Here is a 57671-nt window from a genome sequence, read left to right on the forward strand (position 1 = left end):
CAGCGCGAGTAGTGCTCGACCACCAGCTGCTCGTCGCAGATGACCGGGATCTCGCGGCGCTCGGGCAGCCGGACCAGGCGGGCGGCCAGCGCGTCGTGCCGCACCTCCAGGTAGGGAGGTATCGGTTGATGGGGGTGGTGGGCCGGGTTTGAAGAGAATTGCAGCTTCTCGGGGGCGTGGGCGCCGGCCGCCGCCACCAGGAACGGCTCCATCGCGCGGCTGCGCTCGGCGATGGTGATCACGTCGCCGGGCCGGAGCCGGTACGACGGGCGGTCCACCCGGCGCCCGTTCACCAGCACGTGCCGGTGCACCACGAACTGGCGGGCCTGGTAGATCGTGCGGGCCAGGCCGGAGCGCAGGACGAGGGCGTCCAGCCGGCGCTCCAGGTCGATCAGCAGCACCTCGCCGGTCTTGCCCTCGACCTTGCTGGCCTTGTCGAAGGCGTTGCGCAGCTGGGCCTCGCGGATGTTGTACTGCGCGCGCAGCCGCTGCTTCTCGCGCAGCCGGATCTTGTAGTCGGACTCGTTCTTGCGGCCGCGGCCGTGCATTCCCGGCGGGTAGGGCCGCGCCTCGAAGTACTTGACGCTCTTGGGGGTCAGCGGGATTCCGAGGGCCCGGGAGAGACGGACCTTCGGACGGGGGTTGTTCATCGTCCTCCTTAGTGATTAGGTAACCCTTACTTAGGTAAGCCTAACCTACCTCGTCAAGGAGGTCCGATCATGAGCGAGGCGAGCGAGGCCGGACAGGACACGGAGCAACGCCCGGACGGGCGGCAGGTGGTCCGGCCGACGGCGGGCGAGCGGGCGCGGACCCTGGCCTACGGGGTGGCGGACGGCGTGCTGGCCGTCCCGGGCGTCCCGTACGCGCCCGTCCCGGCCCACGCCACCGACGAGCAGGGGCGGCCCCTGCTCCTGCTGCCGGCGCGGTCGGCCGCCGTCGCGGCGCTGCGCGGCGAGCCCGACCTGCCCGCGACCCTGCGGATCTCCGATGTCGCGCCGGTCCCGCTGGCCGACCGGGTGCGCGGCCGGGCCTGGCTGCACGGCTGGGTCACCGAGCCGGCCGGGGACGAGCGCCGCGCCGCCGCGCTGCGGCTGTCCCGCCTGCATCCGCGTCCCGAGCTCCTGGACATCGGGCCCGAACCGGCGCCGGGGCAGTCCTGGACGGTGCTGGCCCTGGAGATCGCCGAGGTGGAGATCCGGGACGCCTGGGGCGAGGCCACGCTCGACCCGGAGGAGTACGAGGCGGGCGTGCCCGACCCACTGGTGGCGATCGAGGCCGGTATCCTCTCCCACCTCGACGAGTGCCATCGGGCCGAGCTGGTCGTGATGCTGCGCCGGCTGAACGACCTGGCCGCCCGGGTCTCCGGCGGCGGCGTGCCGGGGGTGCCCGCGGCGCGGGAGCCCGTCGAGTCTGTGTGGGGGGACGACCCCCCACGCCCCCCGGCGAGAACGCACGACCGCCCTCCGGGCGCTCGGCCGGTCGAGTCTGTGTGGGGGGACGACCCCCCACGCCCCCCGGCAAGAACGCACGACCGCCCTCCGGGCGCTCGGCCGGTCGTGCGGCCGCTCGGGCTCGACCGGTACGGCATGTGGCTGCGCTGCTTCACCGCGCCGCCCGAGGACGTCCAGGAGCGGCCGGACGGCGCCGAGTCCGTCGACCTTCGCGTGGTGTTCGGCGAGCCGGTCAGTGATATCCACGGCCTGCGCCGGGTGTACCGGCGGCTGTTCGCGGGCGTGCACTCGTAGGCGCCGCCCGGGGCGCCCCCGGGGAAACACGGGTAAATGCCCGTAATCTCCCGGATGTCCGGATGGGTGGGGCCGGGGGATAGTCGGGCTCGGCCGGGAGCGCTCGCACCGGGACCGCACCGAACCGCCCGGATCCCCCGCGGGGTGGGGACTCCGGGCGGTTGCTCACCGGCGCGGTCCGCGAGTGCGGGACGACCGGACGGGCCAGTGGCCCGGCGCCGCGAACGCGACAGGGGGGGCGCGGCCCGGGCCACTGGTTGGAATTGGACCTATTCCCCCGCGCGTCCGCGCCGCAGGCTGAAGCCATGACCCATGACGGCATCGACCACCACCGCGGGCACGGCGACCGGGCCGGCGCGCGCCCGCACCCCGAGACCCGGGCCGTGCACCCGAGCCTGACCCACCCCACCGGGAGCAGGCCGCTGGGCATGCCCATCTACCAGGCCCACACCTTCGCCTTCGACGGCGCCGAGGAGATGGCCGCCGCGTTCGAGGGGCCCCATTCGGCGTTCCTGTACGGGCGGTGGAGCAACCCCACCGTCCGCGCGCTCGAGGACGCCGTGAACGACCTGGAGGGCGGCGCCGGAGCGCTCGCCTCCGCCTCCGGCATGGGCACCATCAACGCGGTGCTCATGGCCCTGCTGCGCTCCGGCGACCACGTCATCGCCCAGTCCTGCCTGTACGGCGGGACGTACGCGGTGCTCAACGACCTGGCCGGGCGATGGGGCGTCGAGGTGACCCACGTCTCCGGCGACGACCCCGCCGAGGTGCGCGCCGCGCTGCGCCCGCGCACCCGCCTGCTGATCCTGGAGACCATCGCCAACCCGACCACCCAGGTCGCCGACCTGCCGGCGCTCGCCGCCGCGGCCCGGGAGGCCGGGGTGACGACGATGGTCGACAACACCTTCGCGCCGGTGCTGTGCCGCCCCCTGGACCACGGCGCCGACATCGTCGTGCACTCGGCCACCAAGTACATCGGCGGGCACGCCGACATCGTCGGGGGCGTCGCGGTGTTCGCCGACGAGGTGCTGCACCACCGGGTGTGGAAGCAGGCCACCGAGCTCGGCGCCACCCCGGACCCGTTCGCCGCCTGGCTCACCCTGCGCGGGTTCGCCACGCTGCCGCTGCGCATCGCCCGCGCCAGCGAGACCGCCCTCGACCTCGCCCGGCGGCTGGCCGCGCACCCGGCCGTCACGCACGTCGCCCACCCGGGACTGCCCGGCCACCCGCAGCACGAGCTCGCCCGGCGGCTCATGCCCGGCGGCGGTGGCGGGGTGCTGTCGTTCGAGCTCCAGGGCGGGCGCGAGGCGGGCCGCACGTTCACCGACGCGGTACAGGTGGCCAGGCTCGCCGCCTCCCTCGGGGACGTGTCCACGCTCGTCATGCACCCGGCCAGCACCTCGCACCGGCAGCTCGACGCCGCCGCCCTCACCGCCGCGGGCATCGGCGAGGGCACGGTACGGGTCGCCGTCGGCCTGGAGCACCCCGACGACCTCTGGGCCGACTTCGAGCAGGCCCTCGCCAAGGCGTCCTGAGCGCCGCCAGGGCCCCGGTACCGGCGCGGGCCTCTACAGGTAGAAGCCCGTGCCGGTGGAGGGCGCGCTCTCGGCCTCCGGGGCCTTCTCGCCCTTGCGCAGGGCCACCAGCTCCGCCAGCGTCGCGCCGTCCGCCCCGATCTCGCCCTCGACGCTCGTGTCGTCCAGCCAGGCCAGCGACTCGCTCCGGGTGAGCCGCCCCACCTCGATCTGCGCCAGGCAGCGGCCCGGCCGCACCACGGCGGGGTGCAGGCGGGCCAGGTCCTCGTTCGTGGTGATGGCCACCAGCACGTCGCGGCCCTGGCCCAGCATCCCGTCGGTGAGGTTGAGCAGCCGGGACAGGCCCTGCCCGGCCGACTGCTTGGCCTCGCCCCCGATCAGCTCGTCGCAGTCCTCCAGGATGAGCAGCCGCCAGCGGCGCTTGTCCGCGTCGTCGTCGTCCTCGTCGCCGACCGCCACCTCCATCAGGTAGCTGGGCGTGCCGAACAGCGCCTCCGGGTCGAGCACGCAGTCGGACTGGCACCACGGGTCCCAGGCGCGGGCCAGCGCCCGCAGCGCCGTGGTCTTGCCGGTGCCGGGCGGGCCGTGCAGCAGCAGGAGCCGCCCGGTCACCTCCTCGCGCGTGAGACTCATCACCCGGTCGAGCGCCTCGGCCACCGGCGCGGTGTAGTTGCGGCGGATGTCCTGCCAGGCGTCGGCGGAGATGGCCCGCCCCGTACGGACCGGGCCGCGCGAGCCCATGTGCCAGAAGCCCATCTCGACGTTGGCGTCGTCGGTCTTGGGCGGGTCGGTGGCGTCGCGCACGCACTCGTCCATGACGGACTGCGCCAGGTCCTCGGTCACGGCCGACACCGACACGTAGGCGATGCCGCTCTTCCACCGGCTGGTGAGCAGCGTCCAGCCCTCGCCCTCGGCCAGCACCGACTCCTTGCCGCGCTCGTTGGCGGCACGCACCGTCCGGGCCGCCGGCGGGCGCAGCGGCGCCTCCGGCTTCACGTGCTCCAGCCGGACGGACCGCGACCACGGCTGCTCGCCGGTCGCGAACGGCCGCAGCGACAGCACGTCCATCACCTCGGACGGCGAACTGGTCTCGTCGAGGTTGAGCACCACCGGCGGCGGCGCGTCGAGGGGAGCCTCCGGCGGCTCGACCAGATGCAGGATCTCCGGAACCCCCTGCGGCGTCTCCCGCGACATGGTCATGTCCTCGATGATCTGGGGCGGCGCGGGAGGCCGTCCACCGAATTAAGCGTCACGGTCGGACTTGCGCCGCTCCAGCTCCTTGAGGTCCAGCGCCTCGGCCTCCTCCGGGGTCGGCGCCGAGCCGCCGAGATAGGCGGGCTGCCACCACTCCTGCCCGGTCTTGGGCAGCTCGGGGTACTCGCGCTGCGCCTTCTCCAGCAGCTCCGACAGCTGCCCGCGCAGGTCGCGGGTGGCCTTGTCGTAGTCGTCGCCCCGCTTGGGGTACATCGGCTCGCCGACCAGGATGGTGACCGGGACGCCGCGCTGCAGCAGCTTGCGCGGGCGGCCCTTGGTCCACAGCCGCTGCGGCCCCCACAGCGTGAGGGGGATGAGCGGCACGTCGCCGGCCACCGCCATCCGCACGGCGCCGTTCTTGATGTCCTTGACCGTGAACGACCGGCTGATGGTGGCCTCGGCGAACACCCCGACGACCTCGCCGCCCTTCAGCGCGGTCAGCGCCGCCTTGAACGAGGCCGCCCCGGCCTGCCGGTCGACGGGGATGTGATGCATCCCGCGCATCAGCGGCCCGCCGATCCGGTGGTCGAAGATCTCCTTCTTGGCCATGAACCGCACCAGCCGGCCGGACGGGTGCGCCGCCAGCCCCGCGAAGATGAAGTCGAGGTAGCTGATGTGGTTGCTGACCAGCACCGCGCCACCGGTGCGCGGGATCCGCTCGGTCCCCTCGAGGCGGAACTTGATGTCGAGGGCCTTGAACACGCCCTGGGCCGCCTTGATCACCGGTGGATACACGATTTCGGACATGGGTGCACGCTACTTGAGCGCGGGGTGAAGGGCGACCCCGCGAACGATCGCGCGGCGGGCCGTAACTCTGAGATGGTGGAGCCGGGCGCCCGGTCTTCCGGGAGCCCGGCCCGGCGACGCGCGAAGATGCTATGAAGTGATCTTGAGTGTTACCGAGTGGATCCGGTGAAGGGGGATGAGCATGGAACCGCTGGACGCGGCCGCTGACGTGCACGAGCTCATCCGGGACCTGCTGCCGGTGGTGGCGCCGAGCGCCTGGTTCGACTCCGGCACCTCCGAGGTCGTGCTCCCGGTCGGCCGTTCGGAGGCGCGCGCCTCCACCTGGACGGTGCTGGAGCGCTGCGCCCGCGAACCGCGGGCGACCTGGTCCCGGGTGGTCGACGAGTGGCTCCGCGAGGTCGGCCACCGCGCCTTCCTCGCGGTGGGCGAGATGGAGCTGTTCGGCGACGTCCGCAAGCTGCTGCGGCTGCGCATCGTGCCCAAGCTGGCGCCGCGCGACCGCGAGGGCCTGGTGGTGGTCCCGGCGGGCGACCACTTCGACGCGATGGTGATGATCGAGCATCCGCGGTACGGCGGCCCGCTGACGAAGGCGCGGGCGGGCCTGCTCGGCCTGCGCAAGCTCGGTTATGTCATGACCAATACCCATGACCGTGAGCTCGCGGACGTGTCGGTGCGTGATCAGCCGCTGCTGCCCGGCCGCGATGTGCGGGTGGTGACCAAGCCCGGGAGCCGGTACGTGTCCGCGCTGCTCAGCGAGGTCGAGCAGTTCCTGCCGAGCCCCAACGAGCACGGCGCGCTGGTCGGCGTCCCGTGCCACAGCACGCTGCTGCTCTACCCGATCACCTCGACCGCGGTGCTGGAAGTGCTGCCGGTCTTCGCCGACGTCGTCGCGGAGATGCACGCCGACGCCGACGACCCGTGCGCGCCCGGCGTCTACTGGAGCCACGGGGAGCGCCGGCTGACGCCGCTGCCCGGCGCCGCTCCGGGGCCGTCCACGCCGGACGAGTTCGCCTCCCTGCTGCGCCGCCTCCCCGACATCCCCTGAGCGCCCTCTGAACGCTCCCTGAGCGGCCCCTGAGCGGGCCGCAGCCGCGGTCGGTCAGAGGACGTCCCGGCGGGCCAGGGCTAGGGGAGCCGCCAGTCGACGGGCGCGGCGCCCTGCTGCTGGAGGAGCTGGTTGGCGCGGCTGAACGGGCGCGAGCCGAAGAACCCCCGGTCGGCCGACATGGGGCTGGGGTGCGCCGACTCGATGCAGGGGACGCCGGGCATCATCGGCTTGAGGTCGCGGGCGTTGCGCCCCCACAGGATCGCCACCATCGGGCGGCCGCGCGCCGCCAGCGCCTGGATGGCCTGCGCGGTGACCTCCTCCCAGCCCTTGCCGCGGTGCGAGTTGGGCGCGCCGGGCGTCACCGTGAGCGCCCTGTTGAGCAGCAGCACGCCCTGCCGGGTCCAGGGCGACAGGTCGCCGTTGGACGGCTGGGGGTGGCCGAGGTCCTCGCAGTACTCGCGGTAGATGTTGACGAGGCTGCCGGGCAGCGGCCGCACGTCCGGCGCGACCGAGAAGCTGAGCCCGACCGGGTGGCCCGGTCTCGGGTACGGGTCCTGTCCGACGATCAGCACCCGCACGTCGTCGAAGGGCTGGGTGAAGGCGCGCAGGATGCGGTCGCCGGCGGGCAGGTAGCGGCGGCCGGCGGCGACCTCGGCGCGCAGGAAGTCGCCCATGGCCGCGATCCGTCCCGCCACCGGGTCGAGGGCCTTGGCCCAGCCGGCCTCGACGCTTTCCGCGAGTGGTCGTCCCGTCATGACCGGAAAGCCTAACGTCGTGATCATCACACCGGTTGCGGAACGAAGCTTGATCATACCTGTGAAGTTCTCTGACCAGTCGGGGTCGGATCGGCGGGAAAGTTCCCCGAGTCGCTGGATCGTGCCTGGTGAACGGGGCGAAACGTCCTGTTAAGTCGGCGTTACTTTATGTCTGACCGCATTGACCTACGAGCCGGTATCCCCGACTCCTAGAGATGTAGGGCAGCGCACCAGACCAGCAGGCGGCACTCCGCACATGACGTAGACGGGACGAGCATGAGCCAGCTGAACACCGTTGACGCGACCTTCCTCAACGCCGAGACGACCACCACGCACGCCCACATCGCCGGCCTCGCCGTCGTCGACGCCGCCACCCGCCCCGGCGGGCGGCTCACCGTCGCCGACGTCTGCGACCTCATACGGGAACGCGCCCACCTGGCCGCCCTGCCGCTGCGGCGGCGGCTCGTCCAGGTCCCGCTCGGGCTCGACCACCCCTACTGGGAGGACGATCCCGACTTCGCTCCCGAACGGCACATCTTCGAGATCGGGCTGCCGTCCCCCGGCACCCCCGACCAGCTCGCCGACGCCGTGGGGAGGCTGCACGAGCGCCCGCTCGACCGCGACCGGCCCCTGTGGGAGCTGGTCCTCATCCACGGCCTCCAGGACGGCCTCACCGGCGTGTACGTCAAGGCGCACCACGCCGCCATCGACGGCGTCATGGCCGCCGAGACCCTGGCCGCGCTGCTCGACCTGTCGCCCGAGCCGCGCGAGCTGCCCGCCGACGACGCCGAGCCGGCCCGCGCGCCCGGCACGTTCGGCATGCTCGGCACGGGCCTGCTCAAGGCCGCGCTGCACCCCGTGCGCAGCGCGATGTCGGTGGCCCGCACCGCGCCGTACCTCGACGAGATCCCCGTGCTGGCGCAGATCCCCGGGGTCGGCCGGATGGCGCGGATGGTGCAGGGCGCGCTCGGCCGCGACGGCGCGCCGCGCCCGCCCCGCCTCAGCGTCCCGCCGACCCCGTTCAACGCGTCCATCGGACGGCACCGCACGGTCGCCTACGGCGAGCTGGAGCTGGCCGAGATCAAGGAGATCCGCCGCGCCCTCGGCGGCAGCGTGAACGACGTGGTGATGGCGCTGTGCGCGACCGCGCTGCGGCAGTGGCTGGACAAGCGAGGCGGCCTGCCCGACCGGCCGCTGGTGGTGGGCGTTCCCGTGTCGCTGCGCAGGGGCGCGGGCCGGGGGACCGGGAACGGCCGGGAGGGCGATCCCGGCAACCAGGTCACGATCATGACCACGCCGCTGGCCACCCACCTCGCCGACCCGGCCGAGCGCTACGAGGCCGTACGGCGCGACATGGACATGGGCAAGCGGCGGTTCGTGGCGTCCACGGGCACCTGGGTGCAGGAGGTGAGCGGGCTCCTGCCGGCGCCGTTCGCCCTCCCCCTCACCCGGCTGGCGATGCAGGCGCTGCCGGCCGTCCGCCCGCTGAACCTGATCATCTCCAACGTGCCGGGCCCGCAGTTCCCGCTGTACCTGTGCGGGTCGCGGGTGCTGGGCTACTACCCGCTGTCGGTGGTCACCGATCTCAGCGGCGGCGTCAACATCACCGTGTTCTCCTACGACGGGAAGCTGGACATCGGGGTGGTCGCGTGCCGCGACCTGATCCCCGACCCGTCGGAGTTCATCGACCACCTCACCGACGCCCTGGACGAGCTCAAGGCCCTCGCCCGCGCGTGAGCCGGTCAGGGGCGGAGCGCCGGTCAGGGCAGGAGGCCCGGTCAGCGCCAGAGGGCCGGGCGGTGCCGCCACGCCAGCCTCAGCGCGGCGGCGCCGGCCGGCTGCATCGGGGCGGGGACCGTCCCGTCGAACCGGGCGCGTGCGACGCGGCCCTCGGCGTTGACCGCGACGAGCCCTTCGAAGAGGTCGTCGAACGTCGCGTCGTCGAAGACCGCGACCGTGAGGACGTCCAGGGCGAGCGTCAGGGGGTCCACGCCCAGCCCAAGGCAGTGGACTGCGATCCGGCCCTCCGCGCGGGCCGTGCTGAGGGCCCGGTGGAACGGCCACGACTCCTGGTCGAAGCCGGGGCCGTAGTCCTCGCCGGTGCCGAGCAGCTCCTCGCTGAACTCCCGGACCATGCAGCGCCATAGGTCGAGGTCCGCGCGCTCGTCCGCCAAGGGCTGGAACACGCCGACGGGCATCACCTGGTAGAGGCCGCCCGCGTGCACGACCTTCGCCGGGTCGCGCCAGTGCAGCACGTACGAGCCGGACTCGGTGACGGTGACCGTGGTGATGGCCGGCAGCGCGGTGCGGCGGGAGAGGTCGCAGGGGTCGCCCACACGCCTCCGCAGGGGGAGCGTCTTCGCGCGGGCCGCGTCGGCCGCGTCGACCGCGCTCGCGTCGGAGGCGGCGGCGAGTTCGTGCGCGACGGCCTCGCCCACGTTCAGCCCGGCGAAGTAGTGGGACGGGCCAAGGGTGAGCGTGGGCGTCCCCCCGGTGAGGGCCGCGTCGAGCAGCCGGTAGCTGGGACGGTCCTCGAACACCCTGGGCGGTGCCAGGGCCCGCATCGCCTCGGCGTACGTCCGGTAACCGGCGGGCAGCCCTTCGCCGGGGTCAGCCACGGCGGGCGGCTCCGGGGCCGGCTCCCAGTGGAGCCGGACGGACTCCAGGGGGAGCGGCGTGGCGGGGAGCCACTCGGGCCGGGACAACAGCGGCGTCCCTTCCACGCGGAGCGCGTCCGGGTACAGCGCGCCCGCCACCTCGCCGAGCGCGTGCCGGTTCCCGTTGAGGAACGCGCGGATCTCGCCCCAGTCCATGCCACGACCGTACCGGGGGCCGCCGCGGGGGCGGGGGAACGGTCCAAAGAGCACCTCGCATATCGTCAATACACGTGCATGACGATCCGCCGCCCTCGGACCCCTCCCCCAGAACACCCCCGGAACCGCCACCAACGCCCGCCACGACCCCGCGGCTCGCCTGGATCCTGTGGGGCGTCGGGGTCCTGGCCTACGTCGTCGCCATCCTGCACCGCACATCCTTCGGCGTCGCCGGGCTGGACGCCTCCGACCGCTTCGGCGCCTCCGGCGGCATGCTCGCCTCCTTCACCGTGCTCCAGCTCCTGGTGTACGCCGGCCTCCAGATCCCGGTCGGGCTGCTCCTGGACCGGGTCGGACCGCGCTGGATGATCGCGGGCGGCGCGCTGCTCATGGCCGCGGGCCAGGGCCTGCTCGCCCTCTCCTCCGGCCTCGGCACCGCCGTCGCCGCCCGCGTCCTGGTCGGCGCGGGCGACGCGATGACGTTCATCAGCGTGCTCGGCGTGGTGACACGCTGGTTCCCGGCCCGCCGCGTCCCCCTGGTCACCCAGCTCACCGGGCTGCTCGGCCAGCTCGGCCAGGTGCTCAGCGCGGTGCCGCTGGTCGTCCTGCTCCACGGCCCCGGCTGGACGGCCGCGTTCGGCTCCGCCGCCTCGCTCGGCGTGCTGGTCGGCGTGCTCGCGCTGGCCGTGCTCCGGAACGGTCCACCCGGCGGCGGCAAGGACGGCAAGGCCGGCGGCGGCAAGGGCGGCAAGGCCGGCGCGGGCGACCGCGCCGCCGCCCCGACCCTGGCCGAGGTGGGCCGCAACCTCGCCGACTCCTGGCGGCACCCCGGCACCCGGCTCGGCCTGTGGTCGCACTTCACCACGCAGTTCTCGGCCAACACCTTCACGCTGATGTGGGGTTTCCCGTACCTGGTGTCCGGGCACGGCCTGGACCCGGCCGCCGCCAGCGCGCTGCTCACCGTGCTCGTGCTCGCCACCATGGTCTCCGGGCCGCTGATCGGCGCGCTGGTCGCCCGCTACCCGCTGCGCCGCTCCCTGCTGGTGCTCGGCATCGTCGGCCTCATGGTCACCGCCTGGACGGTCACCCTGGCGGTGCCGCCGCCCGCCCCCACCTGGCTGCTGGTCGTGCTGGTGCTGTGCGTCGCGCTGGGCGGCCCCGGCTCGATGATCGGCTTCGACTTCGCCCGCACCTTCAACCCGCCCGGCCGGCAGGGCACCGCGACCGGGATCGTGAATGCCGGCGGCTTCGTCGCCGCCCTCGTCGCGATCCTGCTCATCGGCGTGGTGCTGGACGTGATGTCGCCGGGCCGCGAGTTCACCCCCGAGGCGTTCCGCGCGGCCTGGACCGTCCAGGTGCTGTTCTGGGGCGCCGGGCTCGTCGGCGTGCTGCGCACCCGGGCCCTGGCCCGCCGCCGCATGGCCGAGGAGGGCGTCCGGGTGCCGCCGCTACGAGAGTCCCTGCGCCGCCGCGCCGAGGCCCGTGCTGAGGCCCGTGCCGAGGCCCGCGGCAAGGTCGGGTGCCGCTGAGGCGCGCAGTTCGAGGGTGCAGCACTTGGGGCCGCCGCCCGCCTTGCGCAGCTCGGACAGGTCCACGGGGACCGGCTCATAGCCGCGCCGCCGCAGCGTGCCGATGAGGCCGGCGGCCTCGGCGTTGATGACGACGTTGCGGCCGTCGCACACCGCGTTCAGGCCGAGCACCTCGGCGTCGCGCGCCCCGGCGAGCACCGCGTCCGGGAACAGCCGCTCCAGCACGGCGCGGCTGCCCGGCGAGAACGCCCCCGGGTAGTACGCCACGTTGCCGCCGCCCAGCGGGAATAGCGCCGTGTCGAGGTGGTAGAAGCGCGGGTCCACCAGCCGCAGCGTCACCACCGGGCGGCCGAGGAACTCCTGCGCCTCCTGGTGCGCGGCCAGGTCGGTGCGGAAGCCCGTCCCGGCCAGGATCACCTCGTCCAGCACCAGGAAGTCGCCCTCGCCCTCGTTGGTGTGCGCCGCCTCCAGGACGTCGGGGAACCCGTTGCGCCGCAGCCAGTCCGCGTACGCCGGGCCCTCGGCGGCGCGCTCGGGATGGGCGAACCGCGCCCCGTACACCCTGCCGCCGACCACCAGCGCGCCGTTGGCCGCGAACACCATGTCGGGCAGCCCCTCGACCGGGTCGATCAGGCTCACCCGGTGCCCCAGCGCCAGGTACGCGGCGCGCAGCGCCTCCCACTGCGCCGCGGCCCGCGCGGCGTCCGCGCCCGCGGCGGGGTCCATCCACGGGTTGATCGCGTACGTGACGGCGAAATGCTCCGGGCGGCACATCAGGTAGTGGCGCCGCAGCGCGACCCGCTCGGCCCGTACCGCCTCGGGGGCCGCCCCGGGCAGGAGCCGCCCGTCCGGAACGGTGCTGCCCGGTTCCATCGCCGACGACACGGTCATGGCGCCTCCTGATCCTTCGGGTCGATGACAGGCCTCTCGACCGAAAGCCTAAGAAGCGCCGAGCCACGATCCAATGCGCCGAGATTGCGCCGACCTGGCGTTTCGTTGCTTATCAAGGGACGCGGACGGCGATTCGTTGTGCCCCGCGCCCGTATCCCCGGAACGCGCACGGCGGCCTGGACCACCGGGGTCCGGGCCGCCGTGGACGGTCGGTCGTGCGCGCGAGGGGAGCCGCGCGCCGCGCGCCGCGTCAGAAGTTGATCATGTGGCCGGCCAGGCCGTGCACGGCCTCCTTCATGGCCTCGCCCAGCGTCGGGTGGGCGTGCACGTTGCGGGCCACCTCGTGCACGGTCAGGTCCCACTGCTGGGCCAGGGTCAGTTGCGGCAGCAGCTCGGTCACCTCGGGGCCGATCATGTGCGCGCCGAGGATCTCCCCGTACTTCGCGTCGCTGATCACCTTGACGAAGCCGTCGCCCTCGCCCATGCCCAGCGCCTTGCCGTTGGCGCTGTAGGGGAACTTGGCGGTCTTCACGTCGAAGCCCCGCTCCTTCGCCTGCGCCTCGGTCCAGCCGAAGCTGGCGACCTGCGGCTGGCAGTACGTGGCGCGCGGGATCATCACGTAGTCGAGCTCCATCGTCTCGGCGTCGGCGATGGTCTCGGCCGCCACGATGCCCATCGCCTCGGCCGCGTGCGCCAGCATCAGCTTGGCCGTCACGTCGCCGATCGCGAAGATGTGCGGCACGGAGGTGCGGCAGCGGCCGTCGACGTCGATCGCGCCCCGGTCGGTCAGCCGGACCCCGGTCTTCTCCAGCCCGTACCCCTCGACGTTGGGCTGGAAGCCGATCGCCTGCAGGACCTTGTCGGCCTCCAGGACCTTCTGCGCCCCGTCCTTGCCGGTGACGGTGACCTTGACCTTCTCGCCCGAGTCGTCGATCGCGTCCACCCGGGTGGAGGTCAGCACGTCCACGCCCAGCTTGCGGTACCGCTTGGCCAGCTCCTTGGAGACGTCGGCGTCCTCGTTGGGGACCATGCGGTCGAGGAACTCCACGATCGTCACCTTGACGCCGTAGTTGTGCAGCACGTACGCGAACTCGACGCCGATCGCGCCCGCGCCCGCGATCACGATGCTCTCCGGCAGCTCGGAGCTGAGGATCTGCTCCTCGTAGGTCACCACCCGCTCCGACAGGGAGGTGCCCGGCAGCAGCTTGGTGTGCGCCCCGGCGGCGATGATGCAGTGGTCGAAGGTGACGGTGTCGGTGCCGCCCTCGGCCGTCGCCACCTGCAGCGTGTTGGGGTCGGTGAAGGTGCCCCGCCCGTTGAAGGAGGTGATCTTGTTCTTCTTCATGAGGAACTGGACGCCCTTGACGAGCTTCTCCGAGACCTCACGACTGCGCTGGAACGCCGTGCCGTAGTCGAACGTGACCGGCCCGTCGGCCTTGATCCCGTACTTCTCCGCCTCCTGGGTGAAGATGTGGGCCAGCTCGGCGTTGCGCAGCAGCGCCTTGGACGGGATGCAGCCCACGTTCAGGCAGACCCCGCCCCAGTACCGCTCCTCGATGATCGCCGTCTTCAACCCGAGCTGTGCCGACCGGATCGCGGCGACATATCCACCCGGGCCCGAGCCCAGGACCACGACGTCGAAATGATTGCTCATTCTTGTGACGATATTCGGCTCCGGCAGGTGCTCGCATCCCGACGCGGCGACGTCACAGCCGCTCAGCGACCTCGGGCGCGATCGGGGCCGCGCCGGACACGGGCCGTGATCGGATGGGCTCCGTTCGAAGTCCTTCGTCACGTGCTGTTAGTGTTTTCCGCGTCCTCACGATGCGGTGTGTGGCGCGGAACTCAGCCGATCGTGGAACACCCGCGCCCTGCCGTGTCGTTCATGCGAAGTCGGGCGGTGGACCCGGCTCCGGCCCGGGTCAGGCCGCGAGCGGGAGCGGGCCGCGCCGGCGCCGGACGCGGATCCGGCCGGGTTCCCGCGGGCCGGATCCAACCACGTCCGGGCGGCCGCCGAGCGCACGTGCCGGGCCCCACCCCGTCGGCCCAGACGAAACGGAGGAGAGCCGAGTGAGGATCCCCAAGCCCGTCAACACCGTCCTGGACTGGGCGGAGGGACACGCCGGCGCGCTCGGCACGGTGATCGCCCTGGGGGGCGCCGCCCTGGCCGCGATGTGGGTGCCCGTGCTGGCCGGATTCATCCTCGGGCTCGCCGTCGGCGGCTTCGTCGTCCACCTGCGCATGAGCAAGCGGATCGCCCGCGCCCGCCGGGAGGTCGACGACCTGCTGCGGGAGAACGGCGCGCTGCGCCACCGCAACACCGTCCTGGCCAGCGGCGTCATCACCCGCGAGGCGCAGATGACCCAGGCCCTGGTGGCCATCCCGGAGGACGAGCCCCTGGAGGACCCGCAGCGCACGCGCCAGCTGCCCACGCTCGACGACGAGCTGCTGGGCGTGGTGGCGTCCGCCGCCGCCCCGGCGGACGACCTCAAGGACGATGACGGTCCTGAGGAGGAGGCGCCCGAGCCGGAGGAGAAGGACGCGAAGGCCCGGAAGAGCCACCGCCCGGTGCAGGACGCGAGGGCGGGGAACACCGGCGGCGACCCGGCCGGGGAGATCACCGACCTCACCGACTTCGTGGGCCCCTGGCGCCCCTCCGACTCGCGCCGCTCCTGAACGCACGCCCCGGGCCGCTCACGGCGTGCCGGAAACGGGCCCGTTAACCGTCCTGATCTGGGGGGACAGGTACCGCGGGGGGTGCCATGCCGGTGACGGACGAGCGGACCGGGCCCGCCGGCGAGCCAGGCGAGGAGCCGGAACCGGCGGCGGCCGACCACGTCGCGGTGCGCAAGGCCGTGATCGCCTCGGCGATGGGCAACTGCATCGAGTGGTTCGACTTCGGGGTGTTCAGCGCCGGAGTGATCACCTCGATCATCGGCACCGTCTTCTTCCCGCCGGGCGAGGGCGGCAGCGCCACCCTCCGCTCGTTCGGGCTGATCGCCGCGGCGTTCCTGGCCCGCCCGTTCGGCGGCATGTTCTTCGGCCCGCTCGGCGACCGGCTGGGCCGCAAGAAGGTGCTGGCCACCACGATCATTCTGATGTCGGGGTCCACCTTCGTCATCGGCGTGCTGCCCGGCTACGCCCAGATCGGCGTGGCCGCCCCGCTCCTGCTGCTGGCGGTGCGGCTCGTCCAGGGCTTCTCCACCGGCGGCGAGTACGGCGGCGCCGCCACCATGATCGCCGAGTACGCGCCGACGAGGCGGCGCGGCTTCTACGGCAGCTTCCTGGAACTGGGCACGCTGTCGGGATACGTCCTGGGCGCCGGGCTGGTGCTGGGCATGCACGTGCTGCTCGGGAACGAGCACATGCACGCCTGGGGCTGGCGCGTCCCGTTCCTGGTCGCCCTGCCGCTCGGCCTGGTCGGCCTGTACGTGCGGACCCGGATCGAGGACACGCCCGCGTTCAAACGGATGGAGGCGGCCGGGACGAAGGCCAGGTCGCCGCTGCGGGAGACGATCCTGCACAACTGGCCGATGATCCTGAAGCTGATCTGCATCGTCTTCCTGCTGAACATCGCCGACTACACGCTGCTGACGTTCATGCCGTCCTACCTGACCGACAACCTGCGGATCCCCGCGGTCACCGCGCAGCTCATCACGATCGGGGTGGAACTGGCGATGATCGTGGTGATCGTCCCGCTGGGGGCGCTGTCGGACCGGATCGGGCGGAAACCGCTGCTGCTCACCGCCGCGGCCGGGTACCTGCTGCTGAGCTGGCCCGCGTTCGCCGCGATGCAGACCGAGCGGCCGCTGGGGGTGGCGGCGGGCTACGCCATGATCGGCGGGCTGCTGGTGCTGATGCTGGCGGTGATCGGGGCGACGTTCCCGGCGATGTTCCCGACCAGGGTGCGGTACGGCGCGTTCGCGATCGGCTACAACATCTCCACGTCGCTGTTCGGCGGGACGTGCGCGGTGCTGGTCGGGTCGCTGATCGAGGTCACCGGGAGCAACTTCGTCCCGGCGTACTACCTGATGCTCGCGGCGCTGGTGGCGCTGGGCCCGCTGATCGTGATCCCGGAGACGGCCGGCGTGCCGATCGACCGGGCCGGGGACGAGTACGCCCCGGAACCCGTGGGCTCCGGGGCGCGTGCCTCGTGACGCCGGGAAGAAAACGGGATCCCGCGAAACAGGTCAAGAAACCGCAACACGCAGCGTTGTGTTCCCGTAACGTGCGGTGCGGTGAGTCGCGCTCACCACACCGGCCACAGCCGGAACAGCACAACTGAACGGGTACCGGAGGTCGTCCGGGATCCCGCCCCTGGGGCGAATGCCTGTGGAGGAAACGTAAGACCACTCTGGTTCGTCAGGGAGGCGGTGTCCTGTGAAGCAGGAACCCTTGCCCGTGAGGGCAAGAATCCCCGTGTTTCGGCATGGGGAGAAGTCAATCCGGGTCCTCCCCTCGCGCCCAACATGCGCGATGCCGCCGGGACTTCCCGGGCGAGCGCCCGCAGCGGCCGTGACCTTGGTCACGGCCGCACCGGCGCTCCACCCTCGGTCGGCCGGTCAGTCGGGGTTGCGGTCCAGATGCTCCTCAAGAGAGTCGAGGCGGGCCGACCAGACCCTGCGGTACGGGGCGAGCCAGGCGTCCATCTCGGCCAGCGGCTCCATCCGCAGCTCGTACACGCGGCGCTGCGCGTCCTGCCGGGCCCGGACCAGGCCCGCCTCGCGCAGCACCCGCAGGTGCTTGGACGTCCCCGGCTGGGACATGCCGAGCCGCTCGACCAGTTCGTTCACCGGCCTGGGCCGTTCCAGCAGGAGGTCCAGGATGCGGCGGCGGGCGGGTTCGGCCAGGACCGCGAACGCTGAAGACATGCCCCTAGTATAATCGCTTGTTTATATTCAGTAAGAGGCATGTAGCGACGGCTCAGCGCAGCGCGCGGAAGAACACGCGGATGTCGCCGGTCAGGAGCTCCGGCACCTCCAACGCCGAGAAGTGGCCGCCCTTCTCCAGCCTCGTCCAGTGCACGACGTTGTGGTCGCGCTCGGCGAACGCCCGGATCGACGACTCGGTCGGCGCCACCGCCACGCCCACCGGCACCGGTGACCGCTCGGGCGCCGCGCCCCAGGCGTCACCGCCCTCCTTGTAGATGCGGAACGCCGAACCCGCCGTCCCGGTCAGCCAGTAGATCGACGCGTTGGTGAGGACGTCGTCCCGGTCCAGCGCCCCCACGGCGTCGCCGTGACCGGCGTACCAGTCCCCGTACCAGGCGAGCTGCCCCACCGGCGAGTCCGCCATCGCGTACGCCAGGGTCTGCGGCCGCGTCGACTGGATCACCGCGTACCCCGACACCTCCTCCCACGCCTCCATCCCCGCCAGCCCGGCCTGGTCCTCGGGCGAGAGCCCCTCGAACTCCGCCGGGTCGCCGGACGGGAACGTGACCAGGGAGTTGACGTGCACGCCCACCACGCGCTCCGGGTCGATCCGGCCCAGGTAGGGCGAGAGCAGCGCGCCCGTATCGGCGCCCTGCGCGCCGTACCGGTCGTACCCGAGCCGCCGCATCAGCTCCCGCCACGCCGCCGCGATCCGCCCGATGCTCCAGCCCTTCTCCGCGGTCGGCCCGGAGAACCCGAAGCCCGGGATGGACGGCACCACCACGTGGAACGCGTCCGCCGGGTCGCCGCCGTGCGCGCGCGGGTCGGTCAGCGGCCCCACCATGTGCCGGAAGTCGGCGAACGTGCTGGGCCAGCCGTGCGTGAGGATCAGCGGCAGCGCGTCCGGCTCCGGCGACCGGACATGCCAGAAGTGCACGTTCTGGCCGTCGATCTCCGTGGTGAACTGCGGGTACGCGTTGAGCTCGGCCTCGTGGCGGCGCCAGTCGTATCCGGTGCGCCAGTACTCGGCCAGCCCGCGCACGTAACCGGGCTCGGTGCCGTACGACCAGCCCGCCCCGGGCAGCGCGTCGGGCCAGCGGGTCCGGGCCAGCCGGTCGCGGAGATCGTCCAGGTCGGACCGCGGAACGTCGATACGGAACGGCCTGATGCCGCTTTCTGTGTCGGTCATGACCCGACCGTAGAAACAGTCGAGGTCACCGCCTGACCGCGACTGTCACCTGTACCCAAGGTAATAGAAATCTCTCATTGTTACCAGGTAATCACGTTGGGTAGCGTGGCCGACGGCGCGGGCGGCGATCAGCACCTGGCGGTCGACGACGGCGACCCGCGCGGCAAGCGGCAATGACGACGCGCGACAGACGGATGGGTGGATCGTGACCGAACAGCAGATCGACCAGCAGGCGGCCGACCAGCAGCTCAGCCTCGGCACGGCGGCGGCGCGCAACCTCGCGACGACGACCAAGTCCGTACCCCAGATGCAGGGCATCTCCACCCGGTGGCTGCTGAAGCTGCTGCCCTGGGTGCGGGCCGCCGGCGGCGCCTACCGCGTCAACCGCCGGGTCAGCTACACCGTCGGCGACGGCCGCATCACGTTCATGAACGGCGGCGCCGACCTCCAGGTCGTCCCGCGCGAGCTGGGCGAGCTCGCACCGCTGCGCGGCTTCGACGACGAGCCCGTGCTGGAGGCGCTGTCCGGCCGGTTCGTCCGCGAGGAGTACGCGGCGGGCGACGTCATCGTGGAGGCCGGCGGCCCGGTCGACCGCGTGGTGCTCATCGCGCACGGCAAGGCGGGCAAGATCGGCACCGGCGAGTACGGCGACGAGGCCACCCTGGGCGTGGTCGCCGACGGCGGCTTCTTCGGCGACCGGGCCCTGGTCGGCGACGAGACCACCTGGGAGTTCTCGGTCAAGGCGCTGACCGCCTGCACCGTGCTGATCCTGACCCGCGAGCAGTTCCACCAGGTCCTGGCCCTCTCGGACGACCTGCGCACGCACGTCGAGGACTTCGAGCGCGGCCCGGGACGCTCCCTCAACCCGAGCGGCGAGGCCGCCATCGAGCTCGCCTCCGGGCACACCGGCGAACCCGTGCTGCCCGGCACGTTCGTCGACTACGAGCTCAAGCCGCGCGAATACGAACTGAGCGTCGCGCAGACCGTCCTGCGCGTGCACTCCCGGGTCGCCGACCTCTACAACGAGCCGATGGACCAGGTCGAGCAGCAGCTGCGCCTGACCATCGAGGCGCTGCGCGAGCGCCAGGAGAACGAGCTCGTCAACAACCGCGACTTCGGCCTGCTGCACAACGTCGAGCCCGCCCAGCGCATCCCCACCCGCTCCGGCCCGCCCACCCCCGACGACCTGGACGAACTGATCACCCTGGTCTGGAAGGACCCGGCCTTCTTCCTCGCCAACCCGAAGACGATCGCGGCGTTCGGGCGCGAGTGCAGCAAGCGCGGCATCTACCCCGACAGCGTGGACGTCAACGGCCACCGCGTCCCGGGCTGGCGCGGCATCCCGATCTTCCCGTGCAACAAGATCCCGATCAGCCGGACCAGCACCAGCCCCGTCCTGCTGATGCGCACCGGCGAAGCCGCCCAGGGCGTCATCGGCCTCCACCAGACCGGGCTCCCCGACGAGGTCCAGCCGGGCCTGTCGGTGCGCTTCATGGGCGTCGACGAGAAGGCCATCATCTCCTACCTGGTCAGCGCCTACTACTCGGCGGCCGTCCTGGTCCCCGACGCACTGGCCGTCCTGGAGAACGCCGAGATCGCACACGGTGGTGCCGGTGCCCCCGCGTGACCCACCGGAACCACCCCCAGCCCGACACGCCCAGCCGCACCAACGCCCCCACCCACCAGCAACCCTCCGCCCCCTGGCAACCCCCCGCCCGCCGGCAACCCCCCACCCACTCGCGCCCGTCCGCCCGCCGGCAACCCCCCGCCCGCACGCGCCCGTCCGCCCGCCGGCAACCGTCCGTCCGCTCGCAACCCCCGACCCGCTGGCGACTGTTCGCCCGTTTGCAACGCACCGCCCGCTGGCAACCGTGCGCCCGTTGGCGATCGTCTGCCCGTTCGCAACCTCCCGTCCGCTGGCAACCCCCTGTCCGCAGGCGACTGGCCGCCCGTTCGCGACCTCCCGCCCGCTGGCAACCGTCCGTCGGCTGGCGACCGTCCGCCCGTTGGCAACCGTGCGCCGGTTGGCGACCGTCCGCTCGTTCGCGATCGTGCGCCGGTTGGCGACCGTCGGCCCGTTCGCAACCCCCTACCCGCTGGCAGCCGTCCGCCCGCCGGAAATCCCCCGCCCGCTCGCGACCGTCCGACCGCCCGTGACCCTCCCCGGGCTAGCAGCCGTGCGCCCGCTGGCAGCCCCCGGCCCGCTCGCGACCGTTCGCCCGCCGGCGACCCCCCATCCGCTCGCAACCCCCTCCCCGCTGGTGACCGTTCGCCCGTTCGCAACCCATCGACCGTTCGCAACCGTCCGCCCGCTGCCGTCCTCCCGCCCGCACTCCAGTTCTGGCCCGCACTCCACCTCCCACGCGGTCTCTGACTCCTGCCCGCATGCCACCTTCCGTCCCGAACCCGGCTCCCGCCCTCACCCCACCGGCTCCCACCACGTCAACCTCCGCCATCTCCCTTCCAACCGTCCCCGACACCGACGTGCCCGCCCCGGCGCCCCTGCCCGGCGCCCGCCCATCCGCCCCTTGACCCCAGGAGGGTGTAGCCCATGACCCAAGAGCAGCTGAGCCTGAGCACGGCTGCGGCACGGAACCTGGCGACCACGACCAAGTCCGTTCCGCAGATGCAGGGCATCACCCCCCGATGGCTGCTGCGGCTGCTGCCGTGGGTGGAGGTCACGGCCGGCACGTACCGGGTCAACCGCCGCCTCACCTACCAGCTGGGTGACGGGCTGGTGAGCTTCGTCAACATCGGCAGCGCGATCAGCGTCGTCCCGCCGGAGCTGGCCGAGCTGCCGCCGCTGCGCGGGTTCGACGACACCACCGCGCTGGAGGCGGTCGCGCAGCGCTTCACCCAGCACGAGTACGCCCCGGGCGAGACCATCGTGACCGAGGGCGAGCCGGTCGAGCAGGTCATCCTGATCGCGCACGGCAAGGTCAGCAGGATCGGCTCCGGCGCGTACGGCGCCCGCACCGAGCTGGGCGTGCTGGCCGACGGCCGGTTCCTCGGCGACCGCGCGCTCCTCGGCGAGGCCGGCACCTGGGAGTACTCGGTCCGGGCGGTCACCCCGACGACGGTGCTCATCCTGTCGGCCACCGACATCGCACAGCTCACCGGCCTGTCCGACCCGCTGCGCACCCATCTGGAGGCGTGCGCCGCCGCGCCCGAGCCGCCTCGCAACCGTTCCGGCGAGGCCGCGATCGACCTGGCCGCCGGGCACTTCGGCGAGCCGGTGCTGCCCGGCACGTTCGTCGACTACGAGCTCAAGCCGCGCGAGTACGAGCTGAGCGTCGCGCAGACCAGGCTGCGCGTCCACACCCGGGTCGCCGACCTCTACAGCGAGCCGATGAACCAGATCGAGCAGCAGATCCGGCTGACCGTCGAGGCGCTGCTCGAACGGCAGGAGCACGACCTGCTCAACAACGCCGAGTACGGGCTGCTGCACAACGCCGACCTGCGGCAGCGGATCTCCACCCGATCCGGCCCGCCCACGCCCGACGACATGGACGATCTGGTCGCCCGGCGCCGCAAGTCGCGGTTCTTCCTGGCCCACCCCAAGGCGATCGCCGCGTTCGGCCGCGAATGCACCCGCCGCGGCGTCTACCCGGAGGGAACCGTCCACGACGGGGTCCGGGTGCAGGCCTGGCGCGGTGTGCCGATCTTCCCCTGCGACAAGATCCCGATCAGCTCGTCGGGGACCACCTCGATCCTGTGCATGCGGACCGGCGAGTCCGACGAGGGCGTGGTCGGCCTGCGCCGCACGGGGCTGCCCGACGAGGTCCGGCCGGGCCTGTCGGTGCGGTTCATGGGCGTGGACGACAAGGCGATCGTGTCGTACCTGGCCAGCACCTACCACTCGGCGGCCGTACTCGTCCCGGACGCGCTCGGCGTACTGGAGAACGTCGAGGTCGCCCGGTGACAGGCGAGACCGTCACAGGCGACACCGAGGCGGGTGAGACGGCGGGCCGGACCGCGGGCGAGGTGCTGGAGTGGAGCAGGGGGCTGCTCGACCCGGCGCTGCGCGAGGCCACCGTCCACCTGTCCGACTCGATGCGCAGGGTGGCCGCCTACCACTTCGGCTGGCGGGACGCGCGGGACCGTCCCACCGAAGCCGGCGGGGGCAAGGCGATCCGCCCGGCGCTGGTGCTGCTGACCGCCGTGGCGTCCGGCGGCACCGCCACGGCGGCCCTCCCGGCCGCCGTGGCGGTCGAGCTCGCGCACAACTTCTCGCTGCTGCACGACGACGTGATGGACGGCGACCTCACCCGCCGGCACCGTCCGACGGCCTGGAGCGTGTTCGGCGAGCCCGCCGCGATCCTGGCCGGCGACGCCATGCTGGCCTGCGCGTTCGAGGTGCTCGCCGACGGCCGCCATCCGGCGGCGCTAGAGGCGGGGCGGATGCTGGCGCGGGCGGTGATCGACCTGGTCGAGGGGCAGAGCGCCGACATGGCGTTCGAGCTGCGCGAGGACGTCGACCTGGACGAGAGCCTGGCGATGGCGGCGAACAAGACCGCCGCCCTGCTCGGCGGCGCCTGCGCCATCGGCGCCGCGCACGGCACCGGCCCGCCCGACCTGATCGACCACTACCGGCGGTTCGGCGAGCTGCTCGGCCTGGCCTTCCAGCTCGTGGACGACCTGCTGGGCATCTGGGGCGATCCCGTCGTGACCGGCAAGCCCGTGCACTCCGATCTGCGCAGCCGCAAGAAGTCGCTCCCGGTCGTGGCCGCGCTGTCGTCCGACGGGGCCGCGGGCGAGGAACTGGCCGCCCTCTACCGGACCGACCGCTCCCTCACCGACGCCGAGTCCGTCCACGCCGCGGAACTCGTCGAGGCGGCGGGCGGCCGCGCCTGGGCCGAGAGCCGCGCCGCGTACTACCTGGAAGAGTCCCTCGGCCACCTCGACCTGGCCCGACCCCGATCGCCCGCCTCCGACGAACTCCGCTCCCTGGCCCGCCTGGTCATCACCCGCGACCGCTGACGCTCCCCCCGGCGGCCCAACGAACCGCAGGTCGAGTGGGCCGCCGGGCCTGGACGTGGTCGATCATATGTTCGATTAGAGTGGGGGTGTGCAGCAGAGCCCGGAGCATGTGCCGTTCGTGTGCCCGCGAGGGCATCGGCTGGGGCCGGGGCGGGTCATCGTCGGATGGTCGCCCTGCGTCTGCCCGCCCTGCGCCGAACGCGGCCGCGGCCTGCGCGGTCATCGCACCTACCTGTGCCTGACCTGCAAGGACGAGCATGTGACCACGATTGCTACCTCCCGTACCACGTCGCCGGCACGGGCGCAGGCTACCGCTGGCCCTGACCGCCCCACCCCCCACCACCATCAACGCACCAGACACGGGGGCCGCCCCGGCCAGGGCGCAACGGCCCCGGCCAGGACGCGGCGATGACGGGCGCGGCGCGACGGTCACCTAGCGGGCTCGGCGGCCTCGGTCAGGGTGCGGCGGCCCGGGCGAGGACGTGGCGGTCACGCGCTCGGCGTGGCTGGCCCGGCTGGGCACGGTGGTCCCGGTCGGGACGCGGTGGTGCGGGGGTGTTTAGTGGGTGCGGCCTGTGGCTGAGGCCATGCCTAGCCAGGTGTGCGGGTTGCCTGCCCAGCACCAGCCGAGCTTGGGTGCGTTCTGGCTGATCCAGATCGCCGGGACGCGGCGGTCGCCGCAGCGCGATCCGCCCAGTGAGAAGCACTTGTTCTTCGCCAGGACGGCGGGGAACTGGGTGACCAGTGCGATGCCCTCCTCGATGGTCAGCAGGGTGCGGCCGCGGGCGGCGATGGCGTCCATGGCGTCGTTGGGCACGGCGCCGCAGAACTCCTCGCCGCGTTCGATGCCGTGGAGGAGGTAGGCGCGGGCGTCGGGCAGTTCGACCTCCTTGGTGGGGACGAACTTCACGATGTCGTCGTCGGCGTAGTTGCGGTCGATGACTCCGGGCTTCTTCTTGCCGTGCAGGGTCGTCCGCGCGATGGCCTCCTCGACCGGGACCACCTCGCGGGTGAGGACCAGGACGAACGGGGCGCGGCCTTCGCCCGGCGATGTCGTGGCGTGTTCGAGTGCGGCGGGGCGCAGCGGGGCCAGCAGGGCGGCGAACTCCTCCTCGCCGAGCCCGGCGGCCCGGTGGTGGTCACGGTCGATCAGGGTGCGGACCTGGCGGTCGAACTCGCCGGCCGCGTCGAAGGGGTGGAGGGTCACGTCCTGCCTCTCTGTCGGTTGTAACTCCGTACAACATACAAAGTTTCGGGTTCATTCCCGGCGGTCCGCAAGCGGTCAATCTCCGACAAAGCGGGCAAAGGGTGCGATGGTGTGGGGACGACGGGCTCACCCCAGGGGACGCCATGGCGACCTTCGACTTCCCGCGCGCCGATCACCCGGCCGCCGCCCGGGTGCTGATCGAGCACTCCGACGGCGACACCCCGGTCGTCGAGCAGCCGATCCGCATGGTCTCCGTGGACACCCCGGAGAAGGCGCAGTACGCCGGGAAGGCGTCCACCGCCCAGCCCAAGCTGGACCGCTGCCGCGAGCGGCTCACCGACGGCACGTTCGGGACGCTGATCCCCGATGGCCTCCGCGACCATCTGCTCGCGCGGCTCACCCCCGACGCCGCGGCACGGCACATCGCCGCCGCCGAGCGCGCCACCGCCCACTTCCAGACGCTGCGCGAGCGCCGGCTCACCCGTCCCAATGGCAGTGTCCGGCGGGTCGCGGTCGTGCCCACCGGGGAAATCGTCGACCGGTACGGGCGCCTGCTGGCCTACCTGGCGCCCTGGTTCGCCGGGGCCGACCGCGGCGACCCGCGGCCGCCCCGCGACCACCCCGACCGGCGCACGTTCAACCTCGACATGGTGGCGGACGGCTGGGGCGCGATGTTCCTCGTCCACCCGTCCATCCCGCGCGACCCCGACCTGCGGGTGCTGCTGGACGCGGCGGACGCCGCCTGGACGGGACGCCGCGGCATGTGGGAGGCGTTCGGGGAGGACCTGCTGCTCGCCTACGAGTACCGGGCCTGCGTCAAGCTCGGCGCGCGCGACCTGGGCGATCCGGAGGCCGCGGTGGAGAACGCCTACCAGCGCGTCTGCGTCGACCTCGACGGCCTGCGGACGCTCGGCCCGTTCGGCTACCACCTGGCGCCGCCGTCCCGGCGCCTGTGGATCTGGAAGGACCGGTTCGACCAGGCCCGCGACGACCTGCGACTGCCCCGCTGACGGCCGCGGAGCCCCGGGCGGCGTCCAGTAATCTCGCGGGGTGGCGCGTACACGGAGCAGGCTCGCCGACGGGCGCGAGATCGTCTACTTCGACCGGGAGCCTGGGCGGACGCCGGTGCCCGATCCCCGCGACCTCCCGGCGGCCGAGCCGCTGTGCGAGACCCGGCGCGATCCGCTGACCGGCGACCGGGTGACCGTCACCGCGCACCGCAACACGCGCACGTTCCTGCCGCCGCCCGACCAGTGCCCGCTGTGCCCGGGCGGTCCCGCCTCGGAGATACCCGACGCGGGGTACGAGGTCGTGTCGTTCGAGAACCGCTTCCCGTCCTTCTCCTCGCGCACGCCGGACGTGCCGGCCACGGTCGACGGGCAGGAGATCTTCGCGCGGGCGCCGGGCGGCGGCCGGTGCGAGGTCGTCTGCTTCACCGACGACCACGGCGCGACCCTCGCCCGGCTCCCGATCGAGCGCGTCCGGCTGGTGATCGACGCGTGGGCGGACCGCACGGCCGAACTGTCGGACATGCCGGGCATCGCGCAGGTGTTCGTCTTCGAGAACCGCGGCGTGGAGATCGGGGTGACACTGCACCATCCGCACGGCCAGATCTACGGCTACCCGTTCGTGACGCCCCGGACCGAGCGGATGCTCGCCATGGCGTCCGCGCACCGCGCGTCCACCGGCCGCGACCTGTTCGAGGACGTCCTGGACGCCGAGCGCGTGGCGGGCACGCGGATCGTCGCCTCGGGGGAGCACTGGACGGTGTTCGTCCCGGCCGCGGCACGCTGGCCGGTGGAGGCGCACGTGATGCCGCACCGCCACGTCCCCGACCTCGCCGCGCTGACCGGGCCCGAGCGCGACGAACTCGCCGTCCTCTACCGCGACCTGCTCCGCCGCGGCGACACGCTGTACGGGACGCCGCTGCCGTACGTGGCGGGCTGGCACCAGGCGCCGACGGGCGAGGGCCGCGACCTGCTGCGGCTGCACCTCCAACTGTTCTCGATCCGGCGCGCACCCGACAAGCTCAAGTTCCTGGCGGGGTCGGAGTCGGGCATGGCCGCCTGGATCAACGACGTCCCGCCCGAGCGCATCGCCGCCCGCCTCCGCGAGGCCGCCGTGGGTGCGGAGGCGTGAGCGCGTGGGGAACAGGTTCACCGTCCACGGCACCCGGGCCGACGAAGACTGCCTCTACCTCACCAACGGCGGCACGGACGTCTTCTTCGACGTCCTGACGCTGGCAGGCAGCGCGATCGCCGAGTCCGACTGGGAACGGAACCTCGTCCTGCACTTCGCCGACGGGCACCGCCACTCGCGCGGGTTCGACGGGTTCGACCTGAGCGCGCTCCCCTGGACGGCGGACTGGCCCGCGGAGAAGGCGTTCCTCCTCGCGCTGCTCGGCAAGGCGATGACCCGCCACGGCTGGCACCTGCTGACCTACGACCCCCCTTACGCGCCGGACTCCCTGCGCCGTTACCGGGCGATGGCGGACGGGCTGGCCGCGCCCGTTCCCGTCCGGCGGCGGCCGCGGCGGTGGGGCGACTGGCGCGTCCCGCCGCCCGCGGAGTTCCTCGAACGCTGCCCCGCCCACGGCATTTACCAAGGTGAGCTCGGGTGCCGTCTCTGCGACCCGGAAATCCAGCCGCCGCCCTGGCGGGCCGGGCGGGATGCTCGCAAGACCTGATCAGCTGGGCGGTTTCTCATTTCCCTTACCACTGATCACGCTGCGTTGTTATGTCCAGGGATTGTCGAGATGCGGCAAAATCGTGAACAATAGGGCTCCTGTTCATGATCAGACCATGACGGCCGACCACGACCATGCCGGGGGACGGCGGAGGGGGCCAGGTGCGCGCGGAGTGGCAGGCGCATATCGATGAGCTGCTCAAGGAGTACAAGAAGCAGCACGAGCAGCTGAAGAAGCTGCAGGACCGGCTCACCGCGCTCGAAGCCGAGGGCGAGGGCGGGGACGGGGCCGTCAAGGCCAGGGTCGACCGGCAGGGGCGGCTCACCTCACTCGAGTTCGACCCGCGCCGCTACCGCAAGCTCGGGTCGGAGGAACTGGCCGAAGCCGTCCTCGAAGCCGCCCGGAACGCCGCCGACCAGGTCTCCGGCAAGGCCCGCGAGGCCATGGAGGGCCTGGTGCCCGAGGGCGCCGAGCAGTCGGACTTCGACTTCACCAAGCTGGTCGGCGACACCCCGGGCGACTTCGACGCCGTACGCGAACGTTACGGACTGCTGGACCGATGACCAACGAGCTGCGCGTCGACACCGGCGCACTCAAGCGCTCCGCCGGCGGGTTCCAGCGCGGGGCCGGTTCCCTCAAGAGGATCCACACCGCCCTGGAGTCCGCCCTCTCCGCCGAGGGCAAGTGCTGGGGCGGCGACAAGACCGGCCAGGAGTTCGAGAAGAACTACCTGAAGCCGAGCCAGGACGTGCTGAAACTGTTCGGGCAGCTCGCCGAGGGGCTCGGACAGGTCCGCGAAGGCGTCGAGCAGATGGCCAAGCAGTACAGCGCGGCCGAGGACGCCGCGACGATCCGGAAGACTTGACATCCTCCCCTCCCCTAGAGCCGTAGGGAGGGGATTCCGGCGGCTCGCGCCGCCGGTGGTTTCTGTTTCACAGCCGAGTGCGGAAGGGAGGGCCCTTGCCGTCTGACATCAGCTCCGCAGACATCGCCGGGGCTCGCCCCGGCTGCGACCAGACCGGCCGCAAGGATGTTCTCGGCCGCGTTGATCTCCCGGTCGTGCCGGGTGCGGCAGCCCGGGCACGTCCAGTGCCGGGTCGAGAGGCTCAGCTCGGCGAGCAGGTGCCCGCAGGCCGAGCAGGTCTTGGACGAGGGGTGCCAGCGGTCGATGACCACCAGCCGCCGCCCGGCACGCTCCGCCTTGTACTCCAGTTGGCGCCGGAACTCACCCCACCCGCAGTCGGAGATGGCGCGGGCGAGGCTGCGGTTGCGCACCATGTTGGCGACCGCGAGGTCTTCGATCACGATGGTGTCGGCCTTGCGCACAAGATGTGTGGAGGTGCGGTGCAGGAAGTCGGCGCGGGCGTTGCGGACTTTGCGGTGGGCGCGGGCGACCTTGCCCTTGGCCTTGCGGCGGTTGGCCGACCCGCGCAGGCAGCGGGCCATGCGGCGCTGGTAGCGGGCGAGGTTGCGGGCCTTTCGCTCCAGATGCCTGGGGTTGGCGATGCGCTCCCCATCGGAGGTCACCGCGAATTCCTTGACGCCCAGGTCGATCCCGATGGCGTGTCCGGTCTCGGCGAGGGGCCGGGGGGCGTCGGTGTCGACGGCGAAGGTCACATACCAGCGTCCGTCCCCTTCACGCGAGATCACGCCCATGGTCGGATGCAGCGTGGTCAGGTCCACGTCGTCGAAGGACCACACGAACGCCAGCGGCGTGCTCGTCTTCGCCACGTGCAGCTCGCCGTTCCTCATGCGGAACGCCGAGCGCGTGTAGTGCGCGGCCTGGCGACCGTTGCGGTTCTTGAACCGCGGGTGGCGGGCGCGCCTGGCGAAGTAGTTCGCGAACGCGGTGTGCTGGTGCCGCAGCGTCTGCTGGAGCGGCACGCAGGAGACCTCCGACAGGAACGCGAGGTCTTGGGTCTTCTTCCAGCGGGTCAGCGCGGCGTCGGTCTGCTTGTAGGAGGTCTTCTCGCCTCGCTCGCGGTAGGCCGCGACGCGTTCGGCGAGCGTCTTGTTCCACACCAGGCGCACACACCCGAACGTGCGGCCGAAGACGGCCGCCTGCTCGGAGTCCGGGTAGGCCCGGCACTTGTACGCCGTCCGCATGGCACCGGAACCTACCGACCGCCACCGACATTCTCACTCCACGTACCCGACCGGCCACCCGCACCACACAACGTCAGGGGAGGCCGACATGATCGGATACGCACATACCGGGGGACGACCCATCGCCTGACGGCGGTTGCTCTTTCCCTGCCCCGCTCCGCGGGCGGCCAGATTCCTCCCCAGCCTGACGGCCGGGGCACCCTCCAGGAAAGCCGGTGATCCGTGGGGCTTGAGATCCCCGACTCGGTCAAATGGCTGTCCTGGATCGTGGGCTCCGACTGGCCGGAGGGCGACGAGACCGCCATGCGGCGTGCCGCCGAGGGCTGGACGGACGCCGGCGGTGAGGTCCGGGAGCTGATCGGGGAACTGCAGGGCGTCGCGGCCGAGGTGCTGGGCTCGCTGCAGGGCTACGCCGCCGAAGAGTTCCGGATGCACTGGGAGACCTGGGTCTCCGTGGATCCGCAGCGGCTGACCAAACTCGCCGAGGCCTGCGACAACCTCGCCAAGGTGCTCAACGACGGCGCGACGGACATCGAGTACGCGAAGTACATGTTCATCGCCCTGCTGATCATCACGGCGATCGAGATCATCCTCCTGATCAAGGCCGCCTTCGCGACGTTCGGCGCGTCCACCGCGGCGATCCCGGCCGTCCAGGCCGCCGGGCAGGTCAGCGCGCGGATCATCTTCCAGCGGCTGCTGTCCTGGCTGGCCCGCAACGCCATCATCCACGGCGCGGTCATGGGCGCGCTGGAGGGCGGCGGACTCGACCTGCTGATCCAGGGCATCCAGGTCGCCCAGGGCAACCGGGACGGGATCAACTGGGACCAGACGCTGCGGTCCACCGTGGACGGCGCGATCGGCGGCGCCATCTCCGGCGGCATCGCGGGCGGCATGGGCAAGATCCCCGGCGTCGAGGGCGCCGCGGACACCGCCGCCGGCAGCCTCCTCAAGGGCGCGTTGCGCGAGGGCACCTCCGAGGCCCTCGGCGGCGCCGCCGGAACGATCGCCTCGGCCGCCATCCACGGCGAGTCCCTCAGCCTGGAGGACATCGCCAAGGGCGCCACCTCCGGCGCGGCCGGCGGCGCGATCGGCGGCGCCCGCGGCGGCCTGACCGACTTCAGCGCGGGCACCGGCAGCGGCAGCGGCTCCGGTGACGGCGGCTCGGGTGACGGCTCAGGCTCGGGCGACGGCGGATCTGGCTCGGGGTCTGGTTCCGGCTCCGGTTCGGGTTCGGGGACGGGCTCAGGCAGTGGCTCGGGCTCAGGCGGCGGCGACGGTGGCTCGGGTTCCGGCACAGGTTCCGGCGGCGGCGACGGCGGCTCGGGTACGGGCAGCGGCTCCGGCTCGGGTACGGGCTCCGGTACGGGTTCTGGTGGCGGCGACGGCGGCTCCGGTTCGGGCTCGGGCTCCGGCACGGGTTCCGGGACGGGCTCGGGTGGCGGCGACGGCGGCGGTTCCGGCAGCGGGACCGGCTCTGGAACGGGCTCGGGTTCGGGGACCGGTTCGGGCGGCGACGGCGGCTCGGGCACCGGCACCGGCAGTGGCTCCGGCACCGGCAGCGGTTCAGGCGACTCGGGTTCCGGCGGATCGACCGGCTCGGGGCCGAGCGTTTCCAGCACGGGCGACGGTTCGTCCAGTGGCGGTGGGTCGCCTTCCCCGGGCGGGCCGTCCACCGGAGGCGGTTCGGACGGCTCCGGCGGCTCTCCGCAGACGCCCAGCGGCCCCTCGACCGACACGTCCAGCAGCGGCTCCCCGCAGGCGACGCCCGTCGGAAGCACGGACACCGGGGGCGGGTCGTCCCCGGGCGGTTCGCCGCAGGTGTCGTCGGCGAACGGCGACGGAGGTTCCCCGAGCGGAACCGGTTCAGGGTCCTCCGACGGCGGCTCCGGTGGAGGGAACCGTGTCGCCAGCCTGCTCGCAGGCGACACCGGCGGTGGTGGCCCGGCCCCGGGCACGATCCCCGGTGCCACGCTCGCGTCGATGCCCAGCGATCCGGGTGCGTCCGCAGGGCCTTCGTCCGCGGCGCCGTCCTCGGGTACGCCCGCCGCGTCCGGTACTCCGGCAGCCGCGGGCGCCCCGGCTCCGGGTGCGATGCCCGTCGGCGGAGCCCCCGCAATGGGCGGCGGAGGCGGGTCGTCGCCGGGTGGAGGCTCGCCTGGGACGGCCCGCCCGTCCACGACGCCGTCCGCCGATCCGGCGTCGAACCGCCCGCCGTCCACGGACAACCGCCCGTCGACACCGAACCGGCCCGAGGGACAACCCCCGAGCCCACGCCGTCCGGGCGACGACACCTCTGGCGCCCCGCCTCGTACGACGAACGAGACCTCCACGCCGCCCGGTACGGCCAACGACAACACCGGCACGTCGCCTAGTACGACGGGCGAAGGCTCCACGCCGCCGCGCGCGACCGATGACGGCTCTGGCGTGCCGCCCCGTGCAACAAACGAGAATTCCGCCCCGCCGCGTAGCACCGACGAGGCCACCGGCACGTCGCCTCGCACCACGAGCGAGGGCTCCACGCCGCCGCGTGCGACGCACGACAGCACGGGCACGCCGCCTAGTACGACGGGCGAGGGCTCTACACCATCGCGTGCGACGGACGACAGTTCTGGCGCGCCGCCTCGTACCGCCGACGAGGCCAGCGGTACGCCGCCGCGTACGACGGGTGAGGGCTCCACGCCGCCGCGTGTGAGCGATGACAGTTCTGGCGCGCCGCCTCGTACGAGCGAGACCTCCACGCCGCCGCGTGCGACGGACGACACCACCGGCACGCCGCCTCGTACCACCAACGAGGGCTCCACGCCGCCGCGTGCGGCCGACGACAGTTCTGGCGCGCCGCCTCGTACGAGCGAGACCTCCACCCCGCCGCGTGCGACGGACGACACCACCGGCGCCCCGCCTCGTACCACCAACGAGGGCTCCACGCCGCCTCGTACGAGTGACGACAGCACCAGCACTCCGCGCCGTCCGACCGAGGAGGGGCCGGGAACGCCTAACCAGCGTCCCGAGCGGCCCGATGGGGCTACGACGCCGCCCAGGGACGGTGTCCCCGGCCAGCCCCGCACCCCGGAAACGCCCGCGACGCAGCGGAACGAGCAGCCGGCGACCCCGGCGCGGCCGAACGACCCGTCCACCCAGACGACGCCGCCCGGCAGCACGCTGAGCAGCCAGCCGAGCCCGGTCGGCAGGCCCGACGCCACCGGCGCCGGTGCGCCGCCGCGCGCCAACGACCCCGGCACCCAGCAGCCGACGCCGGTCGGAACGCCGCCGCCCGGACGCGACTCCGCTCCACCGGAAGCCGGCCCGGCTCCGCGTGCCCGCGGCGACGACGGCGACGGCACGCCACAGGACCCGCCGCGCCGCCCGGGCGACTCCGTCCGCGACAGCCCCGAGACCCGCGAACGCAAGCGCCAGGCCCTCGACTGGAGCAACTACTACCTGCGCGAAGGGCAGGCCGTCCGTCGCACGACCGCGCCGGACGCCGACGGCAACGTCAACCCTCCGCTGCGCTGGAACGACCAGCAGGGCCAGTGGGACGCGCTGCCCGACACCCCGGTGCGGCGCGCCGACTACGTCGAGGAGCGCCCCGTACCGGCCTCGGTCCTGCCCGAACGCCGCCAGGAGCTCCAGGACCTCATCAACCAGCGCTCCGACGCCATCGACCGGGTCAGGGACGCGGTCGAGAACTACAAGAGCGACCCGACGCCCGAGAACCGCGAGGAGCGGCGCCAGGCGTTCGAGGAGCAGACCGGCTACGGGGAGCAGCTCGGCGAGCACGCCGCCGACGACGCGTTCCAGGCCATCCTCCAGGAGCGGTTCGGGCCGCGCACCGACCTCGAGATCGAGCAGCTGTTCCCGCGTCCCACGGCCGACGGGGAGGCGCCGCAGAGCGCCCGCAGCGGGGAGTTCGACCAGGTCTACCGCGTCCACGACCCCGTCACCGGGCAGGACCACCACTTCGTCATCGAGGCCAAGGGGCCGTCCGCGCAGCTCGGCTCCCGCCAGGGCGAGGACGGCCACCAGTACCAGCAGGGCCACCGCGAGTACGTCAAGAGCATCCTGAACGCGATGGAGGAGCGGGGCGGCGCCGACGCCGACCTCGCCGCCGACCTCCGCGACGCGCTCGACGACGGGACGCTCGAATACCACTACGCGCGCGCCCAGGTCGGCGTGGACGCCAACGGGAACCCGTACTACTCGGGGTTCGAGCGGCGCCAGTTCGACCTCGACCCGACCACGGGTTCCGGCGGTGACGCCCCACCGCCGTCCGACGGGGACGGCCCCCCGCCGCCCGACGACGGCCCCCGCCACCGCGAAGCCACCGACACGGACACGACGGACGGCGCCGAGACCCCCGACCAACCAGACGACGCGTCCGGCCAGATCCCCGACGGCCTCCCGGCGGACCTGCACGACGTCTACCGCAACAGCGAGTCCACGCCTGCGGGCCGCTCCTTCTACGGGGCCGACGACGCCCCCATGCGAGACCTCGCCCAGCGCGTCCCGGCCGACCCGAACCGGTTCGTGGTCGACTCCCACGGCGACGCCGACGGCATGATCGTCGACAGCCGTCGCCTCGGCGTCGACGAGGTCGCCGACCTGATCCGCAACGACCCGAACTGGGACGGCCGCGAGGTCATGCTGCTGTCGTGCGACACCGCGGGCGGCCCGTTCGCCCAGCAGCTCGCCGAGCGCCTGGGCGTCCCGGTCACGGCGCCGCACGGCCTCGCCTGGTCCGACACCGACGGCAACGTCTACGCGTCTTCCGGGACCACCGGCCCCGACGGCCGCAAGGAACCGGACATGCCGCCCAACGGTGGCTGGACCACCCACCAGCCCAACGGCGACACCGCGCCCGCGGGCCAGAACGGCCACGCCCCCGGCCACCCCGCGACCACCACCCCCCGAGGCTCCGACCAGCCCGCGGCCGCCCGAGGAAACGACCCTCCGCCCACAGACCCGCGCACCCAAGCCGACCAGAACGCAGCCACCGACCCACGCCCGTCGGCTACCCCCGCCGCCACGGGCACACCGTCGTCCGACCCGCGCGCCGCGACACCTTCGCGCCCGCCCGCCACCACCAACACCCCCGCCGGGCCCGCCACGTCCGCAGACCCGCGCTCGCCTGCCGATTCGGGTACGCCCGGGGACCCGCGTGCGACGACGGACCCGCGTTCCTCTGCCGATCCGCGTGCTGCCGCTGATCCGCGCACGCCTGCGGATCCGCGTTCGTCGACTGCGTCCAGTACGCCTGCCGATCCCCGCGCGACCACGGACCCGCGTTCGTCTGCCGGTTCGGGGACGCCCGGGGACCCGCGTGGGACGACGGATCCGCGTTCGTCTGCCGATCCGCGTGCTGCCGCTGATCCGCGTACGCCTGCGGATCCGCGTTCGTCGACTGCGTCCAGTACGCCTGCGGATTCGCGTGCCGTTGCTGATCCGCGTGCCATCGCAGACCCGCGCGCTGCTGCTGGGCCCAGTACGGCCGGGGATCCGCGCGTGACCGCGGACCCGCGTTCGTCTGCCGGTTCGGGGACGCCCGGGGACCCGCGTGCGACGACGGATTCGCGTTCGTCTGCCGATCCGCGTGCTGCCGCTGATCCGCGTACGCCTGCGGATCCGCGGGGTTCTACGGATTTGAGTTCTTCCGATCCTCGGGGTGGGGCTCCGGCTGGACGGGCGGATGCCGAGGGCTCCGGGCCTGGGCGGACGCCAGGGGCGGACGACGGGACGGGGGCTCCTCCGCCCGGATCCGGGCGGCCGCGGCACGGTGGGGAGGCAACCCCCGCCGGGCGGTCGTTGCACGATGATCCGGCGGCGCGGGATCGGTCACGGCGGATACCCGCGGATCCCCGGCGGTTCGTGGTCGACGGGCTCGCTCCGGGCGGGCGGCGGCTCGGGCCGGACGAGGTCGCCGATCTGATCCGCAATGACCCGAACTGGAACGGCCGCGAGGTGATGATCCTCGCCGACCGCGCCGGTGCGGGGGACTTCGGTACGCGGTTGGCGGAGAACCTCGGTGTACGGGTCGTCACGCCCACGGGCCGGGTGGACGTCGACGAGCACGGGCAGGTGTCGTCCAGCGGCTGGGACGTCGCGGACCCCTCGCCGCCGCGCGATTCCCGGCCCGGTGACGTGGGGCCGGACGGCGTCCGGCGGTTCGGCACCGACGACGAGGGCGAGGCGTACGGCGAGGGGCATCTGGGGGACGTCTACGACGGGCTGCCGCCCCATCTGCGGCAGGCGCTGCACTGGTACACGGTGCAGTCGATGCCGAACCAGTTCCTGCGTCCCGGCGCGGACCTGCCCGGGTTCCTGAACCGCATGGAGTCCGAGCACCGGGCGCTGTGGGACCTGGCGAACATGAACGGCGGCTACCTGCCGAGGACGCCCGACCTGCACCGCATGTGGGCGAACCCGAATCTCACCCCGCAGCAGCGGGGGCTGCTCCAGCACGTGCTGTCGTTCCCGAACCCCGAGCAGCGGGTCGCGCAGATGGTGCAGACCTCGCAGCAGCGGGACTTCCTGCACCAGTACTTCGGCGGGCCGCCGACCGTGGCGGCGTTCAACCAGCGGATCGCCGAGCTCGACCAGGCTCTGGACCAGCCGCTTCCCGAGCCGGTCCAGGTGGAGCGCGGGCTGCACGACGTGTCGTTCATGCGGCTCGCCGACGGCACTCCGCTGGGGAACCGCAGCCCGGAGCTGCTGGTGGGTTCCACGCAGACCGAGCCCGCCTACATGTCGACGTCGCTGGGACGCGATCCGGCGGTCGTGGACGGCAACCCGTTCAACTATCGGATCCACATCGACCTTCCGGCCGGGTCGCGCGGCGTGTGGATGGGCCAGGACAGCGCGTACCCGAACCAGCGGGAGCTGGTGCTGCCGCGCGGCACCCGGTACGAGATCACCGATGTGCAGTACCAGGGCCGGGGTCCGGACGGCAGGCCCGTCTACGAGGTCCGCGCGACCGCGATCCCGCCGGGTGCGCCGAGTCCGGGGCACGCGGCCGCGCCGGGGACGTCCGCGCCGCATGATCCAGGTGACGCACGGCCGCGTTCGGCCCTGGACGATCCGCAAAGCGAGGTCGACGGCGGCCGTGTGGACGAGCAGCCGCCCGCGGGCCTGGACGACGTCTACCGCGGGAGCGACCAGACTCCGGCCGGACGGTCCTTCTACGGCCCCGAGGACGGGCCTATGCGGGATCTCGCGCAGCGCGTCCCGGTGGATCCGGACCGGTTCGTGGTGGACGGCCACGGTGACCGGGACGGGATGCGGGTCGGCGACCGCCGTCTCAGCGCGGACGATGTGGCCGACCTGATTCGCCGCGATCCGAACTGGAACGGCCGCGAGGTCATGCTGCTGTCCTGCGGCACCGGGGACGGTGACTTCGCCGCGCAGCTGGCCTCGCGCCTGGGCGTGCCGGTGACCGCGCCTAGCGGCCTGGCCTGGTCCGATGACGGCGGGAACGTGTACGCCTCGTCCGGGCATCGCGGGCCCGACGGGCGCATGCACCCGGACATACCGCCCAACGGCGGCTGGACGACGCATCACCCGGGCGGCGGCACCAGCCCGGCCGGACGCGACGGTCACGCCCCCGGGCATCCGGTGGACACCACGGGGCAGGACGCGTCCCCGCGGGGGAGGTCGCCGCACGAGCAGGCGGACTGGAACCCGTCCCACCAGCGCGAGGACAGCGTCACGGTCGGGCCGGCCGACCGCGTCGCCGACCGCCGCGACCTCGACCCGCACACGCGCTACGAGGTCCGGCAGCGGACGCCGGACGGCACGGTCGTCCGGACGATCGCGTACACGGGGCCGCCCGAGCCGCCGAACGGCCACGGCAGGGTCACGCACGTCTCCACGCCCCCGCGGCCGGCGGTCGACCCCAACACCAACCCGGACCTGACGCAGCCCGAGCCGGGCGTGGTGCACCGGGTGGACCTGGGGGTCGGGGATCCGCACGTGTTCCGCGGGGGTGATGACCGGCTGTCGCCGCCCGCCGCGCCGTTCGACCCGCCGACGCACATCCCCGGCACGGATCCGGCGCAGCCGATCCACCGGCGGGAGATGGAGCACGACCCGGCGTCGCCGCCGTTCAGCACGCGGACCGACCTGGACGCCCACACCCGCTACGAGGTCCGCACGCCGGCGCCGGAGAGCCGGCTGCACGGCGTCTTCTACACCGGCGGCGACCGGCAGGTGCAGTGGGTGCGGACGTGGTACGGGGACGCCGAGGGCGGCTACAACCCCGAGCTCGGCACCCAGGAGACCGCGGACGGCGGCGTCCGCGTCCCGCGGCCGAACACCAACTACATGATCGAGCCGCGGGACCGGTTCGAGAACCTGTCGTCGGACGACCTCGACCCGCCGCCGGCCGTCCGCACCGGGAACCTGGGGGACGACGACGTCGAGCCCGCCACGTTCCTCTACCACACCGACGAGAACGGCCAGGCGGACAGCGCGACGGGCAGGCCGGAGTACGGCGGCGACCACGACCGTTACGAGTCGGTGCAGCGCGCGGCGGGCGCGACCGGCCGCGGGGAGTACCCGCCGTACCGGCTGTTCGACGGCGGCCACATCTTCGGCCACGCCGGGCACGGACCGGGCGAGGCGATCAACTACTTCCCGCAGTGGCGGGTGGAGAACCAGGGCTGGAACCGGGACGGGACGACCCGTCCCACCAGCTGGTACCAGCTGGAACAGGATCTGAGGGCCCGGCAGGAGGACGCCTCCAACAACGTCGAGGTGGACAGGTTCGAGTTCTTCGCGGAGCCGAACCTGCCCGGCCGCACGCCGCAGGTGGTGCACGCGCGGTGGGTGGAGACCGATCACAACCAGGCGCCGCCGGTCAGCACCGTCCACTACCGGAGCTTCTTCAACCTGCCGCCGACCCTGCGCGGCACCGCGCCGCAGCCGCCCGCGCCGGCTCCGTCGGCTCCCGCGGCGACGATCCCCGCTCCGGCGTTCGCGGCGGCACGCGGCGGCGACCTCGCCTCCGCGCCCGACGACGGCGGCGCGGCACCGCGTTCCACCGGTGACGGCGACGTCCGGCCGCCGGGGGCGGACGCGCCGCCCGCCGACCCGGCGCCGCCGCGCGCGTCCGAGGAGACGATGCGGCGGATCCAGGACGATCCGCGCGTCCAGCGGATGCTGGAGCAGGCCGGCGAACCCCTGGGCGACCGCCTCCGCGCGCGCATCGAGGAGACGCTGCCGAACCATCCCGAGCTGGCCCGCATCATCGCCGGGGACGGCCTGAGCGATCTGGAGACGTCCCTCCGCGACTCGCTGCTGTCACGTCCGAAGACCCTCGACAGCCTGCTGAGCCACCCTGAGGCGGTCGGGATCCTCGAGCAGTCCGTGGCCGACGTCGAGCGGCGCGGCCCGGACGCGTTCCTGGACGGGACCGGCCCGAGGGCCGAGCCCACGCCGCTCACCGACGAGCAGCGGCAGGTCAGCGAGCGGCTGTCCCGCTCGATCGAGGAGAACCGGCGGCCCGGCGAGGACCCCCGCCCGCGGGTCGCCCCGTCCCAGCCCGATTTCGACGGCGAGCCCGCCGCGGACAGGTCCGACCCGCACCTCAACGAGTACCTCGACGGCCTGTACCAGAGCATGCGGGACTCGGTGCCGGTCCTGCGGGCCCTGGTCGAGGACCCCGCGATCCGGGCGCTGGGCGGCGAGCCGCACCTGCGCCCGGGGGAGAAGGACCGGGTCCGCGCCCTCGACAAGATCATGGGCGACTACGACGGGGACCCGAGCCGGCTGAACGACCTGCTCGGCGCCAAGATCCAGTTCGACACGGTCGCGGACCTGTACCGGGCGCTGGCCGACATCCAGTCGATCGCGGCCCGGCACGGCGTGGAGATCGTCTCGTTCAAGGACCGGATGCAGAACCCGGTGCCGAGCGGTTACCGCGACGCGCAGCTGACCGTCCGGATGCCGAACGGCCACATCGGCGAGCTGCGCCTGCACCTGCGGTCGATCGACGACGTCGCCGCGTACGAGCACTCCCTGTACGAGGCGCGCCGCGACCTGCCCAACGCCGCCGAGGAGCAGAACCGCCCGATGACCCGCGAGGAGGAGGCGCTCGACCGCGCCATCAACCAGCGGGTCATAGGACGCTTCCAGGAGGCCCTGAACCAGGCCCTCCAGGACCCGCGGCCCCCAGAAGGCCCCGCGACCGACCTGAGCAGCCGCACGGCCAGACCGGACGCGGCCTCCCACTACGGCTGGTACCAGGACACGCCCTCCGGCCACGACGGCGCGCCACCGCCGCCCCAGGACACCGCCCCTCCGCCGCCCGACGGCGTCCCGGCGGACCTCCCGTCCCACCTGCGCGACGTCTACCGCGACAGCGAGTCCACCCCCGCGGGCCGCGCCTTCTACGGCCCGGACGAGGAGGGCATGCGCGACCTGGCCCGGCGCGTCCCGGCCGACCCGCAGCGGTTCGTGGTGGACGGCCACGGCGACCCGGACGGCGTGCGCGTCGGCACGCGCCGCCTGAGCGTGGACGATCTGGCGGCGCTGATCCGCAACGACCCGAACTGGAACGGGCGCGAGGTCATGCTGCTGTCCTGCCGGACGGGCGAGGGCGATTTCGCCGCCGAGCTCTCCCGCAGGCTCGGCGTCCCCGTCCTCGCCCCGAGCGGCCCGGCCTGGTCCGACACCGACGGCAACGTGTTCGCGTCCACGTCCGAGCCCGGCCCCGACGGCCGGCCCCGCCCCACCTGGCCGCCGAACGGCTCGTGGACGTCCCACCACCCCAACGGCACCGCGAATCCGACCGGCCAGAACGGCTTCGCCCCCGGCCACGACGGGAACCGCGACGCGCCAGGCCCCCAAGGCGAGACAGCCGCCCGAGGTCCCTCCGAGGACACCCCGTCCTCCGACCTCGCCGGCACCCCCACCTCACGCGACGACCCGCCACCGCTGATCACAGGGGAGGACGGGCGGCTGCATCGCGCCGACGACCCCGAGGGCACCTACCGCACACCGGACCGCAAGCTCCACTTCGACGGGGACCCGCCGGACACCTACCGCCACGACCTGACGCAGCGCCTGCACGACAAGAACGGCAGGTTCGCCAAGGACCCGTTCCGCGAGCGCCCGTTCGACTTCGAGCACAAGCTCGCCGAGGGCCCGAAAGAGTACACGCCGAGCCCCCGCGTGCAGGAGCAGATCAAGGACCTGGTCGAGCGGCGTGACGAGATCGTCAGGGAGAGGGCGAATCTCGCGAGGCAGATCCGGGCGCTTCCGGGCGTGAACGGTTTTGCCGAAGGAAATCCCTATGGGCTCAAGAGCATCCATGCTTTGAGCAAGAGCAATCTGGATGACTCCCTGATGTCGGCCGCGAACAATGTAGAGGCCGGCGGCGGGCTGAGTCCGCGACAGCGGGACGCGCTGCTCGATGAATTGGACGACATGGAGGAATGGGCGCGGGATTACGCGAAGAAGGGTGAGGAACTCGTACGCCTCAGTGAAAAGCTCGGAATGATCGCGGCCAAGGACTACGCGGCCCATGCGGCCGGGGCGGGGGTCCTTCTGACTCCGCTGGACGACAAGCCGGGAACCTCCGGGACCCTGGACGTGACCTCGCTGGTGACGGGGGCTCCGCCGACCTTGAAGATCGTCGAGGCCAAGGGCGGCGGAGCCGACCTGGGCGGCCGGCTCGTCGACGGCGGCAAGAAGGCCGAGCAGGGCACCCCCGAGTATCTCGCCTGGGTCATGGCGCGGGACCCGGATCTCGCGAAGGCCCTCGAAGCGAATCCCGAACTGCGGAAGGTTCTGCAGGACGCCTTCGACAACGGAACCCTTCAGATCGAATACCATCGCGTGCACACCGACGAGAAGGGCGTGGTGCGCTGGTCGCGATTCGATTTGGCGAGAGACGATGCGCCGTTCGTGCCGCAGCGAATCTCGGGGCTGGAGGCGCCCGCTAGGATGCGGTCATGACCGACCTTGAGAGGCTCTCGGATCAGGAGATCGCCGAGGCCGCCCGTAGGTTGCGCGATCTGGAATGGCCGCGTGACCGGGCCGATGTCGACAAGATCGCGGATGTCTTCGGATGGCGGGTCGAGTCGCGCCGGGAGACGGTCGCCAGGCTGGGGACCCGGTTCGGCAGGGCGACCGGTCGGTTCACCTTCGAGGAAGGCCGTGCGGTACGAGTGACGGCGGCCGTCTCCTCGTTCGTCGATGAGGAGTCGGCCGAGGAGCGGGCCCGGCTCCAGGACGCCTTCGCCGGTATGACGGCGGCCGTGTCGGGCGCGCTGGGGGAGCCGACGCGGCGGCTGCCGGGCGGCAACCCGGAGGTCCGCTGGCGTGGCGAGCGTTCGACGGTGTCCCTCCACCGGCTGTCGCGCATCGTGAACATCGCCCTCGCGACGAACGAGCATGTGGACGAGCACGACTGGGCCGTGAGCCAGGGGTTGTAGGTGGACTGGGACGAATTCGCCCGCGGGCTGGCCGAGGAGTTCGCCGTGCTCCCGGCCGGCGCGCTGCTGGTGCTGTCGGAGCCGGGAGAGTCCGGGCGGTACGCGCAGTTCGCCCAGGGCCCGGACGAGTTGGTCGCCTATGTGGTCGCCGATTCCTTTCTCAGCGAGCGGGCCCGTGCGACGCCGGAGGGGGCGCGGGCGATCGCCCGTGCGGGCTGGCGGGAGCCCGATCCGTCCGCCGGGCACGAGAACTGGTGGCAGGTCCTGCCCTGGCCGGCGTCCTCGCGGCAGTACCGCGCCCTCGCCGAGAGCGTCGCCGCCGCGCTCCGGGACGGCTACGGCATCTCCACGCCCGGCGGCTGGTCCTACCAGGCGTGGAACGAGACGACGGGCGAGGACCTCGAACTCCGCCACCTCCGTCTTTCGCCCGCTTGAGAGCTCCCCGGGCGTCGGCGGTGAGGGCCCATGATGGGGTGGTGTGAGGAGGAGGTGAGGGGATGAGTGGTGTGTTGCCGGAGTACTACGTGTACGAGGGGCGGCCGGTTGTTTTCGTGGAGCCGGACGGGGGCGGGCTGGACTGCCTGGTTCTCTCGCCGGAGAACGGTGAGTTCCTTCGCGACATGAGCTACGTCCGGAAGATCAGGGGCGGGACGCACGCCGATATCGAGACGTTGTCGCGCGCCGAGTTCGTGCAGCGGGTGGAGGAGTATCGCGGGCGCCGTCTCAAGGGGGACGGGGCCGTGTTCGCCCTGTACGAGACCGTCAACGGGCTGGAGGACGTCGCCAGGGGCGAGGGGCGGGCGCTGACGGGTGAGGAGGCGGCGCTGGTGCGTTCGCTCCGGGGCCGTACGCACGGGCTGTTCGAGGACGGGCTGCGGGCTCGCGGGCGCGGGTACCTGCCCGGCTGAGGGGGCGCGTGGTGGAGCGTGAACGGGAGGACCGGCTGCTGTCGGACATCGCGACGCTGCTGGTGCACCTCTTCCCGGGCGGGTGGGAGAAGGCCGAGGTCACCTATCGCGCGGTGGGACGGTCGTACGAGCGGATCTCCGTCGGCGGCGGCCTGGTCAACCCCAAGCACCTGAAGCGGCACAGCACCAGGACGGCCACGGCGTTCATTCCGGCGGAGGAGTTGCTTCCGGCGTCGGGGGTGTTCGATCTGCTGCGGCGGCTCCGTTCGGAGATGTACGAGGCGCGGCGCGGCACGTGGGTGCAGGTGGGCGTCGGTGTGTACTGCGCGATCGGCGGCAGGCCGCAGTGGGGCGTCACCTACAAGCGGGCGGACGAGGTCGCCTGGGGGGCCGAGGTGCCCGCGGCGGCGTGCGTCGAGGAGTTGCGGGCGTTTCCCAGGGAGGACGTCCCGGAGTGGATGAGTCGCGCGGCCGGGGCGCAGGCCGCGGCGGACGCCGTCGATCCGGGGGTCGTGCAGGAGGAGCGGGAGCTCGTCGCGGCGCTGCCCGCCGGGCTGGAGCACCTGTTCGTCCGGGCGCGGGACCTGGTGCGGGACGTGGCGCCGCGGGCGTCGGGCCGGTTCCTGGCCGGACGGGTCGCGGACGGGCGCTGGTCCGTGGTGCGCGCCCCCGGGGAGGGCGGCTGGGCCGTGGTGGGCGGCGGTGGGGCGGTTCCCTTTGAGCATGTGCGGGAGGCGGTCGCGTACGCGGTCGGCGGGGTGCTGGCCGGGGCGGGCGCCGAGGTGAACAGTGCGGTCCTCGAACTCGCCGGGCTGCTGCACAGGCGGACCGAGCCCGATTCCGGCCGGGACGCGTGGATGCTGACCGCCGAGGGCGGGCGGGTCGGGGCGCGGACGCGCGGGCTGCCTCGCCCGGAGTCGGGGGCCTTCGTCGCGCTGGGGCCTATCCACAACCGGCCGGTAGGTTGTGGATATTTCGCGTGCGAGACCGGTCCGCCGCCGGAAAGGGGCGGGTTCGTCAGTACTCATGAGGTGTTCGAACGGCTCGCCGGGCAGATGCTGCCGCATCCCGCGCCCGAGCCGGAAGCGCCGGAGGCGGCGCCAGTCGAGGTGCTCCCCCCGGGCACCGAGCTCGACGCGTACGGTGGCACCGACCGGCCCTTCCTGTTCGAGATCGGCACGCCGTTCTCGGTCCGGGGCCTGTACGGCACCGCGGACGCCCACCCCTACCGCGTGTACCGGGTGGAACGGCCGCTGCGCGTCCACCCCGGCCTGTTCGCCGGGACGGCCATCTTCCCGACCGGTGAGGAACTGCGGAATCCGCCCGAGGAGCCGGGCCGCGGCTACTACCTGGTGGATTCGATCGCCGACCTGGTCGCGTCGGGCCTGCTGACCGAGATCACGCGTCCCGGCGGGACGCCTGTGCGACGAACCGGGCAATAGACTCGCCCGGTGAGGAGAGGAGCGCTCACCCGATGACCCAGCCGCCTTCCGAGGCCCCGGCGCCCCGCCAGGAGCCGCGGCCGTACGACCGGCAGCGGTACGAGCAGCTCACCCAGCGGACGGGCGCGCTGCTGGTCCAGCTGGCCCCGCCGGACTGGCGGCGGATCGACCTCAAGATCCTGATGACCGCCGGAGCCGCCGACCTGAGGCTCACGGTGATCATGAAGGACGGGTCCTCGCCGCCGGTGGAGCCCGTGCCGGAGCTCACCCACATCGCGGCCGAGCTGCGGTCGATGATGTACCGGCCCGGTGAGGGCACCTGGTTCGGGATGCGCTACATGATGGATCCGCCCGGCGCGTACTGGGTCAGCTTCAACAGCGACTTCGACCCGCTGTGGGATCCGCCCCTCCCCGGCGAGTTCTTCGCCCAGGATCTGGCGGTGTTCCCGCGCGCGGACGAGCATGTGCCGCGGTGGCTGCACGACCGGATCCAGCAGCCGGCCGGGGACGGAGGTGCCCGATGAGCGAGCAGCCGCCCGGCCCGGCCGCCCAGCAGCGGATGCTGGAGCGGATCACGCTGCTGCTGGCGCACGCCCTGCCCGCCGGGTGGGAGGAGAGCACCGTCGTCCACCGGGCGGTGGGCGGGCACACCGAGACGCTGATGCAGGTCCGGATGGTGTCGCAGCGGTTCCCGACGCTGGTCGAGCCGCATCCCGAGCTGGCCGGGCTGTTCCAGGAGCTCCGCTCGGCGATGTACCGGCCGGGCGTGGGCACGTGGTTCTCGGCCATCTTCCGGCTGACCTTCCCGTTCTCGTTCGACGCCAACTACGACAACCGGGAGGAGCCCGACTGGCGCGACGCCCGGCCTCCGGCCGCCGCGTACGAGGAGGAGCTGCGGCTGTTCCCGCGCGAGCCGGGCAACGTCCCCGGCTGGCTCGCCGCCGCGACCGGCGCGGCCGAGGCGGACGACGGGCTGCGCATGGCGAAGCCGTTCGACTCGATGGCGCCCGACGGCGCGCCCGTGGTGCAGCGTGCCCCGGTCCCGGACGGCGACCGTGACGCGGTCGTGCGGTACCTGCAGCAGGCGCCGATCGTGCTGGCCGCGCGGAGCTTCGACACCGACCTCCTGGATCCGCAGCGCGCGTCCAGCGTGCCGCTGACCTATCACACGGACGGCACGTGGATCTGGCCGGGCGCCGTGGGCTACTACCTCAAGAAGCACGGCCTGCCGCCGGAGCCCGACCTGGTCGCCCACATCAGGGCCGCCGGTTTCCAGCTTCCCGAGGTGAGCGAGGACGCGCGCAAGGAAGCCGTCAACGTCATCACCAGCCCCTCCGGATGAGGAGGCCGTCGTGAACCAGCCTCCGCCTCCGCCGTCCGGGGTGCCCTCCTTCCGGGAGCCGCCCCCGGAGACCTACGAGATGTTCACCCGGAAGCCGGTCATCTACCTGCCGGTGCTGCTGAACGGCGGCCGCATCGGCTTCCTGTGGGCGTCGGTGACCGATCGGGCCGCGGGGTTCCTGCGGAGCCGCGAGTTCCTCCAGGAGGCCTGGGACGCCCCGATGGTCTGGAACGAACGGCTCCAGCGCTCGTACGCGCAGGGCCTGCCCGCACGCGAGGCCATCCGCGCCTGGATCGGGGAGCCGGAAGACCCGAGGGGCGGGGGAGTGCCGTCCGGGGTACGCGAGAGGGTGGCGGACGCCCTCACCGAGGTCGAGGCCCTGGCCGACCCCACGCGTCCCCCGGGGCCGGGCCCCCTCATCCAGGACGGCGAGCTCCCCGACGGCACGCCCGTGGACAGGTCCAAGGGCTGGGGGCCGCTGCACTTCGAGGTGCCCCCCAGCTACGACCTGGAGACCGACGGGCCCGTCCGCTACTTTCCCGTCGTCAAGGGCTCGGTGCTGCTGGGCTACCTGTGGGCGTCCGTGGCGGGGAACGCCGCGTTCTACATGGAACGCAAGGACTCGGGCATGGACGGTGTGAACGCGGGCGGCCCCTGGATCGTCCGTCTCCGCGAGCTGTACGGCCAAGGGGTCCCCGCGATCGAGGCGCTGGCGCGTTGCCGGGCCGAGCCGTCGCCTGGAGGCGGTGACCGGGCCGGGGCCGTCCCACCGGACGCGCGCGAAGAGGAGCTCCCGAGCCTCGAAGCACTGGCACGCCTGGCGTCCCGTTACGAGCAGTCGCTGCCCATCGCCTTCAACCCGGCCCCGGACGACACGACGGTGCTGAGGCGCCCTCCCGTACCGGACCATGAGCGGGAGGCCCTGGTCCGCTACCTGGAGCAGGCCCCGGTCGTATGGGACGACGGCGAGCCCCTCGTGGACGCCTACGACCTCCGCCGTCCGGCCAACGTGCCGAACACCTACCATACCGATGGCACGTGGGTCTGGCTCGGCGGCGTTCCGTACCACCTCCACGCGCACGGCGTGGCGCCCGCCCCCGACCTCGTCGAGCACGTCCGCGCACGCGGCTTCCGCCTGCCCGAGGTAGGCGCCGACGCCCTCGCGGAGGCCAGGCGCACCCTGGAGTGGAACGGGCTCCTGCTCGGCCCCCCGCCCCCAGCCGCGCTCTGACTCAGGTGGGGAACTCGCCGACCCAGGTGCCGTCCACGAGCGCCTGGGGCAGGTAGTCCGACCGCACGTCGACGGTGAAGCCGAGCTCCCTGGCCACGCAGGTCAGGGCGAGCGGTTCGAGGGCGACGTAGGCGGCGGGCTTGGCGGCGCGCTCGTCGTCCCTCGTCCAGTAGGTCTGGTGCAGTTCGAGGGCTTGGTAGAGCGCGTTGTTGAAGGCGTCCTGGTCGTTCTCGACGAGGGCCGTGAACATCTTCATGCGCGGGAACGCCAGCAGCGCGATGTGCTCGGCGGCGTCCCGGCCGAGACCGGGCGCGTCCGGGTCGGCCTGGCGCACGGCCTCCACGAGGTGGTCGTAGTAGTCGGGCTCCTGCCGCCACCACCCGCGCAGCGCACGCCCCCAGGGCGCCATGTAGGCGTAGGGCACGCCCCCTGCCTCCGAGGCCCGGAAGAGCTCTTCGGGGACGGCGCACAGGAAGTCGGTGCGCTCCCGCTCCCGGCAGACCATCGCGAAGGACAGGGCCTGCAGCCAGACGCCCTCGTTCGTCCACGACATCGGGCCGGTCGCGGGGATCGTCACCGTCTCCGCGCCGATCTGGCAGTCCACGGTGCCCTCGGCCTGCTGCGCGACCGTGAACACCCCCACCCCGGCCTGCAGGGCCAGCGTGGTGCTCTCCCAGGTCGCCGCCTCGTGGGCGCCCGGGTCGGACGCCGTCCGGTAGGCCAGCTCGCCGCGCGCGTGGCCGAGCAGGTCGTTCAGCCGCTCCGGGAACCGGGGAAGCCTGGGGATGTCGCTCGCGGTGGCCCGCCTGTGGAACCTCTGGGCCTGGTCGGCCGCGAACACCAGGTCGAGCTCGTGTCGCTGTACGACGCGCACGTCATTCCCTCCGGGCCCCGGGTACGAAGGTTACGGATCTATCGAGCAACCGTATCCAGCCCCGGCGTGTACGGGCCACTCGCCCGTGACGCCCCCGACCGTACAGGCACGTTCAAGGCACGCCGTTTGCCATACCGGCCATTTCGGAGCGTCCGGCCAGATCGGAAGGAGCCGACCGGGGTCGCTCAGCTCACCTGACGCTCTGAGGCGGTCCTGCGAGATCGTGAAGGGCCGGGCCAACTTAGGCTGTGTCTCTAAGAGGTGCAAACAGAATCAGCGGACGAGGTGTCGCCGACAGATGGTGCCGCAGCCAGGGCCGTGAAGGCCGCCGGTCAACGCCAGGGCCAGCGGGATTCCGTGGCCTTCGGTCAGGACGTGGTGTTCGGAGCCCGGCCGTCCGTGGTCGACCGGGCTCGGCCCGGTTTTGGGCCGCCCTTGAGCGCCCGGACGTGCGAGCTGTCGATCACCGCCCTGGACCAGTCCAGCTGCCCGGCGGCGTGCAACTCCTCCAGCAGCAGCCGGTGCAGCCGCTCCCATACGCCGGCCTCGTGCCACTCGGCCAGCCGCCGCCGGCACGTCATCCCCGACCCGAACCCCAGCTCCTGGGGCAGGAACTCCCATCGGATACCGGTGTGCAGCACGAACAGGATCCCGCAGAGCACCTTGCGGTCGTCCGGCCGCTTGCGGCCGGCATGGCGCTTGCGGCGCTCGGCCTTCGGCAGCAGCGGCTCTATCCGCTCCCACAGGCCGTCGCGCACGATCCAGGGAGGTTGCTCACCCTTGCGCACCGCCCCACAACACACCCGACCGTCACGACACGTGGCCTTAAATGCACATTTGTTATGACCTCTAAGTCCCGGCCTACGGCGCTCGCCTGGCGGCTCGCCCCTCACCGGGACTTGGCGAGCGCGGCATCGCTTCGCGATCTGGCCGGTGACGCTCGTCTCCGGCGTCGCGCCACCGACCGGGTAACGCGCTCGCGCGGTACCTGAGGCCACTTCGAGACAGACCCTAGGTCCAACACCTCACTGTTTCGGGTGCAGGCTTTGCTCTGTTCTCGAAATCCGTTTCCGCCTTGGTCATGGCGTGTAGATGAGACCGTATCTGATCCCGCCACCGTTCGCTCTTGATGAAATCGCGAAGCACTTTTGCTACTCGAGCGCAGTCGTCCTTATGTCCCGGTGGAAGTCCGATCATGTACCGGCTGAGTTCTCCGAGCCTTGCACCGCGGACCACCTTCACCTCGGCTGGATGGCGTTGCTGGAAGCCATAGAGGATGCTTTCGTCGGTGCTGACCGCAGCGATATCACCCTTGCGGAGCGCCCGTACGCAGGAGCTGTACTCCGGCTCCTCCCTGTACGCAATACCGTAAGCCGGCTTCTTGATCTCTGTCAGCGAGGTTGATCCCGTGGCAGCGCAGACCGTCTTTCCCTTGAGATCCTTGACGGTGTGGATCTCGTCATTATCCGACCGCACCAGAATGCCCTGGCTGGTGATCATGTAGGGTCCGGCCATCTCAATTTTTGTGACGAGCGCATCGGTATACGAGAGAGTGGCAAGCACCAGGTCGGCTTCTCCGTTCCGGAGAACGGTGTCACGGCGGTCTGAGGAAACCCCGAGAGGGACTTTCGTTATTTTGAACTGTGTTGCCAAATATTCACCCAGATCGTATTCGAATCCCGCCCACTTTCCGCCAGATGTGCTGTGGGACAATCCCGGCTGGTCGTCCTTGAATGCGATCGTCATGCGCGGTTTGGAGAAGATTGATGTGGGGTTGGGTGACGTTGTCCGAGCGGGAGGGCCGCTGGGCGCGGATGTATCAGTGTTGAGATGCCAGGCCAGCGCGCCTACCACGGCCACCGTGACCAGCCCCGCGATCGCGGCCAGTAGCTTTCTGCGCCTCCGGTGAGACGTTGTCGCGGCCCTGTGGTTATCTGTGCGCCTTGGCGTATTTGACATAAAGAGTCCCGAGACATCGCGAATCTGCTGAATCCAACCGCACCTGCACCTCGGCGCTTTTGCGGGCGGAGCCGAGGTCGATCTTGATTGCGTCCTTGATTCCGTGCATCTTAATGGGAGATCGCGGGTATCCGTAGTGCCCGAAAAATGTCAGTTCCGCATCGACCCCGCATCCTCCGAGTTCTGGATTTGCATCTTTCCAGCCGAAGGTGATTGTTATATATCTACGTGGAGACGGAATTTCTGTGCGCAGGGGGACGGAATCGCCGGGCCCCAACTGCTGCTGGGGCAGCCTCACGTCGGACGTAACCGTGAGTGAACGATAATTGTACGCCACTGCTTTGTAGCCGAGGAACGCCAGTCCGATGATAGTGAAGATGATGAGGAGATTGTTGGCGATTTGCAGCATCCGTCTTTTGTCGTCTGGTGTGAGCACTAGGGCCGCTACGACCCCAAAGCCCGTGAGGATCACTCCCACGATCGCTAGGATGGTGCCCTGTGTCTGTGCGCCGACGACGAATAGAACGCCGGCGAGAACGGCGAGTACCACCAGTAATCCACAGGTGATGGCACCATTGCCCGTTCGAGGCGTCGCCCGTGCGGCCTGATCCGATGGGGGTGTGTCCTGCTGACCGCCGAGATCGGATTCTGGCACTACAGGCCCCCTTTCGCATATCCCCGTCAATCTGATTCCAGGAAGTGTGCGGGCGATAGTGCCGAGTGCTCCTCACCGATCAGACGACTCTACCAGCGCCTACTGCTCGGCCCAGTCCTGCCTTACGAAGCCGCTGGTGGCGCGTCTTTTGCACCTCACCCTGCCTGGTCCCGTTCTGGCCCATGATGCACCATCTCCTACCGCTTGATGGCTGGTTTTGAACGAGCGTCGCCGATCGATGTGGCCCGCTTGCTCTACCTGGATGATCGTTGCCGCGGTTGGGTGACGTTCGTGATCTCTGAGGATGCTTTGTCGGCGGCGAATTAAAGATCATTACTTACGGGCCGAATCGTCGCCCGGCGTCGCCGTGAGCAGGGTTCGCGGTTCCCTGATCTGTGGCTCTGACGTGAGAGCCGACGTCAGCGATCACGGCATCCCCGTCCAGAGGATCGCCGATCTTGTCGGCCACACCACCACCAACACCACCGAGACCGTCTACCGGCATCAACTCAAGCCCGTGATCAAGGGCGGGGCTGAGGTCATGGACGAGATCTTCCGTACCGGGTCCGAGACGACAGGCAGCAAGTCCGCCTGAGTTGGCTCCCCGGTCGGCTCCTTCCAAGCGAAAGCTTGTACCTGACCAGGGCACTCCGTTTGCCATACCGGGAGAGCTCGGTGGTGTTAGGGCAAACCGGCCACGGTGAGGAGATAAGAGGAACCACCCGACACGCCAGCCGATCCTGGCGTGACGACCGAACACAAGGGGGCAGCAGGATGGCTCACCATGGCCGCAGACGCCTGAGCGACTTCCCGTGCCGCGCCACCGCCGTCGACCTCGGCAGCGCCACGGTGCGGATGCATGTGCACGGCCGCGGCATCGTGGTCTCCCAGCCCTCCGCGATCGCCCGCAGTACCCGCACCGGGCGGATGCTGGCCACCGGAACCTCCGCGCTGACCCTGGCGAGCAACGAGCGCGGCGTCACGCTCGTCCACCCGATCCGCGACGGCGTCCCGGCGGACGTGGACGAGACCGAGAGCCTGCTGCGCTTCCTGCTGCGCGCCCACCACCGGATGCGGCACATGGCCAAGCCGGACATGGCCATCGCCGTGCCCAGCGCCATCAACCAGGTGCATCAGGGCGCGGTGCGGGCGGCGGCGTTCAACGCCGGCGCCCGGCGCCTGCTGCTCGTCCCGGTGCCGGTCGCGGCGGCGTTCGGGGCGGGGCTGCCCGGGTCCGGCGAGGACGTCGCGATCATCGCCGACGTCGGCGCGCAGGTCACCGATGTCGGGGTGCTGCTCGGCGGCGAGCTGGTCGGCTCGCACACGGCGCTGGTCGGCGGCGCCGCCATGGACCAGGCCGTCATGGCCCGCGCCCGCTGGGGCTACGGCCTGCACATCGGGCCGGTGACGGCCGAGGCCGCCAAGCTGGAGCTGGGCACCGCGACGCCGGACCGGACGCCCGACCGGGTGACCGTCGTGCACGGCAAGGACCGGCACAGCGACCTGCCGTGCCGGGCGGTGATGTCGTCCGCCGACGTCCACGACGCGATCGCGCCCGCGCTGCGCGCGATCGTGCGGGCGGTCCGGACCGCGGTCGCCGCCGCGCCGCCGGAGATGGCGCGGGACTTCCTTTCGGTGGGCGTCACGCTCACCGGGGGCGCCGCGCGGCTGCACGGCCTGGACGAGCTGATCCGCCGGGAGACCGGACTGCGCGCGCAGGTGGCGCCGAACGCGGCCGAGGCGGTCGTCCTCGGCGCGGCCGAGATGCTGCGCCCCGTCCATCAGCGGCCCACCGCCGGGCCCGCCCTCGACCGCGTCCGCACCGGTGCGGAGGAGCCGCGCATCGCCGTGCACGCCCCCGCCGAGGAGCCTCTGCGCGTGGCCGAGACCCCGTGACCCGGTCGCGTCAGTCGCAGCCCTCGAACTGGGGGACCTCGACGATCGCCCGGTCCAGCCCGGTGCCGCCGAACCACTTGGCGAACAGGGCGTCGGCGGTGCGGTCCTGGTACATCCGCGTGATGGCCGTGTTGAGCGCCTCGCAGCCGTCCGGGTCGCCGCGCCGGATCCCGATGCCGGTGTTCTGCTCGCTGATCCTGGCGTTGACGAGCCGGTTGGCGCGCCCGCCCTCGCTCCTGATGAGCCCGGCCAGGATCACGTCGTTGGTGGTGACGGCGTCGATCGTCCGGGACCGCATCATCGCCATGCACTCGCCGTAGTTCTTCGCCGGGACGAGCCGCGCCGTCATCCCGTGCAGCGCCAGCAGCCGCGTCGTCGGGTCGGCGCCCTCGACCGCGCAGAACCTGCGGTCCTTCAGGTCGCGGACGTCGTCGACGTCCCGCTCGTCCGAGCGCACCATGACGTCCTGGTAGGAGTTGTAGTACGGGCCCGCGAAGGCGATCTGCGTCTTGCGGTCGGGGGTGACGGACAGGGTGGCCAGGACCAGGTCCGCGCGTCCGTCCCGCAGCACCTCGATCCGGTCCTTCGCGAGGACCGGCACGAACCTGATGTCCGCGCCCAGCTGCCGCGCCATGTAGCGCGCGACGTCGATGTCGAACCCCTCGAACGTCCCGTCGGGCCGTCTGAAACCCAGCGAGGGAAGGTCCGGGCGGACGCCGACGACCAGGGTCTCCTTGTCGAGGATCGACCCCGTCCGGGCGTCCCCGCAGCCCGCCGTCACCAGTCCGGCCACCAGGACGATCGCCGCGAGCAGCCGCATCCCGCCTCCCCCGACGCCTGTGATCAACCGACATCATCCCGACCCCGCCGACACCCGCACAAGCCCCGGGGGCATTTGAGTAGCCGTACTCAGGCGCGGGGCGGGGAGCGGCCGCACACTCTGGAGGCATGACGACTCCCACCGCGGTCAAGTCCTCGGCCACCACCACGGCGTTCTTCGTCCAGTCGGTGATCTCGTTCGCCGCGTCCAGCGCCGGAGTGGCGCTCGGCGTCGTCTACATGCCGGTGGACGCCTGGATGCGGGCGTTCCTCGCGCTGGGCCTGCTGTACGTCATCACGTCCACCTTCACGCTCGCCAAGTGCGTGCGGGACAGGCAGGAGAGCCAGTCCATCACCACCCGCGTGGACCAGGCCCGGCTGGACAAGCTGCTGGCCGAACACGACCCCTTCCGCAATCCGACACCGTAGGCGCCCCCGGAAAGGGAGGCGCGCCCCGCCCGGGAGGTAGGCGGGGCGCGCGTGGCCTGTCGGCGGTCAGCGGCGGAACTGGTGGCGGACCTCGGCGGCGGTCGCCGGGCGGTCCAGGAACAGCAGCGTGTCCATCCGGCAGTTGCACGGGTTCTGCTCGCGGGTGTTCTGCGGGAAGCTCCCGCCGATCTTGATCCCGGCGGGGTCGGACGCGGTGGTCACGTCCGGCTCCGGCGGCCCCTCGATCGCCCACGGGTCGTCGGCGCGGGTGTAGAAGCCCGGCAGCGCCTCGCCGTTCTTGTAGAGGGCCATCGTGCCGGTGTCGAAGTCGAACGTCGCGGCCAGGTGCACCCACTCGTTCAGCGGCAGGACGCTCTGCCAGTCCTGGGACGCGGCGAACGTCTGGGAGTTGCCGCCGTCGACGCGGCGGCCGAGGGCGACCACCTTCAGCTCGCCGTTGACGTTGATCAGCTCCAGCAGGGCCCGCACGTCGTGCCCCTGCGAGGTGCCGGTCAGCACGCCCGCCAGCCCGATCGCGTTGTACAGGTCGTTCGGGTCCGCGGTGTTGGAGTTGGGGCTGGGGTTGGTGCCGGTCATCTTGAACCAGCCCATGATGGTGGCGCCCTTGGCGGCGTTGTAGGCGCGCAGCGACGGCACGCCGGTGGGCGAGTAGATCCCGGCCTTCCAGTCGTCGTTGCCCGCCGTGCCCGGGTTGACCTGCCCGAACTGGACGGCGTTCCCGCTCCGGCGGTGGGCCCGGTCGGGGACGCGCATCGCGGCGCCGCCGTTCACCAGGTCGATGTCGGTGCCGGACCGGCCGAGGTCGCGCTCCTTGGCGGGGTTGCCCCGGACGGGATGGTCGAAGTCGTAGTAGGCGACCAGGTCGCGCTTGAGGCTGGGGAAGACGTCCGGGCCGTGGAGGCCGCCGCCGGGCTGCGCCTGGGCCGGGCCGGCGGCGGCCAGCAGCGAGGCTCCGATCGTGGCGGCCAGCAGCGCCGCCGGGACACGACGAACGATCATCGTCGGCTCCTAAGGGAAAAGGGGGTGGGGCCGGGCCGTGGCGCGCTCCTGCGTACGCGCCACGGCCCGGTGCAGGGGGGTTACCGAGCGGGGACTACTGGGCGGGGGTGCCGGTGACGGTCAGGTCGCGCAGGCGCCCGACGTTGTCGAACGAGCCGAAGCCCACCCGGCCGGAGCCGAACGTGGTGTCCACGGCCGTCATGATCGGCTTGCGGCCGCCGTCCACGTACACCGCGATCTCGCCGGTGCCGGCGCAGTGCTCGACCTGGACGTCGTGCCAGGCGGCGTCCTTGATCGCGGGCGGCGCGCCCTTCGGCGCCTGCCGGTTCCCGTTCCACTGCCCGTCGATGCGCAGCCGGTCCGCGTTGTTCACCACGAAGATCCCGTTGTGCGGGTAGATCGTGTTGTCGCTGGACAGGTGGGCGTAGTAGAACTCGGTGTCCGACTTATAGCCGAAGACGATGATCACGTCGCGGTTGCTGACCTCGACCGGGGTGTCCAGCCTGACCTTGGCGTCGATCCGGCTGGAGCCGACCGCCGGGCCCTTCTGGAGCACCGCGTACTCGAACGGGCGGCGCGGTCCGGGCCGCTCGGCGCCGGCCTCGGCCAGGACGACCTGCCCGTTCTCGAACCGCCACTTGGACGGGGTGACCGGCGTCCAGTCACCGGCCCTGGTCGCGTGGCTCACCCGTACCGGACCGGTCTTGCAGTCGGCGAACGTCCGGGTCCCGACGATCTTCCAGATCTTGCCGTTGGCCTTGGCGAGCAGGTACGGCTCGCCCTTGGCGTCCATGCCGAACCGCAGGTCGACCCGGTTGTCCCCGGCGAGCTGCCGCATCGTGACGGGGTTGCCGGCGGTGTCGTAGGCGGCCAGCTGGTAGATCTGCGCGCGCTTCTGCCCGGTGGGGTCGCGCCGCATGTCCCGCTCCTCGGTGTAGAGGAGCCGGCCGTCGACGATGTCGGTGAACAGGTACTTGCCGCGCAGCGCGGGCAGGTGGCCGCCGCGGTAGACGTAGCCGCCGGAGATGGCGTGGCCGCTGTCGGACGTGCACGAGTGGCCGACCGGCGGGTCGTGGTCGTAGGCGGCCAGCGGGTACTCGTAGCCGTTCTTGATGTCGTCGGCGGGCAGCGGGTAGAGGAAGCAGCGGTCCGCCTTGTCGAAGCGGAACGCGCCCTCACGCTCGCTCCAGCCCAGGTTGCTGCCGGGCGAGATCTGGTGGATCGACTCGATGGCGTGCTCGCCGATGTGCGCCAGGAACATCCGCTTGGAGCCCTTGGTGTCCCAGCTGAAGCGGTGCGGGTCGCGCATGCCGTGGGCGTAGATCTCGCCGACCTTGCCCGCCTGGCCCGCGTACGGGTTGTCGGCGGGAATGCCGTACTTGCCGTTGGCGCTGTCGTTCCCGGCCGGGTCGATGCGCAGGATCTTGCCCTGCGGGACGCCGAGGTTCTGCGGGTCGCCGCCGTTGTCGCCGACGTTGCCGTTGCCGCCGTCGCCGACCGCCATGTAGAGCTTGCCGTAGTCGGCGTCGCCGGGCCGGGCGTTGGGGCTGAAGTCGATCTGCTGGATGCCGTGGATGCGTCCGGAGAACCCGACGCGCAGCAGCTCCCGACGGGTGCCCTGGAAGGTGTCGGAGGACGGGTCGGTGGCCGTCCACTCGTCCACGACGCCGTGGTAGGCGGTCCTGGGCTGCGGCGTGAGGTCGGGCGTCTTGGTCTTCAGCGCCTCGCCGGCCTCGACGTGGACGGTGTAGAACTTGCCGTTCTTCTTGAACTCGGGGTGGAAGGCCGTGAAGCCGAAGCCCTGGCCGAGCCCCTGGGCGGAGAAGAAGTCCGGCGCGAAGGTGGCCCCGACGTCCAGGTAGACCTTCTGCTCCTTGGTCTTACCGTCGAGGAAGTACAGCTTTCCGTTGAGGTCGGGGACGAACAGCCGTCCCGAGCCGTCGGGGATCTCGCCCACGTAGTTGATGCGGTTGTGCCGCTTCAGCCGCGGGTCGGTCACCAGCTCGGGCGGAGTCGGCTCGGACTTGGGCAACTGGGCGACTTCCTGGAGGACGAGGCCCATCCCGGCGGGCGCCGGGTCGTCCGGGATCGGATCCTTGATCGGGCCGTCGTCGCGCGCCGTGGCGGGCGGCACCGCCAGCAGCGACGCCGCGAGGGCGAGGATCGTCGGTACGGACCATCTCAGTCTGGTCATTCCGGCCGTCCAAAGGGGGGTGGCGAGTTGGCTGGAAAGCGCTTTCTGGAAGCGCTTTCATGAACGTACGAGGAACCTTCCGGCCCGTCAAGAACGAATTCGGCGTGTTCCGCGCGCTCGTGTGAGCGTGCTGTGCGCGACCGTGGCCAGCGACGACACCGCCAGCCCGGCCGGCGCCGCCGCCGTGAACCCGGCCAGCGTCAGGCCGAGCGCCAGGGCCGCCCCCGGCGCCCACAACCACGTCGACACGTACCGCCGCGCCCCGCCCGCCGGCGGTGCGTCCGCCGAACGCGCGACCGCGCCGTCCGCGCCGTCCGTGTCCGGAGGCGTCGCGTTCGCGGGCGGAGCGTGCGCCGTCGCCCGCACCCGCCGCCGCGCTCCGCGTGAGGGCGCCCCGCCACGCTCCCCGGCGGGCACGTCCGTGTTGGCGGCCCCGTCGGTGCTGCGCTCTGGGTATGGGCGCGGGTCCGTGCGGGGAGGCGCCCCTTCGCTGAGGGCGCGGCGGGCGCGGTGGCGGCGGAGGGCCTCGGCGGTCATGGGCGGGATCAGGGCCGGGAGGACGGCGGCCAGGATCGTGAGCCAGGTCAGCAGCAGCCGGTCCACCCGGACGGCCGCCAGCACGGTCCCCGGCACGGCCAGCACGAGCACCGCCGCCCAGTCCGGCAGCCGCGGCGAGAACCGGCGCACCGCGAAGACGCCCGAGTGCACCGCGGCCAGCGTCGGCGCGATCACCGAGGCCGCCACGAACAGGTTCGCGACCGGCAGTCCCTCCGGACCGGCCAGCACCGCGACCACGTCGGTGGAGCCGCTGGAGGCCGCCAGCCCCGCCCCGACGACGGTCGCCGCCAGCGCCGGGCCGACCAGCAGCCCCACGCACCACCACAGGTCGCCGCGGCCGCGCAGCCCCACGGTGAAGTCGGGCGCGCGCACCGCGAACACCGACACGTAGCCGATGTACCCGGCCAGGTCGGCGGCCAGGACGAGCGGCGAGCCGCCCGGGGACAGCGTCACCGGCGGGGACGGCGGCGCGAGCCGTACCGCCACCACCGCGATCAGCGCGATCGCGATCAGCGTGGTCGCCAGCGCGACGGCGTTCCACCGGCCGCCCCCGGCCAGCA

At 72.2% G+C, this 57671-nt stretch carries 44 protein-coding genes and 1 pseudogene (2 of these 45 cut by a window edge); 26 read left to right on the top strand and 19 right to left on the bottom strand.

Going from position 1 to position 57671, the window contains the following annotated elements:
* Positions 1-650, bottom strand: the 5' portion of a protein-coding gene (gene rpsD, locus ACFPZN_RS05840; RefSeq protein ID WP_378280750.1) for a 30S ribosomal protein S4. The gene continues 1 nt to the left of window position 1, outside the view; only the first 650 of its 651 coding nucleotides appear in the window; it begins with the start codon at positions 648-650; its stop codon straddles the left edge of the window (only 2 of its three bases are visible, at positions 1-2).
* Positions 651-719: 69 nt separating this feature from the next.
* Between rpsD and ACFPZN_RS05845 the strand changes: the two genes are divergently transcribed.
* On the top strand, positions 720-1745 hold the full coding sequence (locus tag ACFPZN_RS05845) for a DUF2470 domain-containing protein (RefSeq protein ID WP_378280751.1): 1026 nt from the start codon (positions 720-722) through the stop codon (positions 1743-1745).
* 305 nt (positions 1746-2050) lie between these two features.
* A complete protein-coding gene (locus tag ACFPZN_RS05850) occupies positions 2051-3280 on the top strand; it encodes a trans-sulfuration enzyme family protein (protein ID WP_378280752.1) in 1230 nt (409 codons plus the stop codon).
* 33 nt (positions 3281-3313) lie between these two features.
* On the opposite strand, the gene ACFPZN_RS05855 is transcribed toward ACFPZN_RS05850, so the two are convergent.
* Together ACFPZN_RS05855 and ACFPZN_RS05860 are read right to left on the bottom strand one after the other, a co-directional pair.
* Positions 3314-4480 carry a DUF5925 domain-containing protein gene (locus tag ACFPZN_RS05855; protein ID WP_378280753.1) on the bottom strand — a complete coding sequence of 389 codons (1167 nt, stop codon included), beginning with the start codon at positions 4478-4480 and terminating at the stop codon, positions 3314-3316.
* Between the two features lie 42 nt (positions 4481-4522).
* Positions 4523-5281 carry a lysophospholipid acyltransferase family protein gene (locus tag ACFPZN_RS05860; protein ID WP_378280754.1) on the bottom strand — a complete coding sequence of 253 codons (759 nt, stop codon included), beginning with the start codon at positions 5279-5281 and terminating at the stop codon, positions 4523-4525.
* A 181-nt stretch (positions 5282-5462) separates the two neighbouring features.
* On the opposite strand from ACFPZN_RS05860, the gene ACFPZN_RS05865 reads away from it, so the two are divergent.
* Positions 5463-6326, top strand: a complete 864-nt coding sequence (locus tag ACFPZN_RS05865) for a hypothetical protein (protein WP_378280755.1) — start codon at positions 5463-5465, stop codon at positions 6324-6326.
* An 80-nt stretch (positions 6327-6406) separates the two neighbouring features.
* On the opposite strand, the gene ACFPZN_RS05870 is transcribed toward ACFPZN_RS05865, so the two are convergent.
* Positions 6407-7084: a uracil-DNA glycosylase gene (locus ACFPZN_RS05870; RefSeq protein ID WP_378280756.1), complete on the bottom strand. Its 678-nt coding sequence runs from the start codon at positions 7082-7084 to the stop codon at positions 6407-6409.
* 276 nt (positions 7085-7360) lie between these two features.
* Between ACFPZN_RS05870 and ACFPZN_RS05875 the strand changes: the two genes are divergently transcribed.
* Positions 7361-8821, top strand: a complete 1461-nt coding sequence (locus tag ACFPZN_RS05875; protein WP_378280757.1) for a WS/DGAT/MGAT family O-acyltransferase — start codon at positions 7361-7363, stop codon at positions 8819-8821.
* 41 nt (positions 8822-8862) lie between these two features.
* On the opposite strand, the gene ACFPZN_RS05880 is transcribed toward ACFPZN_RS05875, so the two are convergent.
* Entirely contained in the window at positions 8863-9897 is a 1035-nt protein-coding gene (locus ACFPZN_RS05880) for a hypothetical protein (RefSeq protein WP_378280758.1), read from the bottom strand.
* Between the two features lie 74 nt (positions 9898-9971).
* On the opposite strand from ACFPZN_RS05880, the gene ACFPZN_RS05885 reads away from it, so the two are divergent.
* Entirely contained in the window at positions 9972-11426 is a 1455-nt protein-coding gene (locus ACFPZN_RS05885; RefSeq protein ID WP_378280759.1) for an MFS transporter, read from the top strand.
* Here ACFPZN_RS05885 and ddaH read toward each other — a convergent pair.
* Positions 11346-12317: a dimethylargininase gene (ddaH, locus tag ACFPZN_RS05890; protein WP_378280760.1), complete on the bottom strand. Its 972-nt coding sequence runs from the start codon at positions 12315-12317 to the stop codon at positions 11346-11348. The two genes, ACFPZN_RS05885 and ddaH, sit on opposite strands and share 81 nt — an antisense overlap.
* Positions 12318-12567: 250 nt before the next feature.
* Positions 12568-13971, bottom strand: coding sequence for a dihydrolipoyl dehydrogenase (gene lpdA / locus ACFPZN_RS05895; RefSeq protein WP_378280761.1), 1404 nt, complete (start codon positions 13969-13971; stop codon positions 12568-12570).
* Positions 13972-14387: 416 nt separating this feature from the next.
* Between lpdA and ACFPZN_RS05900 the strand changes: the two genes are divergently transcribed.
* Positions 14388-14993 (top strand): hypothetical protein, encoded by a 606-nt coding sequence (locus tag ACFPZN_RS05900; RefSeq protein ID WP_378280762.1) that lies wholly within the window; start codon positions 14388-14390, stop codon positions 14991-14993.
* A 92-nt stretch (positions 14994-15085) separates the two neighbouring features.
* A complete protein-coding gene (locus ACFPZN_RS05905) occupies positions 15086-16474 on the top strand; it encodes an MFS transporter (RefSeq protein ID WP_378280763.1) in 1389 nt (462 codons plus the stop codon).
* A gap of 405 nt (positions 16475-16879) precedes the next feature.
* On the opposite strand, the gene ACFPZN_RS05910 is transcribed toward ACFPZN_RS05905, so the two are convergent.
* Both ACFPZN_RS05910 and ACFPZN_RS05915 read right to left on the bottom strand, forming a co-directional pair.
* Positions 16880-17188, bottom strand: coding sequence for an ArsR/SmtB family transcription factor (locus ACFPZN_RS05910; protein WP_378280764.1), 309 nt, complete (start codon positions 17186-17188; stop codon positions 16880-16882).
* A gap of 52 nt (positions 17189-17240) precedes the next feature.
* Complete coding sequence (locus ACFPZN_RS05915; protein WP_378280765.1) at positions 17241-18377, bottom strand: epoxide hydrolase family protein; 1137 nt, start codon at positions 18375-18377, stop codon at positions 17241-17243.
* Positions 18378-18582: 205 nt separating this feature from the next.
* Here ACFPZN_RS05915 and ACFPZN_RS05920 point away from each other — a divergent pair, with 205 nt between their 5' ends.
* From ACFPZN_RS05920 to ACFPZN_RS05930, 3 genes are all read left to right on the top strand, one after another.
* Positions 18583-20004 (top strand): family 2B encapsulin nanocompartment shell protein, encoded by a 1422-nt coding sequence (locus tag ACFPZN_RS05920; protein ID WP_378280766.1) that lies wholly within the window; start codon positions 18583-18585, stop codon positions 20002-20004.
* A 924-nt stretch (positions 20005-20928) separates the two neighbouring features.
* Positions 20929-22299 (top strand): family 2B encapsulin nanocompartment shell protein, encoded by a 1371-nt coding sequence (locus ACFPZN_RS05925; RefSeq protein WP_378280767.1) that lies wholly within the window; start codon positions 20929-20931, stop codon positions 22297-22299.
* Positions 22296-23357: a family 2 encapsulin nanocompartment cargo protein polyprenyl transferase gene (locus ACFPZN_RS05930; protein ID WP_378280768.1), complete on the top strand. Its 1062-nt coding sequence runs from the start codon at positions 22296-22298 to the stop codon at positions 23355-23357. Before ACFPZN_RS05925 ends, ACFPZN_RS05930 begins: the two co-directional genes overlap by 4 nt.
* Before the next feature lie 559 nt (positions 23358-23916).
* Here the strand turns inward: ACFPZN_RS05930 and ACFPZN_RS05935 are convergent.
* Positions 23917-24564, bottom strand: coding sequence for a DUF5701 family protein (locus ACFPZN_RS05935; RefSeq protein ID WP_378280769.1), 648 nt, complete (start codon positions 24562-24564; stop codon positions 23917-23919).
* 143 nt (positions 24565-24707) lie between these two features.
* On the opposite strand from ACFPZN_RS05935, the gene ACFPZN_RS05940 reads away from it, so the two are divergent.
* The 5 genes from ACFPZN_RS05940 (at position 24708) to ACFPZN_RS05960 (ending at position 28115) form a co-directional block, all read left to right on the top strand.
* Complete coding sequence (locus ACFPZN_RS05940) at positions 24708-25574, top strand: hypothetical protein (protein ID WP_378280770.1); 867 nt, start codon at positions 24708-24710, stop codon at positions 25572-25574.
* A gap of 40 nt (positions 25575-25614) precedes the next feature.
* Positions 25615-26703 (top strand): galactose-1-phosphate uridylyltransferase, encoded by a 1089-nt coding sequence (galT, locus tag ACFPZN_RS05945; protein ID WP_378280771.1) that lies wholly within the window; start codon positions 25615-25617, stop codon positions 26701-26703.
* A gap of 4 nt (positions 26704-26707) precedes the next feature.
* Positions 26708-27250, top strand: coding sequence for a hypothetical protein (locus tag ACFPZN_RS05950; RefSeq protein ID WP_378280772.1), 543 nt, complete (start codon positions 26708-26710; stop codon positions 27248-27250).
* Between the two features lie 161 nt (positions 27251-27411).
* Positions 27412-27813, top strand: coding sequence for a YbaB/EbfC family nucleoid-associated protein (locus ACFPZN_RS05955; RefSeq protein ID WP_378280773.1), 402 nt, complete (start codon positions 27412-27414; stop codon positions 27811-27813).
* Positions 27810-28115 (top strand): WXG100 family type VII secretion target, encoded by a 306-nt coding sequence (locus ACFPZN_RS05960; protein ID WP_378280774.1) that lies wholly within the window; start codon positions 27810-27812, stop codon positions 28113-28115. Before ACFPZN_RS05955 ends, ACFPZN_RS05960 begins: the two co-directional genes overlap by 4 nt.
* A gap of 14 nt (positions 28116-28129) precedes the next feature.
* On the opposite strand, the gene ACFPZN_RS05965 is transcribed toward ACFPZN_RS05960, so the two are convergent.
* Complete coding sequence (locus ACFPZN_RS05965; protein ID WP_378280775.1) at positions 28130-29356, bottom strand: RNA-guided endonuclease InsQ/TnpB family protein; 1227 nt, start codon at positions 29354-29356, stop codon at positions 28130-28132.
* A 222-nt stretch (positions 29357-29578) separates the two neighbouring features.
* On the opposite strand from ACFPZN_RS05965, the gene ACFPZN_RS05970 reads away from it, so the two are divergent.
* From ACFPZN_RS05970 to ACFPZN_RS06005, 8 genes are all read left to right on the top strand, one after another.
* Positions 29579-41305, top strand: a complete 11727-nt coding sequence (locus ACFPZN_RS05970) for a WXG100-like domain-containing protein (protein ID WP_378280776.1) — start codon at positions 29579-29581, stop codon at positions 41303-41305.
* Entirely contained in the window at positions 41302-41784 is a 483-nt protein-coding gene (locus ACFPZN_RS05975) for a DUF6301 family protein (RefSeq protein ID WP_378280777.1), read from the top strand. The genes ACFPZN_RS05970 and ACFPZN_RS05975 overlap by 4 nt, the downstream gene beginning before the upstream one ends.
* Positions 41785-42219: a TY-Chap domain-containing protein gene (locus ACFPZN_RS05980; protein ID WP_378280778.1), complete on the top strand. Its 435-nt coding sequence runs from the start codon at positions 41785-41787 to the stop codon at positions 42217-42219.
* 62 nt (positions 42220-42281) lie between these two features.
* Entirely contained in the window at positions 42282-42692 is a 411-nt protein-coding gene (locus ACFPZN_RS05985; RefSeq protein ID WP_378280779.1) for a hypothetical protein, read from the top strand.
* 11 nt (positions 42693-42703) lie between these two features.
* A complete protein-coding gene (locus ACFPZN_RS05990; protein WP_378280780.1) occupies positions 42704-44134 on the top strand; it encodes a glycohydrolase toxin TNT-related protein in 1431 nt (476 codons plus the stop codon).
* A 32-nt stretch (positions 44135-44166) separates the two neighbouring features.
* Positions 44167-44658 (top strand): hypothetical protein, encoded by a 492-nt coding sequence (locus ACFPZN_RS05995; protein WP_378280781.1) that lies wholly within the window; start codon positions 44167-44169, stop codon positions 44656-44658.
* Positions 44655-45476 carry a hypothetical protein gene (locus ACFPZN_RS06000; protein WP_378280782.1) on the top strand — a complete coding sequence of 274 codons (822 nt, stop codon included), beginning with the start codon at positions 44655-44657 and terminating at the stop codon, positions 45474-45476. The genes ACFPZN_RS05995 and ACFPZN_RS06000 overlap by 4 nt, the downstream gene beginning before the upstream one ends.
* A gap of 10 nt (positions 45477-45486) precedes the next feature.
* The gene (locus ACFPZN_RS06005; protein WP_378280783.1) at positions 45487-46707 is read left to right on the top strand and encodes a hypothetical protein; all 1221 of its coding nucleotides are present in this window, start codon (positions 45487-45489) and stop codon (positions 46705-46707) included.
* Between the two features lies 1 nt (position 46708).
* Here ACFPZN_RS06005 and ACFPZN_RS06010 read toward each other — a convergent pair whose 3' ends face one another.
* The 4 genes and pseudogenes from ACFPZN_RS06010 to ACFPZN_RS06025 form a co-directional block, all read right to left on the bottom strand.
* On the bottom strand, positions 46709-47581 hold the full coding sequence (locus ACFPZN_RS06010) for an immunity 49 family protein (RefSeq protein ID WP_378280784.1): 873 nt from the start codon (positions 47579-47581) through the stop codon (positions 46709-46711).
* Between the two features lie 327 nt (positions 47582-47908).
* Positions 47909-48342 (bottom strand): annotated as a pseudogene (locus ACFPZN_RS06015) (IS5 family transposase); the annotation flags it as partial.
* Between the two features lie 250 nt (positions 48343-48592).
* A complete protein-coding gene (locus ACFPZN_RS06020; RefSeq protein WP_378280785.1) occupies positions 48593-49327 on the bottom strand; it encodes a transporter substrate-binding domain-containing protein in 735 nt (244 codons plus the stop codon).
* A 184-nt stretch (positions 49328-49511) separates the two neighbouring features.
* Complete coding sequence (locus ACFPZN_RS06025; RefSeq protein WP_378280786.1) at positions 49512-50195, bottom strand: hypothetical protein; 684 nt, start codon at positions 50193-50195, stop codon at positions 49512-49514.
* A 406-nt stretch (positions 50196-50601) separates the two neighbouring features.
* Here ACFPZN_RS06025 and ACFPZN_RS06030 point away from each other — a divergent pair, with 406 nt between their 5' ends.
* Positions 50602-50790, top strand: coding sequence for a hypothetical protein (locus ACFPZN_RS06030; protein WP_378280787.1), 189 nt, complete (start codon positions 50602-50604; stop codon positions 50788-50790).
* Positions 50791-50969: 179 nt separating this feature from the next.
* A complete protein-coding gene (locus ACFPZN_RS06035) occupies positions 50970-52091 on the top strand; it encodes a rod shape-determining protein (RefSeq protein ID WP_378280788.1) in 1122 nt (373 codons plus the stop codon).
* 10 nt (positions 52092-52101) lie between these two features.
* Here the strand turns inward: ACFPZN_RS06035 and ACFPZN_RS06040 are convergent, their stop codons facing one another.
* On the bottom strand, positions 52102-52911 hold the full coding sequence (locus ACFPZN_RS06040) for a transporter substrate-binding domain-containing protein (RefSeq protein ID WP_378280789.1): 810 nt from the start codon (positions 52909-52911) through the stop codon (positions 52102-52104).
* Positions 52912-53039: 128 nt separating this feature from the next.
* On the opposite strand from ACFPZN_RS06040, the gene ACFPZN_RS06045 reads away from it, so the two are divergent.
* Positions 53040-53339 (top strand): YiaA/YiaB family inner membrane protein, encoded by a 300-nt coding sequence (locus ACFPZN_RS06045; RefSeq protein ID WP_378280790.1) that lies wholly within the window; start codon positions 53040-53042, stop codon positions 53337-53339.
* 66 nt (positions 53340-53405) lie between these two features.
* On the opposite strand, the gene ACFPZN_RS06050 is transcribed toward ACFPZN_RS06045, so the two are convergent.
* From ACFPZN_RS06050 to ACFPZN_RS06060, 3 genes are all read right to left on the bottom strand, one after another.
* The gene (locus ACFPZN_RS06050; RefSeq protein WP_378280791.1) at positions 53406-54359 is read right to left on the bottom strand and encodes a LamG-like jellyroll fold domain-containing protein; all 954 of its coding nucleotides are present in this window, start codon (positions 54357-54359) and stop codon (positions 53406-53408) included.
* Positions 54360-54453: 94 nt separating this feature from the next.
* The gene (locus tag ACFPZN_RS06055; protein WP_378280792.1) at positions 54454-56553 is read right to left on the bottom strand and encodes a PQQ-dependent sugar dehydrogenase; all 2100 of its coding nucleotides are present in this window, start codon (positions 56551-56553) and stop codon (positions 54454-54456) included.
* A gap of 87 nt (positions 56554-56640) precedes the next feature.
* Positions 56641-57671, bottom strand: partial view of a purine-cytosine permease family protein gene (locus ACFPZN_RS06060; RefSeq protein WP_378280793.1) — the 3' portion only. 415 nt of this gene lie beyond the right edge of the window; 1031 of the gene's 1446 nt are visible here — the last part of the coding sequence; the start codon falls outside the window, past its right edge; it ends in the stop codon at positions 56641-56643.

The sequence above is a fragment of the Actinomadura rugatobispora genome (assembly GCF_042656285.1).
GTDB lineage: Bacteria > Actinomycetota > Actinomycetes > Streptosporangiales > Streptosporangiaceae > Spirillospora > Spirillospora rugatobispora.

Coding starts and splice junctions, on each gene's coding strand:
- ACFPZN_RS05845 (WP_378280751.1), top strand. CDS start 720: ATGAGCGAGGCGAGCGAGGCCGGACAGGACACGGAGCAACGCCCGGAC.
- ACFPZN_RS05850 (WP_378280752.1), top strand. CDS start 2,051: ATGACCCATGACGGCATCGACCACCACCGCGGGCACGGCGACCGGGCC.
- ACFPZN_RS05855 (WP_378280753.1), bottom strand. CDS start 4,480: ATGACCATGTCGCGGGAGACGCCGCAGGGGGTTCCGGAGATCCTGCAT.
- ACFPZN_RS05860 (WP_378280754.1), bottom strand. CDS start 5,281: ATGTCCGAAATCGTGTATCCACCGGTGATCAAGGCGGCCCAGGGCGTG.
- ACFPZN_RS05865 (WP_378280755.1), top strand. CDS start 5,463: ATGGAACCGCTGGACGCGGCCGCTGACGTGCACGAGCTCATCCGGGAC.
- ACFPZN_RS05870 (WP_378280756.1), bottom strand. CDS start 7,084: ATGACGGGACGACCACTCGCGGAAAGCGTCGAGGCCGGCTGGGCCAAG.
- ACFPZN_RS05875 (WP_378280757.1), top strand. CDS start 7,361: ATGAGCCAGCTGAACACCGTTGACGCGACCTTCCTCAACGCCGAGACG.
- ACFPZN_RS05880 (WP_378280758.1), bottom strand. CDS start 9,897: ATGGACTGGGGCGAGATCCGCGCGTTCCTCAACGGGAACCGGCACGCG.
- ddaH (WP_378280760.1), bottom strand. CDS start 12,317: ATGACCGTGTCGTCGGCGATGGAACCGGGCAGCACCGTTCCGGACGGG.
- lpdA (WP_378280761.1), bottom strand. CDS start 13,971: ATGAGCAATCATTTCGACGTCGTGGTCCTGGGCTCGGGCCCGGGTGGA.
- ACFPZN_RS05910 (WP_378280764.1), bottom strand. CDS start 17,188: ATGTCTTCAGCGTTCGCGGTCCTGGCCGAACCCGCCCGCCGCCGCATC.
- ACFPZN_RS05915 (WP_378280765.1), bottom strand. CDS start 18,377: ATGACCGACACAGAAAGCGGCATCAGGCCGTTCCGTATCGACGTTCCG.
- ACFPZN_RS05925 (WP_378280767.1), top strand. CDS start 20,929: ATGACCCAAGAGCAGCTGAGCCTGAGCACGGCTGCGGCACGGAACCTG.
- ACFPZN_RS05940 (WP_378280770.1), top strand. CDS start 24,708: ATGGCGACCTTCGACTTCCCGCGCGCCGATCACCCGGCCGCCGCCCGG.
- ACFPZN_RS05960 (WP_378280774.1), top strand. CDS start 27,810: ATGACCAACGAGCTGCGCGTCGACACCGGCGCACTCAAGCGCTCCGCC.
- ACFPZN_RS05965 (WP_378280775.1), bottom strand. CDS start 29,356: ATGCGGACGGCGTACAAGTGCCGGGCCTACCCGGACTCCGAGCAGGCG.
- ACFPZN_RS05975 (WP_378280777.1), top strand. CDS start 41,302: ATGACCGACCTTGAGAGGCTCTCGGATCAGGAGATCGCCGAGGCCGCC.
- ACFPZN_RS05985 (WP_378280779.1), top strand. CDS start 42,282: ATGAGTGGTGTGTTGCCGGAGTACTACGTGTACGAGGGGCGGCCGGTT.
- ACFPZN_RS05995 (WP_378280781.1), top strand. CDS start 44,167: ATGACCCAGCCGCCTTCCGAGGCCCCGGCGCCCCGCCAGGAGCCGCGG.
- ACFPZN_RS06000 (WP_378280782.1), top strand. CDS start 44,655: ATGAGCGAGCAGCCGCCCGGCCCGGCCGCCCAGCAGCGGATGCTGGAG.
- ACFPZN_RS06020 (WP_378280785.1), bottom strand. CDS start 49,327: ATGACGATCGCATTCAAGGACGACCAGCCGGGATTGTCCCACAGCACA.
- ACFPZN_RS06035 (WP_378280788.1), top strand. CDS start 50,970: ATGGCTCACCATGGCCGCAGACGCCTGAGCGACTTCCCGTGCCGCGCC.
- ACFPZN_RS06040 (WP_378280789.1), bottom strand. CDS start 52,911: ATGCGGCTGCTCGCGGCGATCGTCCTGGTGGCCGGACTGGTGACGGCG.
- ACFPZN_RS06045 (WP_378280790.1), top strand. CDS start 53,040: ATGACGACTCCCACCGCGGTCAAGTCCTCGGCCACCACCACGGCGTTC.
- ACFPZN_RS06050 (WP_378280791.1), bottom strand. CDS start 54,359: ATGATCGTTCGTCGTGTCCCGGCGGCGCTGCTGGCCGCCACGATCGGA.
- ACFPZN_RS06055 (WP_378280792.1), bottom strand. CDS start 56,553: ATGACCAGACTGAGATGGTCCGTACCGACGATCCTCGCCCTCGCGGCG.